Source organism: Streptomyces sp. NPDC057950, from assembly GCF_042887295.1.
In the GTDB taxonomy this organism is placed as follows: domain Bacteria; phylum Actinomycetota; class Actinomycetes; order Streptomycetales; family Streptomycetaceae; genus Streptomyces; species Streptomyces kaempferi.
The window spans coordinates 57672-114081 of record NZ_JBHVPP010000029.1 but is presented as its reverse complement, the minus strand read 5'-3'; the positions used below and the strand labels follow the sequence as shown (position 1 = coordinate 114081).

50 protein-coding genes and 7 pseudogenes (1 of these 57 running past the window's edge) are annotated in these 56410 nt (G+C 69.3%); 20 read left to right on the top strand and 37 right to left on the bottom strand.

The features are described from left to right. Positions 1 to 95, top strand: a pseudogene (locus ACFVTC_RS37240) (carbonic anhydrase) (its annotated part extends 179 nt beyond the left edge of the window); the annotation flags it as partial. 100 nt (positions 96 to 195) lie between these two features. Here ACFVTC_RS37240 and ACFVTC_RS37235 read toward each other — a convergent pair. From ACFVTC_RS37235 to ACFVTC_RS37210, 6 genes and pseudogenes are all read right to left on the bottom strand, one after another. Then, positions 196 to 502 (bottom strand): annotated as a pseudogene (locus tag ACFVTC_RS37235) (hypothetical protein). A gap of 79 nt (positions 503 to 581) precedes the next feature. Then, positions 582 to 1443 (bottom strand): annotated as a pseudogene (locus ACFVTC_RS37230) (IS5 family transposase). A 42-nt stretch (positions 1444 to 1485) separates the two neighbouring features. After that, entirely contained in the window at positions 1486 to 2649 is a 1164-nt protein-coding gene (locus ACFVTC_RS37225; RefSeq protein ID WP_390133392.1) for a homoserine O-acetyltransferase, read from the bottom strand. Next, complete coding sequence (locus ACFVTC_RS37220) at positions 2646 to 4007, bottom strand: bifunctional o-acetylhomoserine/o-acetylserine sulfhydrylase (RefSeq protein ID WP_390133360.1); 1362 nt, start codon at positions 4005 to 4007, stop codon at positions 2646 to 2648. Before ACFVTC_RS37220 ends, ACFVTC_RS37225 begins: the two co-directional genes overlap by 4 nt. Positions 4008 to 5791: 1784 nt before the next feature. Continuing rightward, positions 5792 to 6166: a fic family toxin-antitoxin system, toxin component gene (locus ACFVTC_RS37215; protein WP_390133357.1), complete on the bottom strand. Its 375-nt coding sequence runs from the start codon at positions 6164 to 6166 to the stop codon at positions 5792 to 5794. After that, positions 6163 to 6399 (bottom strand): plasmid mobilization protein, encoded by a 237-nt coding sequence (locus ACFVTC_RS37210; RefSeq protein WP_390133355.1) that lies wholly within the window; start codon positions 6397 to 6399, stop codon positions 6163 to 6165. The genes ACFVTC_RS37215 and ACFVTC_RS37210 overlap by 4 nt, the downstream gene beginning before the upstream one ends. Before the next feature lie 105 nt (positions 6400 to 6504). Here ACFVTC_RS37210 and ACFVTC_RS37205 point away from each other — a divergent pair, with 105 nt between their 5' ends. Next, the gene (locus ACFVTC_RS37205) at positions 6505 to 7038 is read left to right on the top strand and encodes a transposase (RefSeq protein WP_390133352.1); all 534 of its coding nucleotides are present in this window, start codon (positions 6505 to 6507) and stop codon (positions 7036 to 7038) included. Between the two features lie 252 nt (positions 7039 to 7290). On the opposite strand, the gene ACFVTC_RS37200 is transcribed toward ACFVTC_RS37205, so the two are convergent. Continuing rightward, positions 7291 to 7536, bottom strand: a complete 246-nt coding sequence (locus ACFVTC_RS37200; protein WP_390133350.1) for a hypothetical protein — start codon at positions 7534 to 7536, stop codon at positions 7291 to 7293. Positions 7537 to 8103: 567 nt separating this feature from the next. Between ACFVTC_RS37200 and ACFVTC_RS37195 the strand changes: the two genes are divergently transcribed. Next, the gene (locus tag ACFVTC_RS37195; protein WP_390133348.1) at positions 8104 to 8433 is read left to right on the top strand and encodes a transposase; all 330 of its coding nucleotides are present in this window, start codon (positions 8104 to 8106) and stop codon (positions 8431 to 8433) included. A 490-nt stretch (positions 8434 to 8923) separates the two neighbouring features. Further along, positions 8924 to 9154: a hypothetical protein gene (locus ACFVTC_RS37190; RefSeq protein ID WP_390133346.1), complete on the top strand. Its 231-nt coding sequence runs from the start codon at positions 8924 to 8926 to the stop codon at positions 9152 to 9154. Positions 9155 to 9497: 343 nt separating this feature from the next. Here ACFVTC_RS37190 and ACFVTC_RS37185 read toward each other — a convergent pair whose 3' ends face one another. Further along, positions 9498 to 11645 carry a zinc ribbon domain-containing protein gene (locus tag ACFVTC_RS37185; protein ID WP_390133344.1) on the bottom strand — a complete coding sequence of 716 codons (2148 nt, stop codon included), beginning with the start codon at positions 11643 to 11645 and terminating at the stop codon, positions 9498 to 9500. Positions 11646 to 11790: 145 nt separating this feature from the next. Here ACFVTC_RS37185 and ACFVTC_RS37180 point away from each other — a divergent pair, with 145 nt between their 5' ends. Continuing rightward, complete coding sequence (locus ACFVTC_RS37180; protein ID WP_390133342.1) at positions 11791 to 12555, top strand: transposase; 765 nt, start codon at positions 11791 to 11793, stop codon at positions 12553 to 12555. A gap of 374 nt (positions 12556 to 12929) precedes the next feature. Here the strand turns inward: ACFVTC_RS37180 and ACFVTC_RS37175 are convergent. Then, a pseudogene (locus ACFVTC_RS37175) lies at positions 12930 to 13737 on the bottom strand (IS5 family transposase). A gap of 566 nt (positions 13738 to 14303) precedes the next feature. On the opposite strand from ACFVTC_RS37175, the gene ACFVTC_RS37170 reads away from it, so the two are divergent. Then, complete coding sequence (locus ACFVTC_RS37170) at positions 14304 to 14960, top strand: BlaI/MecI/CopY family transcriptional regulator (RefSeq protein WP_390133340.1); 657 nt, start codon at positions 14304 to 14306, stop codon at positions 14958 to 14960. Between the two features lie 1110 nt (positions 14961 to 16070). Next, positions 16071 to 16870, top strand: a protein-coding gene (locus ACFVTC_RS37165; protein WP_390133389.1) for an IS5 family transposase whose coding sequence is annotated in 2 segments (ribosomal slippage) — positions 16071 to 16406 and positions 16409 to 16870 — 798 coding nt in all. Because the reading frame shifts where the segments join, the coding sequence is not laid out codon by codon here. A gap of 107 nt (positions 16871 to 16977) precedes the next feature. On the opposite strand, the gene ACFVTC_RS37160 is transcribed toward ACFVTC_RS37165, so the two are convergent. The 4 genes from ACFVTC_RS37160 to ACFVTC_RS37145 form a co-directional block, all read right to left on the bottom strand. Further along, entirely contained in the window at positions 16978 to 17295 is a 318-nt protein-coding gene (locus tag ACFVTC_RS37160; protein ID WP_390133338.1) for a hypothetical protein, read from the bottom strand. Next, a complete protein-coding gene (locus ACFVTC_RS37155) occupies positions 17283 to 17570 on the bottom strand; it encodes a hypothetical protein (protein ID WP_390133336.1) in 288 nt (95 codons plus the stop codon). The genes ACFVTC_RS37160 and ACFVTC_RS37155 overlap by 13 nt, the downstream gene beginning before the upstream one ends. A 669-nt stretch (positions 17571 to 18239) precedes the next feature. Then, the gene (locus tag ACFVTC_RS37150) at positions 18240 to 18494 is read right to left on the bottom strand and encodes a hypothetical protein (RefSeq protein WP_390133334.1); all 255 of its coding nucleotides are present in this window, start codon (positions 18492 to 18494) and stop codon (positions 18240 to 18242) included. 563 nt (positions 18495 to 19057) lie between these two features. Next, positions 19058 to 19963: a helix-turn-helix domain-containing protein gene (locus tag ACFVTC_RS37145; RefSeq protein WP_390133332.1), complete on the bottom strand. Its 906-nt coding sequence runs from the start codon at positions 19961 to 19963 to the stop codon at positions 19058 to 19060. 153 nt (positions 19964 to 20116) lie between these two features. On the opposite strand from ACFVTC_RS37145, the gene ACFVTC_RS37140 reads away from it, so the two are divergent. The 4 genes from ACFVTC_RS37140 (at position 20117) to ACFVTC_RS37125 (ending at position 23970) form a co-directional block, all read left to right on the top strand. Then, positions 20117 to 20857 carry an SDR family oxidoreductase gene (locus ACFVTC_RS37140; protein WP_390133330.1) on the top strand — a complete coding sequence of 247 codons (741 nt, stop codon included), beginning with the start codon at positions 20117 to 20119 and terminating at the stop codon, positions 20855 to 20857. A gap of 9 nt (positions 20858 to 20866) precedes the next feature. Next, the gene (locus ACFVTC_RS37135; RefSeq protein WP_390133386.1) at positions 20867 to 21688 is read left to right on the top strand and encodes a TetR-like C-terminal domain-containing protein; all 822 of its coding nucleotides are present in this window, start codon (positions 20867 to 20869) and stop codon (positions 21686 to 21688) included. Between the two features lie 889 nt (positions 21689 to 22577). After that, positions 22578 to 23414, top strand: coding sequence for an alpha/beta fold hydrolase (locus ACFVTC_RS37130; protein WP_390133328.1), 837 nt, complete (start codon positions 22578 to 22580; stop codon positions 23412 to 23414). 22 nt (positions 23415 to 23436) lie between these two features. Next, complete coding sequence (locus ACFVTC_RS37125) at positions 23437 to 23970, top strand: TetR-like C-terminal domain-containing protein (RefSeq protein ID WP_390133384.1); 534 nt, start codon at positions 23437 to 23439, stop codon at positions 23968 to 23970. A gap of 43 nt (positions 23971 to 24013) precedes the next feature. Here ACFVTC_RS37125 and ACFVTC_RS37120 read toward each other — a convergent pair. After that, a pseudogene (locus ACFVTC_RS37120) lies at positions 24014 to 24221 on the bottom strand (esterase); the annotation flags it as partial. A 173-nt stretch (positions 24222 to 24394) separates the two neighbouring features. Here ACFVTC_RS37120 and ACFVTC_RS37115 point away from each other — a divergent pair. Then, a protein-coding gene (locus ACFVTC_RS37115; RefSeq protein ID WP_390133382.1) for an IS5 family transposase occupies positions 24395 to 25194 on the top strand; the annotation gives its coding sequence in 2 pieces (ribosomal slippage) (positions 24395 to 24730 and positions 24733 to 25194; 798 coding nt in all). A gap of 21 nt (positions 25195 to 25215) precedes the next feature. On the opposite strand, the pseudogene ACFVTC_RS37110 reads toward ACFVTC_RS37115, so the two are convergent. The 7 genes and pseudogenes from ACFVTC_RS37110 to ACFVTC_RS37080 form a co-directional block, all read right to left on the bottom strand. Continuing rightward, positions 25216 to 26009 (bottom strand): annotated as a pseudogene (locus ACFVTC_RS37110) (IS5 family transposase). Between the two features lie 99 nt (positions 26010 to 26108). Next, the gene (locus ACFVTC_RS37105) at positions 26109 to 26543 is read right to left on the bottom strand and encodes a hypothetical protein (protein ID WP_390133326.1); all 435 of its coding nucleotides are present in this window, start codon (positions 26541 to 26543) and stop codon (positions 26109 to 26111) included. A gap of 197 nt (positions 26544 to 26740) precedes the next feature. Continuing rightward, positions 26741 to 27520: a hypothetical protein gene (locus ACFVTC_RS37100; protein ID WP_390133324.1), complete on the bottom strand. Its 780-nt coding sequence runs from the start codon at positions 27518 to 27520 to the stop codon at positions 26741 to 26743. A gap of 587 nt (positions 27521 to 28107) precedes the next feature. Then, positions 28108 to 28485, bottom strand: coding sequence for a nuclear transport factor 2 family protein (locus ACFVTC_RS37095; protein ID WP_390133322.1), 378 nt, complete (start codon positions 28483 to 28485; stop codon positions 28108 to 28110). A gap of 70 nt (positions 28486 to 28555) precedes the next feature. Continuing rightward, positions 28556 to 28945 carry an NUDIX hydrolase gene (locus tag ACFVTC_RS37090; RefSeq protein ID WP_390133320.1) on the bottom strand — a complete coding sequence of 130 codons (390 nt, stop codon included), beginning with the start codon at positions 28943 to 28945 and terminating at the stop codon, positions 28556 to 28558. Positions 28946 to 28995: 50 nt separating this feature from the next. Next, a pseudogene (locus ACFVTC_RS37085) lies at positions 28996 to 29355 on the bottom strand (IS5 family transposase); the annotation flags it as partial. An 88-nt stretch (positions 29356 to 29443) separates the two neighbouring features. Continuing rightward, the gene (locus ACFVTC_RS37080) at positions 29444 to 31543 is read right to left on the bottom strand and encodes an NPCBM/NEW2 domain-containing protein (protein WP_390133318.1); all 2100 of its coding nucleotides are present in this window, start codon (positions 31541 to 31543) and stop codon (positions 29444 to 29446) included. A gap of 811 nt (positions 31544 to 32354) precedes the next feature. On the opposite strand from ACFVTC_RS37080, the gene ACFVTC_RS37075 reads away from it, so the two are divergent. After that, positions 32355 to 32849: a hypothetical protein gene (locus tag ACFVTC_RS37075; RefSeq protein WP_390133316.1), complete on the top strand. Its 495-nt coding sequence runs from the start codon at positions 32355 to 32357 to the stop codon at positions 32847 to 32849. 124 nt (positions 32850 to 32973) lie between these two features. Here the strand turns inward: ACFVTC_RS37075 and ACFVTC_RS37070 are convergent, their stop codons facing one another. From ACFVTC_RS37070 to ACFVTC_RS37055, 4 genes are all read right to left on the bottom strand, one after another. Then, positions 32974 to 33717 (bottom strand): hypothetical protein, encoded by a 744-nt coding sequence (locus tag ACFVTC_RS37070; protein WP_390133314.1) that lies wholly within the window; start codon positions 33715 to 33717, stop codon positions 32974 to 32976. A gap of 478 nt (positions 33718 to 34195) precedes the next feature. Beyond that, complete coding sequence (locus ACFVTC_RS37065; protein ID WP_390133311.1) at positions 34196 to 34453, bottom strand: YciI family protein; 258 nt, start codon at positions 34451 to 34453, stop codon at positions 34196 to 34198. Positions 34454 to 34565: 112 nt separating this feature from the next. Next, positions 34566 to 35267 carry a flavodoxin family protein gene (locus ACFVTC_RS37060; RefSeq protein WP_390133309.1) on the bottom strand — a complete coding sequence of 234 codons (702 nt, stop codon included), beginning with the start codon at positions 35265 to 35267 and terminating at the stop codon, positions 34566 to 34568. Positions 35268 to 35435: 168 nt separating this feature from the next. After that, positions 35436 to 36068, bottom strand: coding sequence for an isochorismatase family cysteine hydrolase (locus tag ACFVTC_RS37055; protein ID WP_390133307.1), 633 nt, complete (start codon positions 36066 to 36068; stop codon positions 35436 to 35438). Positions 36069 to 36229: 161 nt separating this feature from the next. Between ACFVTC_RS37055 and ACFVTC_RS37050 the strand changes: the two genes are divergently transcribed. Next, positions 36230 to 36844, top strand: coding sequence for a TetR/AcrR family transcriptional regulator (locus ACFVTC_RS37050; protein WP_390133305.1), 615 nt, complete (start codon positions 36230 to 36232; stop codon positions 36842 to 36844). Positions 36845 to 37490: 646 nt separating this feature from the next. Here ACFVTC_RS37050 and ACFVTC_RS37045 read toward each other — a convergent pair. Continuing rightward, the gene (locus ACFVTC_RS37045; protein WP_390133303.1) at positions 37491 to 38114 is read right to left on the bottom strand and encodes a DUF1990 family protein; all 624 of its coding nucleotides are present in this window, start codon (positions 38112 to 38114) and stop codon (positions 37491 to 37493) included. Positions 38115 to 38355: 241 nt separating this feature from the next. After that, a complete protein-coding gene (locus tag ACFVTC_RS37040) occupies positions 38356 to 38580 on the bottom strand; it encodes a hypothetical protein (RefSeq protein WP_390133301.1) in 225 nt (74 codons plus the stop codon). Between the two features lie 258 nt (positions 38581 to 38838). Here ACFVTC_RS37040 and ACFVTC_RS37035 point away from each other — a divergent pair, with 258 nt between their 5' ends. The 5 genes from ACFVTC_RS37035 (at position 38839) to ACFVTC_RS37015 (ending at position 43705) form a co-directional block, all read left to right on the top strand. Next, positions 38839 to 39930 (top strand): GlxA family transcriptional regulator, encoded by a 1092-nt coding sequence (locus ACFVTC_RS37035; RefSeq protein ID WP_390133299.1) that lies wholly within the window; start codon positions 38839 to 38841, stop codon positions 39928 to 39930. 41 nt (positions 39931 to 39971) lie between these two features. Next, positions 39972 to 40982 carry a GlxA family transcriptional regulator gene (locus tag ACFVTC_RS37030; protein WP_390133297.1) on the top strand — a complete coding sequence of 337 codons (1011 nt, stop codon included), beginning with the start codon at positions 39972 to 39974 and terminating at the stop codon, positions 40980 to 40982. Positions 40983 to 41126: 144 nt separating this feature from the next. Further along, positions 41127 to 42413, top strand: coding sequence for a sensor histidine kinase (locus tag ACFVTC_RS37025; protein WP_390133380.1), 1287 nt, complete (start codon positions 41127 to 41129; stop codon positions 42411 to 42413). Then, entirely contained in the window at positions 42413 to 43084 is a 672-nt protein-coding gene (locus ACFVTC_RS37020; RefSeq protein ID WP_390133295.1) for a response regulator, read from the top strand. The genes ACFVTC_RS37025 and ACFVTC_RS37020 overlap by 1 nt, the downstream gene beginning before the upstream one ends. A gap of 186 nt (positions 43085 to 43270) precedes the next feature. Beyond that, positions 43271 to 43705 (top strand): STAS domain-containing protein, encoded by a 435-nt coding sequence (locus ACFVTC_RS37015; RefSeq protein ID WP_390133293.1) that lies wholly within the window; start codon positions 43271 to 43273, stop codon positions 43703 to 43705. 485 nt (positions 43706 to 44190) lie between these two features. Here the strand turns inward: ACFVTC_RS37015 and ACFVTC_RS37010 are convergent, their stop codons facing one another. The 10 genes from ACFVTC_RS37010 to ACFVTC_RS36965 form a co-directional block, all read right to left on the bottom strand. Continuing rightward, a complete protein-coding gene (locus tag ACFVTC_RS37010) occupies positions 44191 to 44709 on the bottom strand; it encodes an ATP-binding protein (RefSeq protein ID WP_390133291.1) in 519 nt (172 codons plus the stop codon). Positions 44710 to 45140: 431 nt separating this feature from the next. Next, entirely contained in the window at positions 45141 to 45602 is a 462-nt protein-coding gene (locus tag ACFVTC_RS37005) for a patatin-like phospholipase family protein (protein ID WP_390133289.1), read from the bottom strand. Continuing rightward, positions 45602 to 46594, bottom strand: coding sequence for an alpha/beta hydrolase (locus ACFVTC_RS37000; protein WP_390133287.1), 993 nt, complete (start codon positions 46592 to 46594; stop codon positions 45602 to 45604). The genes ACFVTC_RS37005 and ACFVTC_RS37000 overlap by 1 nt, the downstream gene beginning before the upstream one ends. Positions 46595 to 46630: 36 nt before the next feature. Then, a complete protein-coding gene (locus ACFVTC_RS36995) occupies positions 46631 to 47356 on the bottom strand; it encodes a histidine phosphatase family protein (RefSeq protein WP_390133285.1) in 726 nt (241 codons plus the stop codon). Between the two features lie 198 nt (positions 47357 to 47554). Beyond that, positions 47555 to 47977, bottom strand: coding sequence for a universal stress protein (locus ACFVTC_RS36990; RefSeq protein WP_390133283.1), 423 nt, complete (start codon positions 47975 to 47977; stop codon positions 47555 to 47557). A 31-nt stretch (positions 47978 to 48008) separates the two neighbouring features. Beyond that, the gene (locus ACFVTC_RS36985; protein WP_390133281.1) at positions 48009 to 49265 is read right to left on the bottom strand and encodes a YbfB/YjiJ family MFS transporter; all 1257 of its coding nucleotides are present in this window, start codon (positions 49263 to 49265) and stop codon (positions 48009 to 48011) included. 1248 nt (positions 49266 to 50513) lie between these two features. Further along, the gene (locus ACFVTC_RS36980) at positions 50514 to 53090 is read right to left on the bottom strand and encodes an ABC transporter permease (RefSeq protein ID WP_390133279.1); all 2577 of its coding nucleotides are present in this window, start codon (positions 53088 to 53090) and stop codon (positions 50514 to 50516) included. Next, positions 53090 to 53866 carry an ABC transporter ATP-binding protein gene (locus ACFVTC_RS36975; protein ID WP_390133277.1) on the bottom strand — a complete coding sequence of 259 codons (777 nt, stop codon included), beginning with the start codon at positions 53864 to 53866 and terminating at the stop codon, positions 53090 to 53092. Before ACFVTC_RS36975 ends, ACFVTC_RS36980 begins: the two co-directional genes overlap by 1 nt. Then, positions 53863 to 54015, bottom strand: coding sequence for a hypothetical protein (locus ACFVTC_RS36970; RefSeq protein ID WP_390133275.1), 153 nt, complete (start codon positions 54013 to 54015; stop codon positions 53863 to 53865). The genes ACFVTC_RS36975 and ACFVTC_RS36970 overlap by 4 nt, the downstream gene beginning before the upstream one ends. Before the next feature lie 121 nt (positions 54016 to 54136). Next, on the bottom strand, positions 54137 to 54952 hold the full coding sequence (locus tag ACFVTC_RS36965) for an aquaporin (RefSeq protein ID WP_390133272.1): 816 nt from the start codon (positions 54950 to 54952) through the stop codon (positions 54137 to 54139). Positions 54953 to 55193: 241 nt separating this feature from the next. Here ACFVTC_RS36965 and tal point away from each other — a divergent pair, with 241 nt between their 5' ends. Continuing rightward, positions 55194 to 56300 (top strand): transaldolase, encoded by a 1107-nt coding sequence (tal, locus tag ACFVTC_RS36960; RefSeq protein ID WP_390133270.1) that lies wholly within the window; start codon positions 55194 to 55196, stop codon positions 56298 to 56300. The last annotated feature ends 110 nt before the right edge of the window (positions 56301 to 56410 follow it).

Sequence of the window (56410 nt, the reverse complement as noted above, 5' to 3'; positions counted from 1 at the left end):
CTGCCGTGGTGGGTATGTCCTACCCCCTGGCCGACGCCAGTGCACAACTGGTCGCTTCCCATGGCCTGAGCAGGGCTACTGCCCCCACGCGGTGAAACCCGCTGCCGGCCACCCGGTGGTCAGTGCTGCTGGAGCCCGGGGACCGAGCAGCACGGGAGCAGGCCGCAGGGGTTCGACGCCCGGGTGGGGTCGGGGTTAGCGAGCGCTGATGCTGCGGGCGGCCATCCAGATGGTGAGGTCGCCGGTGATGTCGTTGATGCTGCTTGCCGTGGTGACCTCGTGCTCGTTGCAGGTGGTGTCGCGTCGGACGACCTCGTAACCGCCTTCGTCCAGGACGGCCACCGAGGTGAACCAGACGCGGTCGTCCTCGTCGGGCTGGATGACGCCGAAGGTGTTGTCGGAGTTGCTGAGGTCGCTGATCATCATGAACAGCAACCTCCTCGGACGGGTCGCCGATACGGTCGCCGTTCTCGCTGTCGGTGCCGTAGTACCGAGCCCCAATCGCTGGCCTCTCCCTTCGCCCTGCTCAACCCGACCGCGGTCAGCATGGCAGGGGCGGGTGTCCCTCCGGCAGGTCACAGCTATTCGCCGATCACGGCGACCAGCACCGTGGCCTCGAAGCGGACCGCGAGCTTGTCGAACCGCGTGGCCACCGCCCGGTTGCGCTTGAGCCGGTTGACCCCGCACTCCACCGCGTGACGGGCTTGTAATCCTCACCGTCGAAGGCCGGAGGCCGGCCGCCGGCCTTCCCGCGTCGCTTGCGGTGGCCGACCTGGTCGGCCGGCTCCGGGGTCGTGCACCGGATCCCGCGCTTTCGCAGATAGGCCCGGTTGGCGCGCGACGAATATGCCTTGTCATCCCGCACTCGCAACGGACGAATACGAGGACGGCCTGGGCCGACGTGGGGAACCCGTATGGCTTCCAAGACGGCGGTGAACTGGGGGCTGTTACCACGCTGTCCGGCCGTGACCAGCACGGACAGTGGACGCTGGTCCTGCTCGCATGCGAGATGGATCTTGGTCGTGAAGCCGCCGCGGGACCGTCCGAGGCCGTGGTCCTCGGGCTCGGGACGGGTTCCGCCAGGCGGTTCCTCCTTGGCTTGGCCGTCGCGGCGGGCGCCCGCGGCATGTTGATGGGCCCGGCAGATCGTAGAGTCGACGTTGCCTCCCAGGTGATGAGCCCGGCCGCGTCCGCCTGGCTCTGGAGTCTGCCCAGCAGCAGCGGCCAGATGCCGTCGCGCTGCCAGCGGCGGAAGAGTCCGTAGACGGTCTGCCAAGGCCCGTCCTCCTGCGGCAGATCCCGCCACGGAGCACCAGTTCGTACCCGCCACCGGATCCCGTCGATCAACCTTCGTCGGCCGGCCGGAGGCCGACCCACCAGCGCCACTGGCAGCAACGGCTCCAGCTTCGTCCACTGCTCGTCAGAAAGATCCCCTCGCCCCACACGGAGATCATCACGGAGCGAGGCGAGGCACAGGACCCACGTCTAAAACACGCTCTGGTCGACGAGTTCGCGAACGAGTGCGGCGACTTGTTCTACTTCGATGAGGAACCCGTCGTGACCGGAAGGGGATTCGACCACCCGGACGTGATCCGCCGTAGGGATTCCGGCCGCCAACTCCGCTTGCTGGGAGAGCGGATAGAGGCGGTCCGAGTCGACGCCTGCGACCAGAGTTTTGGCCGTCACACGGCTCAGCGCGGCGCTTGTCCCACCTCGGCCGCGGCCGACGTCATGACTGTTCATGGCCTCTGCGAGAGTGACGTAGCTGCCGGCGTCGAAGCGGCGCACGAGCTTGGCGGCGTGGTGGTCGAGGTAGGACTCGACCTGGTAGCGGCCGCCGGTCCAGGGATCTTCCGTGCCCTGCGGCGCGCGGCTGAAGCGGACTTGGAGCTCTGGTTCGCTGCGGTAGGTGACGTGGGCGAGGCGGCGAGCCAGGCCGAGTCCCGCGTGCGGGCCGAGTCCCGGACCGGCGCCGTGGTAGTCGCCGCCACGCCAGTGAGGGTCGCTGCGGATGGCGTGGAGCTGGATATTCGCCCAGGCGATCTGCTCCGCGCTTGCCGCGGCCGTCGTGGCGAGCAGCAGGAGCGCCTGCGTCCGTTCCGGATGGGAGACGGCCCATTCCAGTGCTCTCATGCCGCCCATCGACCCGCCGACGACCAGTGCCCAGCGGTCGATGCCCAGCGTGTCGGCCAGGTCCGCCTCGGCAGCCACTTGGTCACGCTGTGTAACAAATGGGAAGTTGCCACCCCAGTAGTGTCCATCCGGTGTGAGGGACGCCGGGCCTGTGCTGCCCTGGCAGCCCCCCAGCACGTTGGGAGCGACGACGAACCACCGGTCGGTGTTCAGCGCGAGACCGGTGCCGATGAGACCGTCCCACCAGCCGGGGGTGGGATGCCCGGGTTCTGCCGGTCCGGCGGCATGGCTGTCCCCGGTGAGCGCGTGGAGCACGAGTACGGCGTTGGACCGGTCCGGTGCCAGCCGCCCCCAGGTTTCGAACGCGATCCGAACGCCGGGCAGTTCACCTCCTGCCTCCAGCGGCAGCGGGTTCTCTCGTATGTGCCATTGGCGGCGCCCCGGAGGGTCCCCCTCGCGCCAGGCGCCGGAGGCCGGCGGGAGGGGGACCTCGGTGGTCGCAAGTACGGTGTTCAGGACGCGCCCTTCGCCGCGCGGAATCCTGCCTCCAGGTCCGCCTTGAGGTCGGCGAGGTTCTCGATGCCGACCGACAGGCGGACCAGGCCTGGTGAGGTGCCGGTTGCTGCCGACTGTGCCTCGTCCAGCTGGCTGTGGGTGGTGGACGCCGGATGGATGATCAGACTACGTACGTCGCCGATGTTGGCGAGATGGCTGAATAGTTCTACCGCGTCGACGAATCGCTTACCCGCCTCGACGCCGTCCCGCAGTTCGAAGGCCAGCACCGCGCCGGCACCGCGGGGCAGGTAGCGCTGACCTGCCTCGTACCATCGGTTGGACTCCAGGCCCGGGTAGTGGACGGCGGCGACTTCGTCGCGCTGCTCCAGCCATTCGGCGAGGGCCTGGGCGTTGGCGGAGTGCCGTTCGATGCGCAGGCTGAGTGTCTCCACACCCTGCAGCAGAAGGAAGGCTGAGTGCGGGGAGAGGGCCGGTCCGAGGTCGCGGAGCAGTTGCACGCGCAGTTTGATGGCGAAGGCGCCCGGGCCCAGGGCGGGCCAGTACTGCAAGCCGTGATAGCTGGGGTCCGGTTCGCTGAAGTCGGGGAAGCGGTCGGCGTGCGCGCCGAAGTCGAAGGTGCCGCCGTCGACGACGACGCCGGCAATGGTGGTGCCATGTCCGCCGAGGAACTTGGTGGCGGAGTGGACGACGATGTCGGCGCCGTGCTCGATGGGCCGCAGCAGATACGGGGTGGGCACGGTGTTGTCCACGATCAGTGGGATGCCGGCGGTGTGCGCGACGTCGGCCACCGCTCGTACGTCGAGCACATTGCCACGCGGGTTGCCGAGTGTTTCGGCGAACAGAGCCTTCGTGTTCGGCCGGATCGCTGCTCGCCAGGCTTCGAGGTCGTCCGGGTCGTCGACGAAGGACACCTCGATGCCGAATTTGGGCAGGGTGTGACGGAAGAGGTTGTAGGTACCGCCGTACAGGGAGGTGCTGGAGACGATGTGGTCGCCCGCGCTCGCCAGAGTAAGGATGGCGAGGGTTTCCGCGGCCTGCCCGGAAGCCAGGGCCACCGCGGCGACGCCACCTTCGAGCGCCGAGATTCGCTGCTCAAGGACGTCCTGGGTGGGGTTGTGGATACGGGTGTAGATGTTGCCCGGCTCGGCCAGCGAGAACAGGTCGGCGGCGTGCTGGGTGTCGCGGAAGACGAACGAGGTGGTCTGGTAGATGGGCACCGCCCTCGCTCCCGTTGTCGGATCCGGCGCGGCGCCGGCGTGGATCTGCTTGGTCTCGAACGACCAGGCGGAGGTGTCGGGTCCGGCTGGTTCGTCCCCGGCGGTGTGGCCGGCGGTGACGGAGTCGATCGGCTGGCTCATGGTTCTCCCTTGTGCGGGGTGTTCGGGGTGCGTGAAGAGACCGCGCGGCTGCCGTCCGGGCCGGAAGAGGGCAGGCCGGAGGAGGGCGTTGCACGATGGCGCAGAGCGCGCGGGAGGTGAAGAGAGGGGGTCAGATGCCGGAGCGCGGCGTCAGCTCGCGGCGGAACAACCCGTGGTGGTGACACGCACGTAGTCAACGTGGCGGCGGGTCACAAGCACGGTCATGTGCCCAGGTAACCACAGATGGTGACGGCGCACCAGCACGACTTGGGGACCACGCGCCGTCTCCAGCTTCCTGCTTGTCGGCCGCCACGGCTGCTGTGTCACCCGCCGTGGCGCTCGGTGAACGCACCTGCACGTGCTTTCTTCCGGCCATGGAGACGATGCCCAGGCCACGCAGTGTCGGTGCACCTCTGCCAAACGGGCAGGCTTACAGCCCGTGCACCTCGCCTGTGCTTTTCTGGCCGTGTGGCCGAGGCGATCGGGGAGGGCTGCTGGGGATTCCTTCCCCCACGCCTCTGAGTGACGTGACGCCCCGCCGAGGGCGGCGAACACGTTGCCCGCAGCGGCGACGAGGGCGACGCTGAACAGGGCGTCGGAGACCTGGAGGGCGGCGGAGTTGACGCCAGCCTCGCAGCGCAGCGAGAGCTTGAAGAGTATGACGCCCAGGAGGCGATGACCAGGCCCGCGCCCAGGCCGCCCACGGCCCACGCAGCGGCCGCGCTGCAGGCGGGTTCCGGGTAGGGCCGTCGCACGTGGGCGAGCCCTTGACCCAACGCTTGAGCGAACGAGTTGTTCTCGCTTTGAGTTCACCCCTTGGGAGCGGTGAACATCGCGATAGAGATCGCGATACCCAACACAGCCGACGCCCTGAACTGGGCGGGCATCCACCAAAGCACCTACGGCGAGTGCAACCGCGAAAGCTCGGGCGGCGTAGTGGTCAACCTGAAAGTCGGGAGCGACGTCCGCGAGAACGGGAGGCCTCGGGGAGGCGTCGCTCACCGCCGCCTGCGCGCCGGAGACCTTGCCGGTGACCAAGACAGGGACGCCGTGGCGTACCTGAAGGCACTGGTCGCCCCGCTCACCCGATCCGCCGCCCGCCGGCCGCGGACACGATGGACGGGACCGACGCCTCAGCTGCCCGGACTGGCGGCCCAGACGCCCCCCGCTGCTTCGGGACCCGGGGGGAAGGCGAGGACGCCGGCGCTGGTCGGGTCGGATCCGGAAATCCGGGCGCCGGGATGCCTCCTGGAGTAAGCCGTCCACCGGGCCCGAACAGTCGGCGAGATGCCCGAGAACGTGCTGGCCGCCGTCCCGGGCGTCCCTTGCCGCGCACGCCGGCCAGGAGGCGATGGCCAGCGCGATCGGGTCCGGCCTGACTCTGGTCGCGCCTCGGCCGACGGCTGCCGTGCTTGCCGCCCGTGACGGAGCTGCCTGGGACACGGGAGGAAGTCGTGTGGGCTGATGAATCCGCACCAGGCAGCTGCTGCACTACCCGCAATCCTGTCACGGGCAGCGAGGAATACTCCTGGCTGGCGGGCAGCGGCAGGCGTGCCGTGCCTCGTTGTTTGGTACGGGGGTCGGGGCCGCGCCGAGCGAGCTGGTCCGTCCCGTGTGCCCCCATCCGTAGCGGTGCCCTGTCCAACCCGGGGCGCTTCCAGTCGTGCATAGTCGTCGGCCCACTCCGCTCTGGACGGCTGCGCGCAGCCCCTGACTCACTTGGCCTGGCTCACTGCGCCGGAAGGCGCGTGGTTGAGGTCAGTCCGTGAGGGTGCTGCCTCGGCTCACCGGGTGATCCACGTTTTGATCTCGGAGGCGATGCTCCGTACGTCCAAGCCGTCGCGGCTGACACGGGCCGCGAGGCCGGCGGCCTGCTTGGGCTGGACGTCCAGGATCTCGCCACTGACCGAGAGGTAGGAGGCGGCGACGACCGCGCTGAAGAGTTCGTTGGAGTGGTCAAGGGCCGGGCAGCGGATGAGCTGGTGCATGAGCGCCGCTGCCCGGTGGTGGGGTTCGGTGTAGACGGGCGTGTCCATGACCATGTCGGCGTGCCGTGCGGCCGCGGCCGCGAGTGTGCCGAAGTCGGAGACGTCCGGGTCTCCGGGGATGTGCCGGTGCGCAAGGTCGAGGAGCCAGGCGCGGTCGATGCGGACGATCACGCGGCGGCCGCCGACCCACGGTTGGCGGCCGGGCTTCCGAACTCTTCGGTGAAGGCGTCTTCGAAGGCGTCTGCGAAATGCGCGCCGGCATGGAGAAAGCGGTGCCGCAGGTCGTTGGACTCGTCGGCAAGCACTTGCTTGGCGTACTCCTGCACGGACAGGCCTGCGGCCTCGGCGCGCTCTGCGATTTCGGCATGGACCTCGTCGGGCACCCGTACATTGATTTGCTTCATATCAGGGAGCGTAGCGGCCTGTACCGGGTGCTACAACCCGTTTTGGAGAATGACGGCTTGGGGCCGCCTGGTATGGGTGTGGAGGTGACGTGATGCAGCCAAGCTGTGGAACCGCGTCACGTCACCCGTCGGTCACCGATCCCCAGCAGCCAAGGAGGACGATGTCGGCTGCGGGCGCCCTCGGTGACGTCGGGTTGGCTGTGCGTGAGGGCAGCAGGGGCAACGACGACAGCGGCACCCGCCGAGCTAGCCAGGCAGAGGTCACCCCATTCAGCGCGCACACCCCGACGTGGGTCCCGGTCCGAGAAGAGCGCCAGACACCCGGGGGTGCCGGCCCTCAAAGCGATCTATGCAGCCCCGACCGAACAGACCGCCGAACAGGCCCTCGACCACTTCGAGGCGTCTGACCTGGGGCAACGCTACCCGGCGATCGTCCGGACCTGGCGGTCGGCCTGGCCGGAGTTCACGCCCTACCTGGAGTTCCCGCCGGCTATAGGGACGGTGGTCTACTCCACGAACATGGTCGAGTCGATCAATTCCCGACTCCGCAAGGCCTCCCGCAACCGCGGCCATTTCAGCAGATCAACCCCAAAGCGCGCGACGCGAACCACGTCGCGACACACTGGAAAGAGGCACTGAACCAGTTCTCACTGTTCTTCGAGGACCGGCTCAGCATCCAACGACACCAACCGACTTACACAAGATTGCTTATACGTCCCCAGCCGGGACCGACACCGGCTGGGGCTGCTCGTGTATCGATCACGCGGGCGCCGCGAAGTGCGGGATGCCGCCACCAGCTGGCGGGGTGGGCTGCGCGCGGCGGTTTGCGGAGGAGCGTGGTCGGCTCGCGCGGGGCTGTCACCGAACCGGCACGCCCGGCAGTTGGTTCTTCTACAGCCTGGCGCCGTGGAGTTCGTTTTTCCTGGTCATAGGTGCGGATTTCTTGTCCTTGACGAAGGTGTACAGAGGCTTGCCGTCGTAGGCCCACTGCATGGTGCCGTCGTTCCGTCTGATCTGGGTCCACTTTTTCATCGGCTCGCCGTGGTGCGGTTCGGCAGAGAGCGGCGGCCACTGCATGATCTCGCCGGTGTACAGACTGCTGCCGTCGTGGTGTCTGTCAAACGTGTAGAGGGTCATCCCGTCATGGTCAAGCGATATACGCTCCCTCTCTACCGCGATGCGAAGTCGTCCTACTGTGCATGCCGTATCGAGCGGGTCGACGGATGGGCCGTGTGCGCCCCGCTTGTTGCTGAACGTCATCGTCGAAATCCTGCGGAGCAACGCGTGGGAGTTCCGGCTCGAGGGTGGCGGTGGGCACTTGGTGACGGCTATTCATCAGGGCATCTTCGGCGAACGGGTGCATACGGACACCGTTGAGGACGGATGATCGGAAGCTCTTCGACGACTCTGTCGGCGTGCCTGGGTCGCGACTACTGCAGAAGGCGCGGTGTGGTGCCGTCTAGGTGATTTGCTAGGCGGGGTCGCCTGTGCCGCCAGATGGGTGCGCGGGCCCGTCACAGAGCAGGTCGGCCCGGGGACGTGCGTCGCGTGCGGGGGAGGCCGGGTTGCTTTACGTTCCGGAACGCGAGGTGATGCGGGGATCGGCCAGCGGTGACGGAGGAGAGGTGACGGTGTGCGGAGCATTCTGCGAGCGGGCACGGCGACTTCGTTCGACCCTGCGCAGGGGTTGGGGATGATCACTCCGTGCGGCAATCGCACATCCAGCTCGGCAGGCCGATCGTGGTCGTCTGGGACAATCTCAACACCCACCTGGCCGCCGGACTGAAGCGGTACGCGGCCGACCACGACTGGCTCACCACCATCCCCCTCCCGGCATACGCACCAGACCTCAACCCCGTCGAGGCCGTCTGGTCACTCGTGCGCAGGGCCATGGCCAACGCTGCCTTCGACAACCCCGACGACCTCGACCGCGTCCTCCGCGGCGAGTTACGCAGAATCCAACGACGGCCCAACCTCATCGACGGCTGCCTCACCTCCACCGTCCTGACCCTCACGCTGCCGACCCCACCCTGAAAACCTCAGCAGTAATGTGTCTCGTTGCGGTCGCGCAACTGCTCCAGGTGCGCGCACATCGCCAAGTTGATGCGTCGGAGATCGGCCCCCTTCACACGTACTGCGCCTGCTGGCCCAACGCGCTGCTCGTAACCTGCAGTGCGACGCACACGGGTTCCGCGTTGCACGTCGTTGGGGTGTCTACTGTCCGACTTGACTGAATTAAGAATATATGCCTACGTTAGACAACGTATAAGGTGAAACATACTCCTGGTCGGCGACCGCATAGTCGCCGCTCATTCGGCGGACGGTTGTTCCGCCGTGGGGTCTGATGAACCAGGCAGCCTCGGTGGGCCTGCACACTCCTTGCGTGTGAGTCGACGGCGGCAACACCCGTTCAATCCATGGCCTTCGTATCGGGCCCTCTTCGCGGTCACATCAGCGTCACGTACACGTCACCGCGGTCACCAGCGCGAGGACCCGCCAACGCTCCCTGGAAGGGGAAAGCATCATGCGGGTAAGCAAAGTAACGATATTCAGGCTGCTCGCCAGCCTGTGCGCCACTGGGGCTCTCGCCATCGGTGGAGCAGGTATAGCCAGCGCCACCACCAGCCACAGCGCCTCGGTCGCGGCTGATTACAGCTGGGGCGGCGGCGGTCACGGCGGAGGCTGGGGCGGCGGCGGTCACGGCGGAGGCTGGGGCGGCGGCGGTCACGGCGGAGGCTGGGGCGGCGGCTACTGAGACCTGTGACAGGACGCAATTGAGGAGCCTGGAGTCGCCTGCGACTCCGGCTCCGGTCCCTGTTCGAAGTTGCAGCGCGTGTCTGTCTCGTTGTCTCGCCGGTGCCTGGTGCCGCGGCTCCGGTGCTGGTCGACCCGCGAGGAGTCCAGGCCGGCGATTCCGTACTTCCCTGTCTGGGCGGCGCTGTGCGTCATCAAGCAGACGTGGGTGGGCGTCACCGTCGTGCACTGATCGGTTGGCGAAGGCCGGGCGCCGGGCGGTGTGACACAGCAGTTCGATGCGCGGCCATGGGTCCTCTGCGTGTTCGGGGCAGAAGTGACTCGCCGGATGTGCGTCCTAAGAGTCATCCCGTAATGGGATGTCGTCCGTCCGGTTCCTGTTCGGGTGGGCCGCCGGGTGGCGGCGTGTTCCCTACTGGGTCGGCTGTTCCGACGTGGGCCTTGTGCCGCGGGGTTGCGGGTCGGGTCTCATTCGGGTTGGGCCGGTACCGGTCGGTCGTGTTTCGCCGAGCAGAGGCCTGCGGTTCCGGTGTTCCGGAAGTGCGGGCTGCCGCGTGGGTGCGGCCCCGTGTGGGGCGGGCACCGCGCTGCGGTTGACTCGACAGGGCCTCTTGCAGCCCTTTTGAGAAAAGCAGTTGTGTGGCGCGGGCCTGGACGGTGTCCAGGCCCGCAGTGCTGGGCTTGCCCGGATCGGCAAGTCGTACGTGTGCGGCGAGCCCGGCGGACATCATGTCCCGGTCGGCTGTGAGGCCGCAGGTGCCGCAGCGGTGGACGCGCGCGGAGAGCGTCTTCTTCACCTGGGCGCCGCACATGCAGGTCTGCGACAGTTTCGTCGTGAACGTCGAAGCGCGCAGGAGCTGTCCGCCGGCCTTCTCGCATTCCCGGCCGATCGCAGTGATCAGGCGGCCGGGTGTGGTGGCCTGGAGGGCTTTGCCCCAGAGCCGGTACCAGGTGCGGATGTCGCAGTCCTCGACGGTGAGCCACGCGCCGTGGACTTCGACGACCCGTTCGGCGATCCGCCGTGCACGGTGGTCTTTCGCCGCGGCTGCGGTTGCCGCGCCCTCTGCGAGGCGGGCGCGGTTGACCTGGTATCCGGCCGACAGGATGTCGCGCCGGTATGCCTGCCGTGGCACCCCGGCCTTGTTCGCCGTGCGGGCGCCGCCGGGCACCGAGTCGGTGAGTGCGGGAAGTCCTGCTGCCGTACGTCGTTCGTCCCGGGCCTGCTGCCGTTTCGACAGGCCGTACTGTGCGGGGGTGGTGGCCCGCCGGGACCGGTCGAGGGCACGCTTTCGCCCTCGTTCTTTCCGCCGGCCTTTCTCAAGCGCGTCACGTTCGGCGTCGGAGAGCTCGACACGACTGGTCCGTATGCCGCCGTCGGCGGGGTCGCACGTGCTCGGGAAGGAGACGACGGACAGGTTGCTGACGTTCCCGTCGATACCGCCGACCCGGTCCAGACCGGCCGCTGTCTCGCGGCGGGCCCGGGTGGCGGGGGATGCGTAGCCTCTGGTGAGGACCATCAGGTGTGCTTCGTACGCCCACCCGCCGGGCGCGGACGCGTCACGGCGGCGGACCAGGTCGACCTTGTGCCAGGAATCAGGGTCGTTCAGGAAGTGGAGGACACGGAGCCACCGGCCGGCGCCGGACGGTAGCCGGACCGGGAGGACGAGGTCACCGCGGCGGGAGTGCGGGCCGCCGGTGAACACGAGGGTGAGCGGGCCGGTGTGGTCCCACCACGTCGCAGCCCGCGTCTTCGGCGTGCCCTTCGGCGTGGTGTCTCCGGTCGGGACACGGCCCGCGGGCCTTTCCGGCGCGGTCAGCCGTCTCGGCTGCTCGAGGACTTTCGTCCCCGCCTCCAGTGCGGCCGCCTGCCCGGGCGTCAGGATCGCCGGGTCCAAGCCGCGGTGCTGGTAGGCGGCGAGGTGCCCGCCGAGGGTGCCGTGGAGACGGAACGTCTCCCACTTCCGCGCAGTCGTATGAGACCGGGCACGCCCCGGTATCCGCGTGTAATCCCACCACGATCCCGTCCTCGGCCGGCCGGACCTGCGGCGTGACGCGTCCGAGAACAAGTGCCGGGAGACGCCCTCCCATACCTCGTCGGCCTGATGCATCACCAACGCCTTTGTCACGTGGTGCCCGAGGTGCCGGGAGCGTTCCATGTGCCGGTACCCGCGGTGTTCCATCCCCTCCCGCGACAGACCCAGCGCAGCCCGCCACGCCTTCGCGTCCACCTCGCGGCGTACATCGCCGGCCCAGTACGCGTCGACCGCGGCACGCGCATCCCGCCGCAGAGCGCGTTTCACCGACCACATCGACGCAAACAGCTGCCCGAGCCGGACAATGTCCTCGGGCCGGTGCACGTCCAACGGCAGCCGGATGACCGCGAGTTCCGTGTCCGCCCCGCGCTTCCAGCACTCGGTCTTGTTCTTGCCGCGGAACCGGCGCGCGAGTGCAGTATCGGAGGCAGAGGGCGCCTGCTGCGGAGGTGCAGTCATGGGCCTTCCACCTCCGTTCTCGGGTGCACCGAACACGTGCAGACCTGTCCGGCGACAGACCGGATCAGCAATCGCAGGAACAGTAACCCGCCCCACTGACAACGGGCCCTGACCACAGCCCGGTTGACTGGCTACGATCACCGGCATGCACCTGCGGCTCACCCACTGCACCTCGACTGGCCTACGGGCATGGACGGGACTGACCGGACCACAGATGCACCGGGTCGTAGAACGACTCTGGGCGACGGCGCCGGACGCGGGCCGTGGCCGGCGCTGGGCGTTGCCGTTCCCCGACCGGGTCCTCCTTCTTGTTCTTGCCTACCGGACCAACCTGACGATGCAGCAGCTCGGAGCCCTCTTCGGGATCTCCGACTCGGCGGTGCACCGCACCGTCGACCGCCTCGCCGGCCCGCTCGCCGCACTCCTCGGACCGCCACCCACCGACAAGCGGGAACTGTGGCTCGTCGACGGAACCCTCATCCCCGTCCACGACAAGAAACGAACGGCAAAGTCGAAAAACTACCGGCGGAGCGTCAACGTGCAGATCGTCTGCCGGGCCCGCGACAGGCGCGTCGTCACCGTCGGCGACGCCTGGCCCGGAAACCGCAACGACATCGTCGTCTTCCGCGAAAGCGTCGGGAAATCCCTGCCAGCGCATCCCCGACTGTCCGGAGACGGCGGCTACCGCGGAGAGAACCGGATCCGCACACCCCGACGAGGGCCGGACGGCCGGACCATCAAAGACCGCAACCACCGCCGGTTCCGCAGACGCCGAGCCATCGCCGAACACGTCATCGCCCGCCTGAAAGACCACCAGATACTCCGCCACTGCCGCCGCCGTGGCGCCGGCATCGACCACGCCGCCGCAGGCGTCGCCGCACTCCACAACCTCAAACTCGACATCCGGTAATAGACGCCGCCACCCCACCCCGGCATGTCCCACACCCCATTACGGGATATCTCTTAGCTAAAATGCGCGAAGGCTAAGGGGCTGGCGTCAACTGGCTGCTGCCCCACAGTTCCAGCCCGGTTACGTAACGCTCTGGTGGGGCCGGGCTGGCCGCTTGGCGGCGCTGGCCAGGTCTACGGAACAACGAGGGAGGGGCCCGGCTGCGCCGGATCTCTCGCAGGCGCTCAAGTGCCGGGCCCGCACGCCCAATACCGCGCAGATCCCAGTCCGGCACCCGCGCCGATCAGTCCTCCGAGGTGGCCCACAGAACACACTGCGGAACATACGGACACTGGCGCGCTATCGCTGGCTGCCGTTTCAGCCAACTGATCGTTTCAGAATGAAGTTCTGAGTCTTCTCAAGCAGATGATGCTGCAAGCGAGTTGGAGTAGTCCGAGGTGGAGGTCGGCGCGTATCTCGTAGCGGATTCGGAGTCGTTTGAACTGGTGGAGCCAGGCGAAAGTTCGCTCGACGACCCAGCGGGTTTTGCCCAGGCCGGAGCCGTGGGAAGCCCCTCTGCGGGGGATCTTCGGTGTGATGCCGCGGGCCCGGATCAGTCGGCGGTACTTGTCGTAGTCGTAGCCACGGTCGGCGAACAGCCGACGTGGCCGGTTGCGAGGCCGGCCGCGAACACCGCGGATGCCGGGACTCGCGTCCAGCAAGGGCATCAACTGGGTCACGTCATGACGGTTTCCGCTGGTCAGCGAGACAGCCAGGGGCTGCCGTGCCGGTCGACGATCAGACGGTGCATGCTGCCGGGCCGGGCCCGGCCGACCGGCGAAGGTCCGGTGTGAGCCCCCCTTTGAGGGCCCTGACGTGCGAACCGTCGATCGCCGCGTCATCCATGTCCAGCAAGCCCGCCGCACGCAACTCTGCCAGCAGCACCTCGTGCAGTTGCGGCCAGACACCCGCTTCGGTCCAGTCCCGCAGACGCCGCCAGGCCGTCACACCACTGCAGCCGACCAGATCAGCCGGCACGTCCCGCCAGCTCACACTCTTGCACAGCACATAAACGATGCCCCGCAGCGCAGCCCGGTCATCCGTCGGCAACCGCCCGGGATACCGATACCGCCTCGCCGGACGAGCCGGCAGCAGCGGAGCCACACGCTCCCACAGGTCATCGGGCACAAGATCAACAGACACCCAACAGATCCTGCCGACACGACCCTCAACTGCCAAGGCGCATAACGAACTTCATTTCGAAACGATCAGTAAGCGGCGTGGGCAAGCGCCAGCCCGGGCTACACCGCCGTCCCGGAACCCTCCGCCCGCCTCAAGAGGGTCCAGATGTCGGCCGGCCCGGCCTGCTGAACGGTCCTTCAACCGCCCGTCCCTGCACGGGGCACGGACGTGGTGGGCTGCAACCTCAATGGTTCGGTGAACGTCCCTCCCCTTCGGCCCACTTCTGTGCCGAGGTGAAAGCAACCAGTTCACCCACCCGGAGCGTGGCTACAGACGCAGCTTCGCAAGTGCGGTTCCTGTGCCACACGGTTCACATCATCCAACTGCTCCCGGTGAACGGGTGGGTGAAGTATCACTCACTGCGAACATTCGCATTCACTCGTGCGTACTATCACTGAGACCGCTGCACACCACAGTAGCTTTACCCTGCCGGTGATTCAGTCACCTCAGATGAGATACCTCTCTGTCTGCAAACACGGCACCCTCCTCGGTTGCTGTGCCCGCAGACTGACAGAAAGGCTCGAGCCATGTCTGAAGTCAAGAACCTCACCACGGAACTGACGTCGCAGTACGCCGCCCAGGTCACGGGCGACCTCGAACGCAATACCAAGGAGCAGGACCGCATCGGCGGCGAGATCCAGGCGCTGCAGGAGCAGTTGGCCGGACTGCAGCATGACCACACGGTGCTGGTGAACCTGCGGCAGGCCCTGGGCGGCACGAGCCCTGTCGCCCAGGAAGCCGGCGTAAGCGTGGTTCCCGTACCTCACCAGGGCGTTGCCGCCTCGAAGTCCGGCAAGCCGAAGAAGACCGCTGCCACGAACACGAAGACCACGACGTCCAAGAAGACCGCGCCGAAGCAGCCGTCATCGAAATCGTCCCCTGCTGGAGCGTCATCCGCGAAGGCGTCCAAGCCCGCCACTGGGCCGACTCTCGTCGAGGTGATCCGCGGATACCTGAAGCAGCAGAGCGAACCGCGGTCCGCCGCCGAGATCACCACCGCGCTGGCCCAAGCCCATCCCGAGCGCACGGTGAAGGCCACGGTCGTGCGCACCACTCTCGAAGGGCTGGTCGCCAAGAACCATGCCCAGCGGCAGAAGCAGGGGTCGTCCGTCTTCTACACCGCCGTCGACGCTCAGGAGCCCGCCGCCGCGGCGAAGCCACAGCAGGAACCCGAAGCCGCCTGACCCTCCGCAGCAAAGGTTCCGCGACTCCGTCTCGCCGTATAGCTCGACATGCCACGGGGAATCGACGGTCATTCCGACTGCAGATAGACCCCTGCTGGGGGGCATCGGTCAAGACGCACCACTGAGCTTGCTGTATTTCTCTGCTGCAGTGACACGGAGCCTGCGTGTTCTCCCGGAGCGTAGTACAGACGCCCGGGCCGGCTCGTTGATCGGCCCGGGACCCCGCCCGCTCATCATCCATCCTCTTGCGCCCGGGAGCATCGCGTCGACAGCCAGCCCACCACTTGCCGTCGTGCACGCCGGCCGGGCTGCCTGCCCAAGACACAGCGCCCCATCCCAACGACGGGAGGATCCGGGTCAGCGGCAGCGGGGAGCAGGCAGCCGGGCCGAACCACGTCCCGACGCCGGGCGCGGGCCAAGGAACGCTGCGTCAGGAGAACTTACGCCGACTGACGGCGATGGGGGAGGCAGCGGCGTTCTCCTCGATCCTCCGGGACTGCGGGTGCCGGGAGGCGTCGTACTGGCCGGCAGGCTTGGCCGCGCCGGCCCAAGGGGGGAGAACGCGACGAAGCCGATGCCGAGTTCCTCCAGGACCGGGAAAAGCTGCTCGACGTCTCGCTCGAACAGGGAGTACTGCGGGTGCGCGGATCGGCCGCCGGTCGGCGGTGCCGTTCGCGAGGAGGCGCTCGGCGTCACGCGGGACGACGTAGGTCCGGTCGGCGTGCGTCCTGCGTATCGGAATGTGGTTCCTTCCCGCCCCTTGGCGGGCCGTACGCCGGTGACCTGGCCGGTGCCGTCCAAGGCCACCCGGTCACCGGTAACGCGGGTGCCTGTCCTGGCCTTGCCTAGGGCGCCGGCCGCACCTGCCGTACCGCTGTCGAACTGTGCGGCCCCGGATTCTGGGGTACCGCGCAGGGCCGAGGTAAGTGCGGCGGCGACGAGCACAGCGAGAGCGGAAGCCCCACTCGCTCGCCCCTTACGGTGATTCAAGACATGCCCTTCTCTCGTGACCTTCGGGCATGGCAGAGCAGCGCGGCGCACAGGACAAAGAAACAGAGGGGCATAAGAAGCCATCTCATTTGGTTGGGTAGGCTTCCGGTCGTGGTGGGGATTGTTGAGCGGCTGGTGCCGGATGAGTTGTGGGAGTTGTTCCAGCGTGTGGTGCCGGAGGCTCCATCGCGGCCTCAGGGCGGTGGTCGGCGTGGACACGGTGACCGCGAAGTTCTCGCCGCGATCATCTTCGTGTCGAGCTCGGGCTGCACGTGGCAGCAGTTGCCGACGGCGTCGTTCGGACCGTCAGGCGCGACGGCCCACCGCCGCTTCACCGAGTGGACGAAGGCCCGGGTATGGGCCAAACTCCACCGCCTGGTCCTCGACGAACTCGGCTCTCGTGGGGAGCTGGACTGGTCCCGTTGCGCGATCGACTCGGTGAACATGAGAGCCCTGAAAAGGGGGACCTGACGGGTCCGAATCCTGTCGATAGAGGCAAGTACGGCTCGAAGATTCACCTGATCACCGAGCGGACCGGTCTGCCCCTGTCCGTCGCGGTCTCCGGGGCGAACCTCCACGACAGTCAGGCGCTGATTCCGCTGGTGAAGGGAATACCGCCGATCCGATCACGGCGCGGACCCCGACGACGCAGACCGGCAAAGCTCCACGCCGACAAGGGATACGACTACGACCACCTGCGGCGATGGTTACGTGAACGCGGCATCGGCCACCGCATCGCCCGCAGGGGTATCGAGTCCTCGACGCGTCTGGGTCGTCACCGGTGGACCGTGGAACGCACGATGTCCTGGCTTGCCGGATGCCGGCGACTGCACCGCCGCTACGAGCGCAAAGCCGAGCATTTCCTCGCCTTCACCAGCATCGCCTGCACCCTCATCTGCTACCGCAGACTCACCAAATGAGATGACTTCTTACACCCATCTGGGCCGGTCATCAGCCCCGCTACAGCCAAAAGAAACGGTGTCTTGCGGGACAGCTCTTACTGACGAGCGACGACTGGCGCAGGACACTAGGGTGCGGCCACGCATCCCGGATCGTCGACGACGACGGCGTTCGACGGGATGACCACCGTTTCGTCGTCCTCCTGGTGCACGGACTTGGTGGTGACGTAGCCGCGCCGACCGGGGCCGATGCACTTGGTTGCGAGATTGCCGAACCCGTCCGGGAAGTTGTAGACCTCGGCCGGAGTGTCCTCGCCCGCTCGCCCGCTCACGGGTGCGTCCGCCTTGCCCCGCTTGTCCTGGTACTCCCGTGAGCATCCGGCAACCATGGCAAGGAGCAGTACCGCGAGCAGAGCGGCCATCGCCCCCCGTCTCAGCTCGCGCATGCCTTGTCCGGCACGATCTCGACATTGGACGGTCCGCTGGCGTTGGTCGTCACGTAAGCGCGGAACCCGTGGCCCACGCACTTCGTGGCCAAGTTGCCGAATCCGTCGGGCATGTTGAAGACCTCGGCGGCTGTGTTGTCCCCCATGCGCCCCCGCACGGGTGCGTCGCCCTTACCCCGCTTGTCGTTGTACTCCTTGGAGCACCCGCCCATGAGCCCTCCGACTATCAGCACGGCGACCAGCGACGCGACCGCGCGTCCCTTTCTTCTCGCCATTGACACACCTTTCACGGCAACAGATGGACGTCAGGGAGGACTGCCGGACCGCCGTCGCCGGTTCCACGCTCCGCGCCCCAGCGCGGACGTTCTCGAACAGGTCCGCCTGCTCGGCCTGCGTCGGCAGCGGGGCAGGCATTTCCGACACCGCGCCGCCCAACACCGCGGTCTGCACGCGACGTTGATCCCGCCCACCACCTCCCGCACCGGATGGCCTGTGGCCTCGATCTCTCTCCACGCGAGGGGAGGTGTCCCGCGATGAACCGGAACGGTTCCCCCGACGCTGCTGGACCCTCCCCGCGCGAGCGGAGGTGTCCCGGTCACCACGCCACCCCGATGTCCGGGAATCTTCGGTTTCATCGGCGTGAGCGCGGAGCGTGTGCTCCGCTCACGTGGCTGTGGCGCTCAGGAACTGCGTCTGGATCTGGGCGGACAGGCCGGTCATGGGCAGTTCGAAGTGGTCGACCGCCACCACCTCGGCCGCGTCGCGCGCGTACTCCACGGGCATTGGCGGTTTCCAGATGCTGCAGTTAAGGCAGAAGATTCGAGCTGGTCCAGAGATCGATGTCTCCAGGTTCAGCCCAGAGGCAGGGCATGCTGCCCCAATTTCGTTGCTCACGTGGGTCTTTGCCGCGCGAGTGCTCCGGCGGGCAGCATGATCGCGCCGGACTATCCGTGGCTGTTGTAGATGGCATGTACCAGGCCCCAGATGAAGACATACGAGGTTATGCCCAGGTAGACGGTAGCGGCCCCGGCCAGGGCACAACCTTGCTTGAACCTGGGTTCTTCGGACTTCTTGAGAAGCCAGGCGTTGTACACCACCGCGATGATTCCGAAGGCCAGGAAACCGGCGAGGAGCCACACCGTGGAGAAGGTGACGTCGTCCGGTCCTATGACTTCTTTCGCGTAGAAGCCGTGTGTCATGCCCTCTCCCGGTCAGCGGTGCCGCAGGTCGAGTGTCTTCGTGCTGTCCCCGGAGAAGGCCAGAGCGTAGCCGGACCCCACACCGGCGTACGCGTTGGGGCCGTTGCTTCCGGAGGCAGGTGCACCACCGGCGCATACGGCCGGCATGTCGGCTGCGCACACGCCGATGCTGCCCGCGTTCCGGTGGTTGGGAGTGGCCGTGTTGAAAGCCCGCACTGCCGTCAGAAACGGATCCTTCCAGCTCATCCGCCTCAGCCTCGCCGAGATTCGGCGCCTGGTCATCCGGCTCGCCAGTCGCCGGCCCACCCCGGTCGATCACATCCTGCGCTGGTCGACATGGCGCCGTCGACGCCAACACCAGGCCCGCATCAGTCACTACAAACAACGAGGCCACAGCCCCTGAAAAACTGCCCAATCCTCAGAACGAGCGCCGTTGCAGTATGTAGGACACATCGCGGCGAGGAATCGCGGTGCCGGCGGCTGAGGCCGGTCACACAGGCGGCGGACCCGCACGCCCCGAGTCTCTTGTGACCGCCTCAGCAACGGTCGGAGCGAGCAGGGCGTTACGGTCTGCGTCGGCCCCGACCGCCCTGCGATTGGTGGCAGGCGTCGACGTCGTGGTCTGTCGGCGGGTCGACGGCCGCAGCGGGCTGCTGCCCGCCGACGGGGGCGAGGGAGGTCAGCAGTTGGAGCTTCTCGGCGGCGTCGCTGTCCTGGTCCGGGTAGTAGAGCACGAGCAGCAGGTCTCCGACGGCGAGCTTCTCGCGGTTGAGGCGCAGTTCGCCCACGACCGGATGGTTGACGGTGCTGGTGTAGCCGAGCGCTTTGATGTCGTGCCGTGCCCACAGGGTGCGGAAGCGGTTGCTGGCCAGGGACAGCTCGCCGACGAGTTCGACTGAGCGCCGGTCGGTGACGCTGTCGTCCACGGAACGGCGGAACGCCGCGACGGAGTCGACGACCGCCGCCTCCCAGTCGTGTTGGAAGTGGCGTTCCTCGGGGTCGAGCAGCAGGGAGCGCAGCCGGTTCCCGCCAGGCCGCAGCCGCGGCGACAGCGCCCTCGCGAGCCGATTGGAGGCCAGGACGTCGAAGTGCCGGTCCTCGACGAACGCCGGCACGTCCACGGCCGCCAACAGATGGTGCAACCGGGCGGGCAGGCGCGGCGTGCGCTGCTTGCGGCGGGCCGGCGGGCGGGGCACGTTGAGTCCGAGCAGGTACTCGGTTTCCAGGTCGTCGAGGTGCAGGACACGGGCGATGGCCTGGAGCACCTGCGGGGAGGGGTTGTGATCCCTGCCGCGCTCCAGCCGCAGGTAGTAGTCCGCACTGATACCGGCAAGCATCGCGACCTCCTCGCGACGCAGCCCTGGGACGCGCCGGTTGGCGCCACCGGGGATGCCGGCCTGTTGCGGCGTGACCAGGTCGCGGCGGGCGTGCAGGTACTCGCCCAGCCGGTTCGCGTCGTCTTGAGGCATACCTCCCACGGTAGCCGCGGCCGACGGTCGCAGAGGGGGTCCTGGCACACCCCGGATCGGCAGGGCCTTTCTGGTTCCAAAGCATGTGAGCGAGCCTGGTTGCGGAAGAACCGGTAGTCGTTGGACGGCTACCGAACGTTACAGGAGGTTCTGGTGGAGCTCACCAATCGCACAGTGCTCATCGTCGGTGGCACCTCTGGCATCGGGCTCGAACTCGCGCACCGGTTCGCGAAGGACCGCAACACGGTCGTCGTCGGCGGGCGCCGGCCCGAGCCACGGGACGGCCTGCAGTCCGTTCGGATCGACGTCACCGACCCCGCCTCGGTCCTGCGGGCCCGCGACGAAGTGCTCGCCGCGCACCCCGACCTCGACGTCGTCGTCACGATGTCCGGAGTCCTGCTCACCGAAGACCTGCGCGAGCCCGCGCACATCACCGACGCCGAGAACATGGTCGCCACGAACCTGCTCGGTACCATCCGGGTGATCGACGCCTTCACGCCGCATCTGATCGGCCGCGGCACCGGAACGATCATCACGGTAAGCTCGGGAATCGGGTTCCTGCCCTTCCCGCTCATGGCCACCTACGGCGCCACGAAGGCCGCGGTCCACTCCTACACCGAGTCGCTGCGGGCGCACCTGGCCGGGACCGGCGTGGAGGTGGCCGAACTCGTGCCGCCGGCCGTCGCGACCCCGGCGATGGCGAAGCTCAACCCGGCGGCCGTGCCGATCGACGATTACCTCGATGAGGTGATGGAGCTGCTGGCCGTGGAGCCCACGACCCGCGAGATCATCGCCGAGGCCGCGCTGCCGCTGCGCTGGGCCGAGCGGGACGGCACCTACGCCGAGCTCCTGGAGCGCCGCTCCGCGCCGCTGAACAACCTGCCCGGCCGCTGATCGGCCCGGCTGCTGATTCCGCTGTGGTGGGGCACCCCCGTCGCGAGGACCGAACTCGGCCTACGTCGTGGGCGGGGCGGCGTCGCCCCGCCCACCTGCCTCGTCGCAGCGGCCCGGCTCAACAGTGGACGCCCGGACGGGCCCGACGCCCCGTTCATCCCAGCCGGCAACCGGGCGCTCAACTCCCTCTCGGCCGTGCTGCGCGGATACCACCTGGACCCCGCCAAGGAGGTCCACGCCCTGCGGATGCCGCTCAGCATGCTGCACGGGTTCTCGACCCTCGAAGTCGCAGGCGGCTTCCGGCGCGACACAGACGCCGACGACAGCATCACCTGGATCGATCATCGACCAAGGACTCCAGGCCACCACGCCAACCCCCGGGCCCGCAGCGCCCACGCACTGACGAACGACAGGGCAACTACTGTGATCGACAAGAATCCGTCCCAGAACGACTATGTCCGAGGGGCATTGCGATTCCTCACCGAACTCATCGCGTGGGTGGGCGCTCCCTGGGCCCTGTGGCCGCACTCGACAGCCCTGGCGATCGGCGCCGTGGTGATACTGATCGGGCTGCCCGCGGTCTTCAGCACGCCGGGCGACAGGCCCGGCGGCGGCACACCCGTATTGGTGCCCGGTATCGTGACGATCCTCCTGGTGCTGATGCAGCTCGCAGCCGCCACAGCGGCAACGTGGGCGCTCTGGCCCTGGTGGGCCGCCACAGCAGCGACCGTGCTGTGCCTGACCGTGACAGTCACCGAACAACCGCGCTGGCGCTGGCTGCTCAGTGCGCCGGGTAACCCCACCGGAGCGCAACCTGGAAGGTCGTCATGACCGACTCCCGTCCACAGCCGCACCATCAACCTGGGGTCCCGATTTCAGGACGGCGACGCTTCTGAGGTCCGTCGCGTTCAAGGCGAGCGTGTAGTGGCCCGATCCTTGCCGTCCGGATTGCTCCTCGATGCCGAACTCCAACATTGGGTTGGCGTCGGGGGCACGTGGGACGTAGAAGGTGGTGGGCGCATTGAGCTCGGGACGGGAGGTGTCCCACGAGGTCGAGCGGCCGAGGAGTCCTGCCGGCACGCTGAGGGCGAGGGCCACGACCGCGACCGTCACCTGGGAGGACCGGATCGGGTGCGAGGCGCTTCTGCCGGGTATGCGCTGAGACTTGGTGGTGACGCGCTTCGCCGTGTGTACGACGGTCACTCTGCCATGGGGCCCGAGTGACGCCGGCCCCCTTTCCGGGAGTCACCGTTGCGTGGGCGTCAGGGGCGTCAGGGGGCGTCAGGGCTTCTACCTGGCCCGCCGCCCGGCGGCCCGTATGCCCAGTTCGTCGCCCTGGACGATGAGTTGACCGTGTCTGGCCGGGAGCGCGGCGCAGGCGTTCCGGTGGCCGAGATCGAGTCGGTGGTTCCGCTGCTGCGACGGCTCACGGGCCGGGCGCCCCCTCCCGGATCGAGATCCGCCGGAGCTTTCATACGGGCCCCTGGCGGCTCTCCGGCGCGGGGTTGTGCCGGGGCTTCCCCGGCGGCGCGTCGTCCGGCGTCCTCGGTCGCCTTCCTGGCCGCTTGCCGCTGGTTGTTCATCCATGCCCCGATGGGGGAGGGGAGTTGTCTCCGCCGGAGGCATGGCTTCCCGTTGACATCGCTGGCTAATCACACTAGCTTTTAGCTAACAGCAGTAGCCACATGGCTGATGTGGCTACCCAATCTTGGGAGACGTCATGACCGAACACCTCGCCGTCGACGGTGGCACGATCGCCTACGACGTGGCGGGCTCAGGCCCGCTGGTCGTCCTCGCGCACGGCATGGGTGACCACCGCGGCGCCTACCGTGCCGTCGTCCCGCAGCTGATCGCGGCGGGCTACCGGGTCGCCGCCGTCGACCTGCGGGGCTGCGGCGAGTCCAGTGCCACCTGGCCGGACTGGAGCCGCACCGCCATCGCCGGTGATCTCCTCGCCGTGATCCGGCATCTGGGCGGCCCGGCGGTACTCGTCGGCCACTCGATCTCCGGCGGTGCCGCAACCATCGCCGCGGCGCGGGAGCCGGAGCTGGTGACCGCGGTGGTGGAACTGGGGCCCTTCACCCGCAAGCAGTCGATGGGCCTGGGCGACCTGCGCAGCAAGCGCGTGCGGCAGGGCATGCTGCGGCTGATGCGCGCGATCACGCTGGGCAGTGTTCCGGCGTGGCGCTCCTATCTGCAGGTGGCCTACCCCGGGGTGAAGCCCGCCGACTTCGACGAGCGGGTCGGCCGCGTGGAGGCGATGCTGCGCGAGCCGGACCGGATGAAGGCGCTGCAGGGCATGGGCCGCACCACGCCCGCCGACGCCGGCGACCAGCTCGCCAACGTGCGCTGCCCGGTCCTGGTCGTGATGGGCACCGACGATCCCGACTGGGCCGACCCGCACGCCGAAGGCACCGCGATCGTCGGGGACCTGCCCACCGGCCTCGGCCGCCTCGAAATGATCGAAGGCGCCGGCCACTACCCGCACGACCAGTACCCTGATCAGGTGGTTTCCCTCATGCTCTCCTTCCTGCGCACGGACACCGCCCATGCCTAGGGCGGGCCTGGATCCCGCAGCCGTGGTCGCGGCCGGCGCCGACCTCGCGGACGAGGTCGGCCTGGCCCGCCTGACCATGGGACTGCTCGCCGAACGCCTGGGCGTGCGCACCCCGTCCCTCTACAAGCATGTGGGCGGGCTGGAGGACCTCACACGGCGCATCGCGGTACTGGCGACGAACCAGGCCGCCGACGCCGTCGGCGCCGCAGTCCAGGGAGTCGCGGGCCGTGACGCCCTGGCCGCCGCCCTGCACGCCTTCCGCACCCTCGTCATCACCCACCCCGGCCGCTACGCCGCGACGACCGGCATGGAACCCACCGGACCGGACGACCCGATGGCCCAGGCTGCGCAACGGCTGTTCGACGCGTTCCGGGCCGTTCTGCGCGGCTACGGGATCGACGAATCCGACATGGACCACGCCCTGCGCATGTTTCGCAGCCTGTGCCACGGCTTCGCCACCATCGAAGCGGCAGGCGGCTTCAAATGGAGCACCGACATCGACAAAAGCTTCGAATGGCTCATCGCCTTCACCGACAAAGGCCTGCGCGCCCAATAACAGCCTCACCGCCGACAGAACCGGTGAGAAAGTACTGCGCGTCGGGCCGGATGATGCGGGTGCGGACCGTGCCCACTTGCCGGCGTCCACATCGCCCCACTCCTCGTCGACCTCGGGCTTGGGCACGCTCGGGTCGCTCTGCAGGCCCAGGGAGGGACCTCGTAGATCCGGGGGTGCGCGTCGGTCGCCTCGGCCAGCTCCTTCGCGGCGGGCTCCAAGTACGGGGTGATCGGCGGAGGAAGCTCGGCCATGTCCACTCCCGCGTGACGAGCACAACCGTGTGCCCCGGCTCTGCGGCCGAACCGACAGCGGCTGGTACCCCCTGGCAAGACGGGAATGTCCGACTCCATCGTTCGTGCCCTGCCGGGGTCCGCGACTTAGAAGCCATCTCATTTGGTTGGGTAAGCTGCCGGTCGTGGTGGGGATTGTTGAGCGGCTGGTGCCGGATGAGTTGTGGGAGTTGTTCCAGCGTGTGGTGCCGGAAGCGCCATCGCGACCTCAGGGCGGTGGTCGGCGTCGGCACGGAGACCGCGAAGTTCTCGCCGCGATCATCTTCGTGTCGAGCTCGGGCTGCACGTGGCAGCAGTTGCCGACGGCGTCGTTCGGACCGTCCGGCGCGACGGCTCACCGCCGGTTCACCGAGTGGACGAAGGCCCGGGTATGGGCCAAACTCCACCGCCTGGTCCTCGACGAACTCGGCTCTCGTGGGGAGCTGGACTGGTCCCGTTGCGCGATCGACTCGGTGAACATGAGAGCCCTGAAAAGGGGGACCTGACAGGTCCGAATCCTGTCGATCGACGCAAGTACGGCTCGAAGATCCATCTGATCACCGAGCGGACCGGTCTGCCCCTGTCCGTCGCGGTCTCCGGGGCGAACCTCCACGACAGTCAGGCGCTGATTCCGCTGGTGAAGGGGATACCGCCGATCCGATCACGGCGCGGACCCCGACGACGCAGACCGGCAAAGCTCCACGCCGACAAGGGATACGACTACGACCACCTGCGGCGATGGTTACGCAAGCGCGGCATCGGCCACCGCATCGCCCGCAGGGGCATCGAGTCCTCACAGCGACTGGGTCGTCACCGGTGGACCGTGGAGCGCACGATGTCCTGGCTCGCCGGATGCCGGCGACTGCACCGCCGCTACGAACGCAAAGCCGAGCACTTCCTCGCCTTCACCAGCATCGCCTGCACCCTCATCTGCTACCGCAGACTCACCAAATGAGATGGCTTCTTAGACCGTGTCCTACGTGGTGAGGCGGATGAGCCGTTTGTAGCAGCAGAGGGCGGCGGCGGGGCCGAGGAAGGCCAGGTAGTTGCGGGGGTGGCGTTCGTAGCGGTGGTTGAGTCTGCGGTAGCCGGTCAGCCAGGACATGGTTCGTTCGATGACCCGTCGTCGGCGCCCTGACCGTTCGCCGGACTCGACTCCCTTGCGGGCGATACGGGCACCGATGTGCTTGCCCCACAACCATTTTCGCAGGTGGGGAATGTCGTAGGCCTTGTCCGCGTGCAGACGCCGGGGCTTGAAGTACCGGCCGCGGTGGGGGTCGTGTCTCGTTTGGTGACCCTGGACCATGGGCTTCAGGCGAGGCTGTCGTGGAGGTTGGCCGCCGAGATGCCGACGACGACGGGCAGTCCGTTCGCGTCCGACAGGACGTGCATCTTGGAACCCGGCTTGCCCCGGTCCACGGGGCTCGGACCTGTGAGTTCGCCCCTTTTCCCGCCCGTACATGAGCTGAGTCGAGGACCGCTCGGGGAGAGTTCGAGCAGGCCGGCATCGTCCAGGAGGCGCAGGATCTCCTCGTGCAATCGGCCCCACAGACCTGCCCGCGACCAGATCAGGAACCGGCGATGCGCGGTCGACCTCGATATTCCCAAGCGCGGCGGCAAAGCCCGCCAGGCGCATCCGCTGACCAGCACGTAGATGATCGCCGCGAACAGCGTCTCGTCAGGCGTGTCCTGCGTCCCGCCGCCCTGCGGCCGCACCTTCGACGGCGGGATCAGCGGCTCCGCGATCTCCCACAGCCCATCCGGAACAATTCAACTCCATGTACCCCGCTCCATAACCAAGCCCAACGACCCAACCCCACATAGGACACGGTCCAAAGGATTCCGGCGAGGTCGGGTGATCACGGGGGATCACCCGGTTTCTGGCCACCCGTCCAGGGCGGCAGCCAGGCGGTGGCGAAGAGGCGGATCCTTCAGCTCGCCAGCCAGATGGTAAGCGATCGGCCCCACCTGCCAGCCTGCGTGATAATCGAAAGGCGTAGGCGGACCAGCCGCATTGTGCGCGAGCTTCGCTACCAGCTCCGCGAGCCGGAAGTGCAGGTCCTCCGCAGCCGTCAGGGGCTTGTCCTTGTCGAGCCTGCGCTGACGGATCCGGTCGAAGACCGCCCGGCCCTTCGGCCATTGCGTGCTGTCCACGGTAAGAGCCAATGCAGCTTGGATCTCCGGGGACTTTCCCAGCGTCACGGAAGCAGCCTCGAGCACCCCGCCCGCCCACACCACCGGGTCCCGCTGACGCTCAAACAGCGAACGCCCCCACAAGGCAATTCGGTCCGCGGCTTCACTCATTTCGCGATCATGCCAAGACCGTCAGCCACCGGCAACCACGTTCTCAAGGCTCCTCCGTATGCACCGTGCCGTTGCACACGATTGGTGGGCACGGTGCGGAACGCCTCGAGAAGGCGTTCCCTCGACGCTCGGCCTCGTCCAGGTGGCGGTGGAGTGCACCGCCACCTGGACGAGGACTTCTGGGCGTCATTCGTCGGCTACTTCAGGTTGAGTGCGTCCCCGGCCGACACCTTCAGCGAGGTGGTCGTGGTGCCGGGGAAGTACCAGCGCCAGCTGCCCGCTGAGGTGACGGTCACCTTGGTGGTCAGCTTGCCGGCGTCGCCCGTCGTCACGGTCTTGACCGTGTTGTAGTGGGCGGCGCCCTTCTTCCTGAACTGGAGCTTGATCTGCTGTCCGGTGAATCCGTGATACTTCAGGTCTTCCCAGTTGGCCCGCGACAGCTTGCCGGCGACGGTCACTTTGGCGCCCTTGGCGACCTTCTCGGGTGCGATCACCGTGGTGAGCTGGGCGGCCCGCTTGACCTTGTACTCGGCGATGTCGTCGGAGATCCAGTAGTCCCCGTCGTTCGCCTTGACGGTGGCGTCGACCCGCCAGACACCGGCGACCCTGTTGGTGTCGATGTCGTCGCTGTCGGGGATCCAGGCGGGGTCGATGGTCATCGTGGCCCGGCACACCGAGGTGGTCGCGCTCTTCTTCGTGCAGGACGAGTCGCCGTTCCAGGTTGCGAAGGTGTAGGCGTTCGTCTTGTTGAAGGTGAAGACATCCGTGAGCTTCTTCACCCCCGAGTTGTCCTTGATGGTGATGTCGATCGGGTAGCGGATGGTCCTCGCCGTGCCCACAATGACGTTGCCGCCGCCGTTGACGACGGTCTTCACCACCCGGATGTCGCCCCGCCCTTCCGCGTGCGCTCCGGTCGCCGTCGTCAGGACCAGGGCCGCCGCCCCGCCGGCCGCGGCCCAGGCCGTTCTGCCTCTCATGATCCTCCCCTTGTCGTGCGCGTGCCAGGAGACACTATGTGATCAAGGACCTTCCAAGGTGTTCGGTTTCCAGGCCGTGGCCGGCTTCCGCACGACGTCGCCGCTCGGCGGCAAAACGCCTGGCCTTGCGCCGAACAACCCGGCCACCCCCGGCCTCTGGCTCGGTGGCGCGGAGCAGCAGCTGCTCTGCGGGGGCGAATGTTCATGGCCCGCGTCCGCCGTCTTGATGCAGCAATCCAGGGCCTGGGCGCGGACTTGGCCACGACCTCGTGCGGCAGTTGTTGGCGCGGGTGCACCAGGGCAAGGAGCAGCCGGTCGCGGAAGACCAGCTTCGGCTTGCGCCCGGTGCCGGCCTTCCTGCGGCGTTCCCCACCTCGGGCTTCGCGAAGTCCGGACTGCCGCGCGGCCTCCCACGGGGCGGCGAGTTCGGCGAACAACTCGCCGAAGTGTGCGCGGGAGACACCAGACAGGACAGGATGGGAGCAGGCCGCGCGGGCCCAGGTCAGCTTCACAACTCACCTGACCCGCATGGCCCTTGCTACGGCACGACCAGATCAGCCGGAACGTCGCTGCGAGCGGCAACCGCTTCACATGGGCTCGGCCAGAGCTGCCCGCCACTCCGGGCGCGGATCAGCCCCGACACTCGTCCAGTACTCCCGGCCACGCACGATCCGTCCCTGCTGGACGGTCCAGAACGAGGCCACACGGAACACGCCGAACTCGTCATGCGGCACCTCGACTTCGGAGACCACCTCGCTGCCGTCAGCCACGATCCGCAGCACCCGAATCGACCAGCCCCCCGGGTATTCGCTGTTCACCGCGACGAAGTTCTTGTTGCCGACGATGCGCTCCGCGCTGACCGGCCACTCGACCACGACGTCCTCTGCGACCAAGTCGGCGACACCTGACCAATCGCGCGCCTGGATTCGATCCCACAATGCCTCAATCACTCCCCAAGGTTCCATGGGGGCACCCTTGCATGAACCACTGACACCCTGGCCCTGGGAGCCCGGAGGCGATCCGGCACGCCGCCCCTCAATCGGCCGCTCTGCCGCCAATAGATCCCAATGCCGTTAGCCACGAGGGGACTTGTCTCAGCGGTGTCCCCTCTCGCGGGACCTGCGCGGGAGCGGCCCATCCAGCAGGCTCGCACTCCGAGTCCGGAGGTGGTTCCACCGGCGTACCGGTGTGTTCGGTCCGCGCGGTGAACATCAGCGCGTATGACACCGGGAACGGGTAGGGGTAGCTGGCAGGCGGCACCTCGTGGAGGGTGAATCGTTCCCAGCCGAGCAGCGGCAGTGCCTCGGCCGGTACGCGGAACCCGGTCTCTTCTGCGATCTCCCTCGCTGCGGCCTGTCGGGCGTCCTCGCCAGGGGCGGTGTGTCCGCCCGGCAGGGGGGCTGTTGGAGCGGGGCAAGATCCCACTCCCGGGTGAGCGTCCGGTTCCTGGGGGCGCAGCCGGCGACGTGGTTGAGTGCCCCGGCCGCGTGCTGGTGAGCCCGCACCGTGGTCGAGTCGACGCACACGACGGTCCAGTCGACGGCGCCGACGGCATCCGAATGCTGCTGCACGTGCGACAGCAGCCGGTCCCAGGTGCCGTCGGCCGACCAGCGGCGGAACCGTTCACAGGTCGTTTTTCACGGGCCGTAGCGTTCCGGGAGGTCCCGCCAGGCCGCCCCGGTGGACAGCTTCCACAGGATCCCGTTGACCACCTGCCGACGGTCCCGCACCGGCCTGCCCATCCGCGGCGGAACCAGCAACGGCCCGATCACCGCCCACGACTCATCGGTCAGTTCATGACGACGCACCACGACAGACCAACGACCCAACCACATTGCGGACACGCCCCAGGCGTGTCCCGACGGCCTCTCGGTGAAACCGCCGCACCCAGGTGAGCTGTCACCTGGGTGCGGCGGAGCCGAGTCAGCAACTGGCGTTCAGGTCCGCCCAGTTGGCGCGGTCGTTGTAGCCGCCGTCGCCCGCATCGCCGACCACCAGGTCGAGAACCCGGACGCCGGTGAGGTCGATGTCGGCCTGGCGGACGTCGTCGCGGCCGAGCACACCGCTGTCGTACAGCACCCGGCCGTCACCGATGACCTGGAAGGTCGAGGTGCCGCCCTCCGGGCCGACGTCGCGCACCGCGTCGTCGATGCCGACGGTCGTGGTCAGCCGGGTGCACCGGTCGCCGAGGTAGTAGCGGATCGTGGAGGGCGAGGCGACTCCGATGCCGGTCGGGTACTCCTGGCCGAGCATGCTGATCGGAGTCCAGCCCCCGACGCTCCGGTCGACCGTCGGGCTCATCCATCCACTGGTGGCGCTGATCCAGTCGTGGTGAGACAGGGCGACGTCGCCGTTCGGTGCCGCCGGTGCCACGACCAACGCCGTGGTCGTCCGCTGCTCGAGCCGTCCCTTGCCGGCCACCTCGTACGAGGTGGTGGCGGTCAGATCGTCGCTACCAGGTGCGGCGGTGGCCAGCAGGGTCACGGTGAAGGCGAGGTTCACGGAGCGGTTGGGCTTCAGCACCTTCGGTGCCTTACCGGCCGCCTGAACCGTCCACCCGGCGGGCGCCGCAAGCTCGACCCGCGGTGCGTAGACCGGCTTCGTACCGTCGTTGCGAACGGTGACCTCGACCCGGGCCTGGTCGCCGCCGGCGGCCACCGGAGCCACGCCCGCCGCGACCGCGTCGCTGCCGACCTTCGTCACCTGCGGCAGGCCGGCGACGACGTGCGGAACACCGGGCTTGCCCGTTGCCCGGCCGACCCGGAGCAGGGCCGCGCCGTGCGCCGGGACGGCCGCACTGATGGTTCCGCCGCTCTCGGTGACCTGGTCGGTCCAGGCGTTCTTCAGGGTGAACCGCCCCCCGGACAGCCCGACCGACTTGGCGGTCGTGGTCAGCGTCGCCGGAGTGTCACCCCGGTTCAGCAGCATCACGGCACGGTCCCCGTCGGCCAGCCGCTTCACCCAGGTCTCCGTCGTACCGGCAGGGCCGACGCGGACGGCCTGGACGCCGGCGGAATCCTGGTTGATAGCGAGGACATCGCGGTCCTCGAGGATGCCGAGCGAGGTCTTGCTGAGCTTACGGACGTCGCTGCCGATCACCAGCGGCGCGGCCGCCACCGACCAGAGCGTCATCTGCGTACGGAACTCCTCGTCGCTCATCCCCAGTTCGGGTCCGAGGTAGTCCGGGTCGTTGAAGTGCCCCGGCCCGGCGGCCTCGGGATGCCGCGCGTTCGCGTCGTAGTTCCGCAGCACGTCCTTGAACTTGATCTCGCCGACGAAGCCGACATCCGTGTACGTCCGCCAGGACTGCGCGATCGCGGGCGCGTAGGACCAGGAGTACGTCGACTGCTGCGTCTGCGGGTAGTCGCCCCAGTCCGGAGAGGTCACCGGGTTGCAGAGGTTGAAGAGCATCGGGCGCCCGCTGGAGTTGTTCCGCAGCGCCTTCGCGAACTCGGTGTAGACGGTCTTGGGGTCGAGGTCAGCGGCGATCCCGCAGAGGTAGTCCACCTTCACGGCATCGAACTTCCAGGCGGCGAACTGGTTCGCGTCGCGCTGGTAGTAACCGTGGCTGCCGAGCCCGCACTTGCCCGGGATGTAGGGGCCGGCGTCGGTGTAGATGCCCGCTTTGAGGCCCTTGCTGTGGATGTAATCGACCAGTGGCTTCAGCCCGTTCGGGAACTGGTCCGGGTTGGGCACCAGGTCACCGGCCGCGCTGCGCGGCGTCGATGCCGCCCAGTTGCCGTCGATCCAGACGTACTGGTAGCCGGAGTCGCGCAGACCGCTGCTGACCAGGAAGTCCGCCACCGATCTGATCTCCGACTCGCTCGGATCGCCACCCAGCGCGTAGTAGGTGTTCCACCCCATGTAAGGCGTCTGGCCCAGCACCTGCTTCGAGGCGGCTGCCGTAGTGCCGGCACTGTCGGCACCACGGGCACTACGGGCCGAAGGGGCTGCATGGGCGGGCGCCTGTACGACCAACAAGGACATCAGGAGGGCAAACAGGACGGTGAGATGTCGTTTCACATCGGATCCTTCACTGTCCGATCACGCGTGCAGGCCCGTCCCGGTCGTGTGCCCGAGGTACCGCCGCCCAACAGAACGTGCGGCGGTAGTAGTTGGAACCAGTCAGCGCCCGATCGTCTACGGGTTGGTGCCCAGGATCTTGCAGGGGTCGCCGACGCGCGTCAATATTAATTCCTAAATTAGGAGTTAGACAGGTGGAGATCGTTCGGTACCCAACAGGCGTCTGTGAGGCGGAATATGGCCGGAGGCTGGGGGAGTGACAGGTGTAACCACCGGCGCGCCTACCGTGAGCACGTCGCTCAACTCCTCAGCCGGGCCAGCCCCGAAGCAGACTGCTTGGTCACGTAGTGCTGGCCCACCTGGAGCCGACGCTCATCTCCACCTGACAGCGCACGGGATGCCACTGCAACGGGTCGAGGACGACCGGCTGGACCTCATCTCGCCCGCCTCACCCGGGCACGGCCGGCGGAGCTCAACGCCCCTGATGGCCGGTGAGGCGCACGCCGGGACCACGTCGACTCCCCGACATACGACTGCATCGCGTCGGCGTCGGTCCCGCTGGTGATCGCATTGATGAAGTAGGCAAAAGCCTTCGATCGCAAAGCGGTTGAGCCCGCTGGCATCGGTGCGAGGGAGCGGTCGCGGGCCTGGTCGGGATCAGCAGGCGCGGTGGTGTTCCGTGGTCTGTTTCAAGAGCGCTCGTCCGTGGCCGATCCCGGCCCGTACCGGCGTTCTGTGATGGGCGGCGAGCCTCCGTGCCTGTGCCGTGCTGTCTTGCCCCGGTTGAGAGCCGGCCTGGACGTCAACGCCGATGGGGCAGTCAGTCGCACGGGGGACTCGTTTGCGGCGCGGCGGCCAGGCAGTCGACTTCCGCGGCCCGGCCCTGACCGTTCTCGAGTACATGGGCATCCTCGACCGGATCCGCGAGCGGGACACCGGCACCGACTTCGCGCACTACCTCGGCTGCTGCTGCGCCTACTGGGAGACCGACAACCAGCTCGGACTCGACAACGAGGGAATGGCCACCGGCGACGGCCGGACCGCGGCGCTGAGCGTATTCACTGTCGACGACAACGCGCACACGCGAACGGGTCTTGCGTCCAAATCCGACCATCTCCTACCCATCGACAGTCACGACCGGCGCGCCCAGGCGGAGCTCCTCAAAGCCCGCGCCGCGCACCTGGGTCGGGACCATCCCCGCGTGCGCGGGGGAGCAGCTCCCGGGTATCCGCTCCACTCCGCGGCACAGGCCCACGCACGGCTGTCCCGAGGAGGCTCGCCCGGAAGAATCGTGCTCGTCCCCTGACATCGGACGACCCACCGGACGTCCGGGCCGGGGCCTGCCGGGCTGATCCGTCCCCCTCGACCCGTATGCCACCGCCGTGCAGGGTGCCGTGCAGGGGCGGCACCCTGCACGTCCTCACTCCGGTTCATCGTGCCGGGCGTTGTCCAACGGCCCCTACGTCGTGGACGTCGATGCCGATGGACCAGTTCTCGCCCGCGGAGTTGTCGGCGTTGCGGCGGTGGACCCGTCGCCGGGTCGGGATCCGAATTCCCTCGAACGTCTGGTAGTCACTGACGTAGTGGGCGACAGCGGCACCGACATTCACATCGACTTCGTAGTCGAGTCGGCGCAGCAGGCCGTCGTCCCCGAAATAGAACGTCTGCCGGGCGGTGTGCGTGGCGATGGCCGAGGGGAACTCGACGTGAAGTCTCCTCCACACCTCGCCGTTCTCCGCCCACTCCGCCCCCTCGCGGGAAACGACTCCGGGGCGGTCGAGGAGGAAGGGGGTGGTGAGATAGTTCCACATGGCGTAGCCGATGAAATAGCCGACTTGGAGCGGCTTCCAGGGCGAGGCGGGACCGTATCCCCGGTAGGTCGATCTGATGCCGGTCCGTGCCTCCAGCACCCTGTCGTCCGCCCTGGCTCGCAGTTCGACCACGTCGTCCTCCGCGCTGAACACGAAGTCGAGTCGGGACTCGCCCCAGGGGCTGAATCTGACGAGTTCACGTCGCGTGTCGATGGTCACGGTCTCCTGGAACGGCTTGTCCGAGAACCCCCGCACGGCCCAGAAGGGACCGTGCAGTGTCACGTGGGCTTGCAGGCCGTCGATCCGTGCCCAGCGTTCTCGGCCGCCATGAGCCGAGATGACATGGTCGAGCAGGTCGTTCATCTCTGTCTCCGATGTGGTGCTGATCTGTCGAAGTCGGTGCGCCCCGTGAAGTGCGGTGACGCCGTCGCGGAGGCCCGGGGTTCGCGGGCCGCGTTCCGCGGCCAATGGAAAATGACTGAAGTAGGACCCCGAGGTGGATTACGGTCTTCTTGATCGTCCTTTCCGAACGGCTGAGCGGGGCGGCGCTCCGTGCCGCGTCCATGAAGGCACGGACGGACAGGTCTTCGAGGGTGATCTCGGGGCCGGCGGCGAACCGAGTACGCCGGTCCCCGTACGGGGCGTCCTGTTCCCGACCCGGCGTTGTCGAACGAAGCCGACGAAGTAAGGCTGATCGCCCCGTGGTTCGGGCTCTTCGGAAATTCCTGGCCCAGGCGAGCGCGCCGATCCGGCGGATGAGCTGCCCGGGAGGTGTGCGGGTTGTTCCGGCGCGCGGGTGGGAGGTTCCCACCCACGGCGACGGTCCGTGGTCCGGCCCGTGTCAGAGCCGGTCGACCTCCAGGAACTCAAAGGTGAGGTAGCCATGGGCAACGTAGGGCAGTTGGCCGAGAAGCTCACGGGCGGCGTGCGCGCTCTCGGCTTCCACGATCAGGAAGGCTCCGGGCGTGTCGGTGCGCCGGAAGGAGGAGAGCACGACGCCGTCCGCCTTCAACCTCCGCAGCACACGGGCTTCTTGTTCGGCGTGCGGGGCCAGTCGCTCACGCTCGGCTGTGACGGTGCCGGTCACATGCAGGTACATGGAAGTGTCCTCGTTCGTGAGTCGGTCGAGTGCTGCTCGTGCCGGACAGTCGGTGGGGCGGGTAGGGACCGAGGCCGCACCGACGGTGTTCCTGTCGAGGGGGCCGGCATGGTCAGGCCGCCCCTGCGGCCTGTTCGATGCGTGCCTTCGCGTCGGCCGCGCTGCGGGCGGAGATCTCCCGGTAGCCCTCCAGTGTGTGTCGCTGTACTTCGTAGTCGCGGCCGTGGATCCAGCGGGCGGTCAGTTCGGCCAGGCGCGCGCCGTAGCGTTCGGCTGTGACCAGGTCGCCGTGCGCGCTGACGGCACCGGGCTCCTCATCCACGTTGGTCTGACCCATGACACCGAGCCAGGACCCGAGTCGGTTCACGTCGTGCACCGTGCCGCCCGTCCAGTTGTTGCCCGCGGCGTCACCGACCGGGATCCACTGCATGTTCATCTGCGCCGCGAACACCGCGAGTTGCTGCAGTGAGAACAGCTTGTCGCCGTTCTGCGAGGCGGAGTGCGTGAAGCCGCCGGCGAGCTTGTCCTTCCATTCCTGTCCGAGGAAGGGATAGAACCCGGCCTCCAGGAAGGCCTTGAACACGGCCGAGACGCTGCCCATGTACGTGGGTGCGCCGAAGACGATCGCGTCGGACTCCCGCAGCGACTCCATGATCGCCTCGTGGGACCAGCGTCCTTCGTGAACCTGGTCTCCAGTGATCTCCGCCAGATGCACCTCGGTGTCCGGCACGCTCTTCGCTCCGTGGGCGATGCGCTCGGCGAGTGCGCGGGTGTGTCCGTACGGGGAGTGATAGACAACGGTGACGGTAGCCATGGAGGGGAACCTCTCTGTGGTTTCGGTGTGGTGTCGACCGCGTTGTGCGATCTGCAGGGGATGGGCCCCGGCGTACTGAACGAGGGTTCGCTCGGCGCGGTGTCCGCGTCAGGTCGTCGTCGGACCTGCGTTTGACCTGGAGACTTGCCGCCGCGCGGAGACGGGGCGTCAGGGGGCGGGCGAGGCCTCGACGGCGGCCAGGAACTCGTCGATCGTGGTGACCTCGTGACCGTAGGTGGGGTACGAGATCTCCAGGGCGGCCCGATGGGCCTCCTCGGTGAACTCCGCTACGGCGTCCGTGAGGAAGGTGACGTGGTAGCCGGCTTCCAGCGCGTGCCGGCCGGTTCCCTCGACGCACGTCTGGGAGGTCAGACCGGCCAGGACCACGTACTCGATGCCGCGCGCGGCGAGCTGGTCCTGCAGATCGGTGCCGGCGAAGGAGTCGAACATGTGGTGGCGGCTGACGACGACGTCGCCTTCCTGCGGGTGCAGCGCCGGGTAGAAGTCGGCGCCGTAGGTGCCCTCCCAGAAGACCTGGTTGTCGACTGCGGACCGGAAGCGCGGGAGGACGTGTCTGACGTCTTCGAAGACACCCTCGTGGAGGCCGTGAGGTGCGTAGAAGACGGTCACGCCCGCTTGCCGTGCGGCTTCCGCGAGGCGGATCAGCTGCGCGCGCAGGTCGGTCTTCTCGAGCATGGGGCCTATCTGCCCGCTGAGCTTCCCGTCCTCGGCCAGGAAGTCGTTGAGCGGGTCGATCAGGACCAGGGCTGTTCGTGCGTGGGGGTATGTGGGGGCGCTCATGGGTTCTTTCTCTCGGATTGCGTACCGCGGGCGGGGAGTCCGCTGCCCGGCGTGTGCGGGGTGACCACCCCGGGAGATTTACATGATGCTCATCATGAATAACCCAATCATGATGAGCGTCATGTAAATTGTCAAGCAGGGATCCAGCCCAGGAGGTGGAGATGCGCGTTTCTCGTGAGCAGGTGGCCGCAAACCGTGAGGCCATCGTCGTCAGTGCGGGCCGGCAGTTCAGGAAGCGCGGCTTCGACGACGTGACCATCGCGGATGTGATGAAGACCGCCGGGCTGACCCACGGCGGCTTCTACGGCTACTTCGACTCCAAGGAAGCACTGGCGGCAGCGGTGTGCGAGCGTGGAGTAGCAGACAGTGTCGCGGCCGTCGACGCCGTGGCGCAGCAGTCGCAGGGGGAAGCGGAGGGCCTCGGCCCCACGACCGATCCCCTCCTGCGGCAGTTCGTGGAGGACTACGTGTCGGCCCGGCACCGGGACGGCCCGGAGGAGGGGTGCAGCGTCGCGGCACTGGCCCACGACGCCGGGCGGAGCTCGGCGGAGATCCAGCGCATTCTCGCTTCCGGTATCAGGGGCATGGCCGAGTCGCTCAGCCGTCTGCGCGAGCTGGACGCGTCGGACCGCGAGCAGGGCGCCGATCCCGACTTCGCCACCCTGTGCACCATGGTCGGCGCGTTGGCGCTCTCCCGCGCCGTGGTCGAGGCCGATCCCGGGTTGTCCGAGACGATCCTCGAAGCTGCCCGGACACATATCGAGGCCCCGGTCTGAGGGATCCCGGGGGCCAAGGCCCGTGCGAGCGGGCGCCGTCAGTTATCGCGATGCCATCGTTCAGCGCGAACCACTCCCCGCAGAAAGCCGAGGCTCTCGGTGTCCGCCCGACCTTGCCGGTGCACGTACCTGCGCTCGCGCGGCCGTGCGTCTGCACAGGGGGGACGCAGGCCGTAGCCGGACAGCAGCCAGTAGGCGTGGAGCAGGGCACGTTCACCACGCGGTGCATCGGCTCTGTCGTGCCGCCGGATCCCCATCTCGCCGTAGGAGAGGTTCGCGGCGCCGGGCTCATTCTTGCCGTCCTCGAACGCCTTGCGGAGCTGTCGGTGGACAGCGACGACGTCCTAGGGGCCGGGCGTACGTGCGAGACGTCGACGCGAACAAGACCAAATGGGGTCAGGTGTCGGCGCATTCGCCGATGGCGGCGCAGGCGAGGCGAATGCCACCCAGGTAGGGGGAGACGCCGTCATCGCCGTGCATGTGGGGCGCGTCATGGAACCGACTGCCGCCATGGGCCGCCCTCCTGGAGGAAATGGCCGGCCCGGTCGCTGTGAGCGCTCTTTGTGTTCGTCAGGTCGCCGGCGCTCGCATCCGGCAACTACCCGTGGCCGGCCTCGGACGCGATCCCCGGAACGCTTGTGTCCTGTCAGGGCGTAGTGGCCTGCTGACTCGTCAGGGCACGCGTATATCGGCGTCGGAAGAGTTGCTGCGCGAGGAGCAGCACCGGGAACAGGAGGCGCCATGGATGGTGCGGAGCGGCGCGGGTCAGGGAGCGGATCGTCAGTGTGACCGTTCCGCCGGGGGAGCGGTGGACGATGAAGGCCTCTTCGCCGCAGACCGGATGGCCTGGCAGAGTCCCGTAAGCGAAGCCGCAGCGGTCCGGCGTGTCCACTACCGCCACGACCCGTACGGGCTCCCGGACTTTGAACGGGCCGAAGCCTGTGGTGATCAGGTACTCGGCTCCGGAGGCAACGTGTTCGCCGGCACTGCCACAGGGCGTGACAGTGAAGCCGCTGTGTCGCTTGACACCCCAGCGCAGCACGGCGTCTGCTGCGGTGTGCCAGTCGCGGTCCCCGTATCCGATGGCGACGGTGCGGGACCAGGACCGCAAGCCCGTGATCTCCGCCGACCACTGATTCTTCGCGGGACGTGTCGCTCCGACGGCATCGTAGGTGAGCGCATCAGCTGGAGAACGGTTGGTTTTACGGTTGGGCATGAGGCTCCCGTCGATCAGTGAAGGGCGATGGCTCCAAGGCCTGGCCGACACCATGGCGTGACTGCCCCATGTCAGGACAGTACAACTCGGTTCCTGGGACGGTTCGGCCCCTTGGGGAGTTGGTCGGTCGCTGGGCCCCTGAACGGTGACCGTCTGATTCACGCAGGGGCCGGACAGGATCACCGTGTCCGGCCCCGCTGCTCGTTCCCGGCTGCTCACCGGCTGAGGCGGATGCGCGGCCCCCGCACGAGCTCGACGTGTCCCACCGCTGAGGCAACGTAGTGGTGGCGGGGCATCACCACCTTCTGCCGTGCCTGGCCTTCCACTCGATGAGGGCGGCAGGGGACTTCTGGGCGCGGGGGAGCTCGCCGCCGAAGGCGCCGGCGGGTAGGCGCGGCCAGGTGTCGGTGAGTTCCGCTTCGATGGTGGCAGAGAGGCCGTTGCCGTCGTGGCCCCATGCGGAGCCGAGGAAGAACTCTCCGGCCCAGGGGTGCGCGAGGAATTCGTTGCCGGTGTCCATGGCGACCACGGAGGCCAGGAACTCGGACCCGGTGCAGGCTTCGCCGTAGGCGCTGTCGCTGGGCTCGATGAGACGGAAGGGCTCGCGCAGCGTGTCCTTCAGCCAGTTGCCCTGAGCGCCGGGGCGGGCAGGGGCCGATCGCCCGATCCCCGCACTCTGCCCGGCCGGCCCCGGTTCGGCCCTCCTGCGCGGTGATGGCCCGATACGAGGGGTATCGGTCCTTGCCCCGCTGTAAGGGATGGCCGGACTCTGGCAGGCATGATCACCTCGAACGGCCCGGCCGGCACGGGCAGGCGCCCGCGTACCCACCTCGTTGTGATGGTCCTCTACGACGGGGTGCAGGCGCTGGACGTCACCGGGCCGATGGACGTTCTGGCGGCCGCCAACGACCACGACGGCCGCTACCGGGTTGTCGCCCTGTCTCCCGGCGGTAAGGAGGTGCGGACCACGTCCGGGTTGCGGCTTGCCGCCGACGGGGTGCTTGAGCGGTGGTCCGGGCGGATCGGCACGCTCATGGTTCCCGGCAGCCCCAACTGGCGTGTGCCCGTGGAAGACCGCGGGCTGATCAGGGAGTTGACGCGGCTGGCCGGTTCGGCCGGCCGGGTGGCCTCCCTGTGCGCGGGAGCCTTCCCGCTGGCGGCCGCGGGCCTGCTGGACGGGTGCCGTGTGGCGACCCACTGGCGGCAGGCCGACCAGTTGGCCGCCCACTTCCCGTCGGTGGACGTGGACCGTGACGCGCTGTTCGTCCGTGACGGGCGGATCGTCACATCGGCGGGTGTGACGGCAGGTATCGACCTGACGCTGTCGCTGGTGGAGGAGGACCTGGGGCCGCAGGCGGCACGGGCCGCGGCCAAGGACCTGGTGGTCTTCATGGCCCGGCCGGGCGGCCAGTCCCAGTTCAGTGTCCGGCTGCGGGCACGGTACTGCCGCAGTGCGACGGTCCGCTCGGTGCTGGACGCCGTGGCGGCTGCTCCTCACCTGGATCACCGGCTGGGCGCACTGGCGGACCGGGCGGGGGTGAGCGTGCGCCACCTGACCCGGCTGATCCGCCAGGAGACCGGTACCACGGCTGCCCGGTTCGTCGAGGAGATCCGCCTGGAAGCGGCGCAGGGCATGCTCGAATCGGGCGCAGACCCGTTGGACACAGTGGCCCGCAGGAGCGGATTCGGATCCGCGGAAACACTGCGCCGTGCGTTTCAACGCGAATTCGGAATCACCCCCGGCGCCTACCGTGCGCGTTTTCGTACCACGCATCCGGAATACCCCCGGGCGTCTTCCGGTCCCGGCGGTGCAGTGCTCGCGGGCCGGGGGGTGGCCGCGTCGGGCGGCGGGCCGGGAACGGGCGGGTGACCGCCTTGCCCCGCGGACGGGGGTGGGCGGAGGATTTGTTCATGGACGGGCGAAGCGGGCGGAGCCGGCCGCACCTGGTGGTGATGGTGCTGTTCGACTGCGTTCAGTTGCTGGATGTCACCGGTCCGCTGGAGGTGTTCGCCGCCGCCAATGACCAGGGCGCCCGCTACCGGTTGCTGACCGCCTCCTGTGGGGGGCGGGAGGTGGTGACCACGGCGGGTGCGCGGCTGGCGGCGGATGTGGCCCTGGAGGAGTTCACCGGCAGAATCGACACCCTGATCATTCCCGGCCGCTCCGACTGGCGCACGGCGGTGTCCGACACCCCCCTGATCGCCGGGATCAGCCGCTTGGCCGGTTTCTCCCGCCGGGTGGCCTCGGTGTGCGCCGGTGCGTTCCCGCTCGCGGCCACGGGACTGCTGGACGGGCGCCGGGCCGCCACCCACTGGTGCCTTGCCGGCGACCTGGCCAGGCACTTCCCCCGCATCCAGGTCGATGCCGACTCCATCTTCGTGCGTGACGGAAAGGTCATCAGCTCCGCCGGGGTCACCTCCGGTATCGATCTGGCCCTGTCCCTGGTCGAGGAGGACTTCGGGCCCCGGGTGGCGCGGGCTGCGGCGAAGTTTCTGGTGGTCTTCATGGCCCGGCCGGGCGGCCAGTCCCAGTTCAGCGCCCGCCAGGCTGCCCGACAGCCCCGCCACCAGGTGGTGCGGCAGGTGATGGACGACGTCACGGCCGACCCCGCCGCCGATCACAGCCTGGAGGCGGTGGCCGGACGGGTCGGCGTGAGCGTGCGCCAGCTGACCCGGCTTTTTCGCACCGAGACCGCGATGACCGTGACCCGCTTTGTGGAGCAGATCCGCATCGAGGCGGCGCAGGGGCTGCTCGAGTCGGGCACCGACCCGCTGGACGTCGTGGCCCGCCGCTCGGGTTTCGGCTCCGAGGAGACCCTGCGCCGCGCGTTCCAGCGGGAACGCGGCGTCACCCCGGGCACGTACCGGGCGCGGTTTCGGACCACCTTCACGGCCCACTCGGCCAGCCACGGGACCCGCTGACCGCCCCCTTCTTTTCCCGTCCCGCCCACATATCGGGCCGTGCTTCCCGCCGCACGGGCCAAGGTTTCCTTTTCGTGCCGGATTCGGAAATCCGCTGGAGTTCTTTCGCGTTGCCGAATCCGTAACGCGAAAGGGGCTGCCTTGGTGGCTGTCATCGGGAAATGTTTTTCTCTTCCAAAGGAGACGCGCCGGCATGGGTATCTGGAGGCCCTTGCCCGGCGCCGACTACCGCGCGCAGCGGTCGATCTCCTGCTCGCCCCGCTGCTGGCGGTGGCCGCTCTCACGGAGGCCGTCGATCCCGCGCATCAAACCGGACAAGGCCTGGACGCGGTGGGCATCACCCTGGCACTGATGGTGGGCGCTCCCTTTGCGGTGCATCGCCGGTGGCCGCACGCCGCGCTATGGACTGTCGGCGCGGCGGCGGCCGCGCTTCAGGCCCGGCACTCCATTCCCGCGCCGGTTGCCGGCGCGGGCGCGACCATCGGCACGGTGCTGCTGGCCGTCGCAGTGGCGGTCTTCCTCACCACCGTCCGCTCCGGACGCTGCCCGACCTACCGGTTGCTGGCGGTGACGCTAGGGGCGGCGAGTATCACCGAAGTGCTGATCGCTCCGGACGGCGGTATCGGCTCGGCCCTCGTCGTGGACGTCATCGTGGTCGCCGCGTGGGCGTTGGCCTGCCTGGTCGGAGCCCGCCGCGCGATGGCGGCCGAGGCACAGGAGTACGGGGCCGCACTCGAGCGAGAACAGGTCGCGCTGGCGCGTACTGCGGTGGTGGAGGAGCGGGCCAGGATCGCCCGCGAACTGCACGACATCGTGGCCCACCATGTGAGCCTGATGATCGTGCAGGTCATCGCCGCCGACCGCGTCCAGACCAGCAACCCGCACAAGACCCACGAGTTGCACGCCGCAATCGAAGCGACCGGCCGTGCCACCGTCACGGAGCTGCGGCGCCTGCTGGAATTGCTGCGCACCGAGGAGGACGAAGCGGTGACGGGGCGCTCGCCGCAGCCGGCCCTCGCCGACATCCCGTCACTGCTGGTCTCCCTGCGCAAAGCCGGGCTACGCGTGGAAGCGACCCACACGGGTGCCGCCCGTCCGCTGCCGGCCGGCACCGAACTCACCGCTTACCGGGTGGTGCAGGAGGCGCTGACCAACACGCTGAAACACGCCGGGCACACGCATGCGGCCGTCGCCTTCGACTGGCTTCCGCACTGCCTGACCATCACGGTCCGCGACGACGGCCCGCTCGCCGGTGCCACCAACTCCCCGGCGGTGCCGCCTGGTTGCGGGCACGGGCTGGTCGGCATGCACGAGCGTGTCGCGGCTGTCGGCGGCAGCCTGAACACCGGCCCGCAACCGGGCGGGGGCTTCCTCGTCCGCGCCGACCTGCCCCTCACCGCGCCCTGCGACAACGAAACGGACCGTCCTTGATGACCGCCACCCGTATCCTGCTCGTCGATGACCAGCCCATGATCCGCACCGGGTTCCGTCTCATCCTCGAAGCCGAACCCGACCTGACCGTGGTCGGTGAATCCGGTGACGGCCTGGCCGCCATCGACGACGCCCGCGGCCTGCAACCGGACGTCGTCCTGATGGACATCCGCATGCCCCGGCTGGACGGGGTGGAGGCGACCCGCCGCATCCTTCAGGCCCGGTCGGCGACCCGAGTGATCATCCTGACCACCTTCGACCTGGACGCACACGTCCTGGACGCCCTGCGCGCAGGGGCCAGCGGCTTCCTGGTCAAGGACGGCCCCGCCGACTCCCTCGTCGAGGCGATCCGCACCATCGCCTCGGGGGAAGCGGTCATCTCCCCAAGGGTGACCCGCCGGCTCCTCGAGCGGTTCGCCGCGCTGCCTGAACCGGCGCCCGCTCCGCCGAGCCTCAACGCCCTCACCCAGCGGGAAACAGACGTGCTGCGGACCCTGTCCCGGGGGTTGTCCAACGCCGAGATCGCCGCCGAACTCTTCGTCAGCGAGGCCACCGTGAAGACCCATGTGGCCCACATCCTCGACAAGTACCACCTGCGTGACCGCGTGCAGGCCATCATCCTCGCCTACGACACAGGACTTGCCGTGCCTTCCGCCCCCACCCGGCGCTAAGGCCCGGCACCGGGCAGGAGCCGGGCCGCCACGGTCATCCATGCGAATGACCTCCACCCTCGCCACCAGGGCTGACGACCCCGGACGCCGTGAAGCGCAAGCTGGATGCAGTCAACGCCACCCCCGCCGTTGGCGGTAGCGAGCGCGGCGTCGGACAGGCGTCCGAATCTCTCGAGGAAACACGTGATGACCACGACCGCACCCGACCGTCCCGTTCCCTGCCCGACGATCCTCTGGCCGTGCCCGTCTCACCTGCGCATCACCCTGATCACCGCGCCGGGCCACAGCATGCTCGTGCGCCTGAGCGGCGAACTGGACATCGCCACCAGCCCCGGGATCAAGAGCGCACTCGACTTCTGTCTCAGCCTCGATGACAGCCACGGCGTGACCCTCGACGCGGCCGACCTCACCTTCATCGACGCGGCCGGTCTGCGCCCCCTGGCCGACGCTCACACGCTCAGCCGACGACGCGGCCAGTGGCTGCGCATCGCACCCATGAGCTCCGCGCTGTACCAGGTTCTGTCCCTGACCCGGCACACCCACCACCTCCTCGACTGCACGGCAGCAGACCCGAGCGACACCCGCCGGGTTGCGCCCGGCGCATCGCTGCGGCAGCGGTGACCTGCACCATTGGCAGCACCTCTTCGTACCGTGCTGTTTCTGCCCGGCACCCCCGGCCCGCGCGCCGACGGACCGTGAAACGACATACGCGGTGGCGACCGGGCCCAGGCGCCCGTGCCCACCGGACCGACGAGGACTCCTTCGCCCACCCGCCTTGGCCGCGCCGCCCGTGGACCGGCCGGCAGATGCGCGACGACCTCCACGAGGCATCCCCCATCTGTGGCCTGCGCGCACACTCGTTGGCGTCGGCTGGCGGCAGTTCGGCGCCGCCGATTCGTAGGCGCCCGGTGACGTTCGCAAGACGTCGCTCGGCCACCGCGGCCGCACCCGAGGGAGCGACTTGCGCTGGTCCTGCGCGTGCTTGGCCGGCGACAACGCGAAGCCCGCACGTCACGCGTGGAGTCACCGGGTCACGTCACGCGTGGAGTCGCCGGGTCACGTCACGCGTGGAGTCGCCGGGTCACGTCACGCGTGGAGTCGCCGGGTCACGTCACGCCGGGGGCCGGTTTCGCCGCAGCTGTCCTGACCGTCGTCATGTGCAGTACCGCGCCCACACGCCATCCCCCCGGTTCCCGGGTCACCTCGACCGTTTCGGACAGCGCCTCGACGATGGCCAGGCCGCGGCCGTGTTCGGCCAGTTCCCGCGGGATGACGAGCCGGTGCGGCTCCAAAGGGGCTCCGGAGTCGGTGACACACATGTACAGCCGGTCTGTCCGTTGAAGGAGTCGGACGGTTATCTCCGCGTGGCCGTATCGGACGGCGTTGGCCGCCAGTTCACTGATGATCAGCGCGGCCGTGTCGAGGTCGTCCGCGCCCGCTCCCCACACAGTGAGGAGGTCTGTGGTCCAGCGGCGGGCGATGCTCACGCTGACAGGCTCGGCGGGCAGCGCCACCACGGCTGTCCGGGCAGGGCCCGTCACAGGCGGTGTCGTCGGGGGCGTGGTGTCCACGGCCAACGCGGTCTGGTGGGCGGCAAGGCTGGGATGACGTGGCAGGGACAGCATGGCGACCTCCGGGGCCGTGCGCGGCGGAGAATTCGCGCGCACATGGTTGGCAACTGCGGGCGCCGGTGGGGCCATGGCCGTGCCCCCGGACCTGCTTCCCACGTTTTTGGCCCTCCGTGCCCGCCCACGGCGCGGACCGAGCAGCGCCCCCGGCGAGGGGTGCCCACTACGACGAGAACGGTCCCGACCATCACCCCACGATTGCCGGCGCCGCCCAGGCGCCTTCTACGGTGAGCGGCGAATCCGGCGACGTCAGCGGGCGGGCGGCAGCGACCACGCAGTACGACCAGGACGGATGTCAGCACGAACTCCCCGGCCGCGTCGGCATCCCCGTACAGCGGTCCGAAGGAGCGGCAGCGGGCCGGTGGCCTGTTCCCGGAGCACCTTGCGACGGTACGTCCCGGGTCGGCCGGACGGTTGTGGCGTGGTGGTCATCGTGTGGCAGGCGCGGGCCAGATCTCGCGCCGGGCGCCGGCCGGCGCCCGGCCCTGCCGCTGGCCCGCGCGGGCGGATGCGGGCCGGTGCTCGGGATCCAGCGGATCGGGGCCGATGGCCTCCAGCGCGTCGTCGTCGGGCGTGACGACCAGGACCCGGCTGTGCGTGCGCAGCGGCGGCACCTCGGCGGAGAGTCCCTCGGACACCGGGTCGAGGCCGGGGCCGATGCCGGGGGCGAGGACGACCACCACGTCGTGGCCCAGCAGTTGGTCGGCGACAAGCCGGTGAAGGCCGATGCCGCTGGTGGCCTGGACCGCCACGACCGAGCCGGCCGACGTGCCGACCACCAGGTCGGCCGCCGCGAGGTCCGCCCCTGCCTGCCGCAGCGCCTCGAGCACGCCCAGCTCCCGGGCGATACCCGTCACGCCTCCTCCGCCGAGCACCAGGGCCGTCGACATCAGCGGCCCTCCGCCGCGGAACGGGGTGCGGCAAGAGCCTGGCCCAGCGCCTGCCCGGCCTGGTTGATCGCCGCCTGGGTGAGGGGACTGGCCGCCAGCGCATCCTGCGCGGTGAAGGAATGGATCGCTCCCAGGTAGCGGACCGCGACCACGGGTACGCCCGCTTCCGTCAGCTTGCGGGCGTATGCCTCGCCCTCGTCGCGCAGCACGTCCGCCTCGGCCGTGATCACCAGGGCCGGCGGCAGCCCGGCCAGTTCCTTGATGGTGGCCCGCAGCGGTGCGGCGGTCGGTTCGGTGCGCACCGAGCGGTCGGGGGCGTAGTGGTTCCAAAACCACCGCATCTGCGCGCGGGTGAGGAAGAAGCCGTTCGCGAACTGCTCGTAGGACGGCGTGTCGAAGCCGGCGTCCAACGCCGGGTAGAACAGCACCTGCTGCCGCAGGCGGGGGCCGCCCCGGTGCTTGGCCAGCAGGGCGGCTGCGGTGGCCAGGTTGCCGCCCGCGCTGTCACCGGCGACCGCCAGCCGGGCCCCGTCCAGGCCGTACTCCAGCCCGTGCTCGGCGATCCAGGCGGTGGCCGCGTAGGCCTCTTCGAGCGCGACGGGATAGCGGGCTTCCGGGGAGCGGGTGTACTCCACGAACACCACGGCGGCGCCACTGGCGTGGGCCAGGTCGCGGGTGGCGCGGTCGTAGGAGATCCGGTCGCCCAGTACCCAGCCGCCGCCGTGGAAGTACATCACCGCCGGCAGCGTGCCCGAGGAGGTGTCCGGCCGTACGATCCGCACCAGCACGGTGCCGCCGGGCCCGATGGGCAGGTGGTGTTCCTGGATGTGGACGGGCTTGAGCACCGCCTGGGCGGCGTGCTGGCCTGCCAGGGCTGCGGCCCGGGCTTCGAGGACCGACTGGCTTTCCAGCGGCGGCGCATCCGCTGCGGCCAGTTGTGCCAGGAAACGCTCGGCATACGCGTCCACGCGTACCGGCTCTTTGGTGTCCAACGATTCCTCCACGAGGGGCGGGAGAGGAGCGGGCTGTCAGGGACGATGCCTGGCGGCGTCGGTGGCGTGATGTTGCGGCGGCGCTGCCATGGGCGCGATTCGCCCTGGTGGCGGCATCGTGTCGTCGTCGGCGGATACCTGGGGGCGGGCGAGCCGGCGGTCGTCGAAGTACGGGCTGAAGTTCCAGCCCAGCAGGCTGGGGCGCCCGTCGTAGTGGGCCAGGCGCCCGATGGAAGCGGTGCGCAGTGCCAGGTGCGCCCCCGCCGCGGCGGACAGGCCGAGCCACCGGGCGGTCATCAGCCGGATGAGGTTGCCGTGGGAGATGAGGACGACGGGTCGGTCGTCGGCCAGGAGCCGGCGGGCCCGGTCGAGCACGCTGTCCGCCCGGGCGGTCACCTGCGGCAGGCATTCGCCCGTGCACGCCTGGGTGTGGAGGGCGGCGTCCCAGAGGTCGTGGTGGCACGGTCCGCTGGGGCAGTGCTCGTTCACGGTGTGACCGTCGGGCAGTTGGTAGCTCCACTCCCGCAGGTCGGCGCTGACCTCCACGTCCAGGCCCGCCAGCTCGGCGGTGCGGCGGGCACGCAGCGCTGGACTGCACAACACATGGGCGTCCTGGTGGGCCTGCAGGTGCGGCAGGAGCATGGCGGCCTCCCGCTTGCCTGCGGCGGTCAGGTCGGGGTCGTCCTGCCCGGTGTAGTACCGGCGTGAGCGGTTCCAGGCCGTCTCCGCGTGCCGGACGAGGATGATCTGCTGCTGGGGCATCTGTCACCGTGTCTTTCCTCGGGGCCCCGGTCTGCCGGCCAGGCAGGGCCGGCAGACCGGGGCCGTGTTGCTCACGTGTTGTCGGCGGCGTCTTTGACGGGGGCGGTTTTGGCGGTGGTCGGACGGTGGGGCCGGGGGGCGGTGACGACGCGGGCGAGGCATGCGTGCCCGGTGGCGTCCGCCGTGCCGCGGGACACCTCAGCGCTCCGCGGCGCTCAAGAGCACGGCGATCCGGCTCTGGTGGGCGATGGCGTCGCTGACGCTGGGGGCGATCCAGCTGGCGAGACGGCTGCGATGGTGCGGGCTGACGACGATCAGGTCGGCGGCGAAGCTCTCGGCGGCCTCTTGTACGGCTCGCGCCACATCGGCCACCAGGCCGTCCAGCAGTTCGCCGTCGGTCGGGACGCCGGCCTGCCGCAGGGTTGCAACGGCCGAGTCCAGGACCTGGTGGGCGGCCGCGTCGTCCTCCAGGTCGACGACGGTGTCGTACACCACGTCGGAGGTGTCGATGTGCAGCACACGGACCTTCGCGCCGGTCAGTAGGGCCAGTTCGGAGGTGGTGCGCAGCGCGTGCTGTGTGGCTGCAGTGCCGTCGACGGCAACCAGAATGCGGTGGAACATGGTGGAGATCTCCTTGGGGGACAGGGGTTGCTCAGTGCCTGGTGACGGTGGGGGCTCCGGTGGCAACCGGCGTTTCCCGGTGCTGGTGCCCCGCGGACCGCTCGCGCTGGATGAGAGCGACCACTGCGGAGACGGCGAGCAGGATCACCGACAGCCACAGCCCCTTGGCGATGCCGCCGGAGGAATCGGACATCATGCCGGAGACCAGGGGGCCGACCGCCTGGCCGACGCTGAAGGCGACCGTCAGCAGGGCGATACCGGAGGTCCAGGCGTGCGCGGGCAGCATGCGGCGGGCCAGGACGGTCACGGCGGTGGGGCCGGCCATGAACGCGCTGCCGAAGATGATCGCCGAGGCGATCGCGGCGCCCATCCCGTGCCACAGCAGCACGGGCAGCACGCCGATCAGCACGACGGCCGAGACCAGCGCAGGGGCGACGCCACCGCGCAGCCGGCCGATCACCCGCCCCCACACCAGCAGTGTCGCCGCCGCGGAGGCCACACCCAGCACGATGAAGAACGTGGCGGTGCCCCAGACCTTCATGCCCTGGCTGTGCAGCAAGGCGATGACGAAGGTCATGTAGGACACGTAGCCGGCGCCGAACAGCACGTACCAGACGAACGTGGGCGTCAGCGGTTTGAGACTGACGCGGCCGTTGTGGGCGGCACCGCCCGCGGCCTGCTCGGGCACCTGGCGTGCGGCCCAGGCGGCCGGGCCGATCGCGAGCGCGGCGAGCACACCCATCAGCAGCCATCCGGCCTGCCAGCCCGACACGCCCCAGGCGGTGAGGGCCGCAGGAACCACCACGCCGGAGAGCACCACCCCGATGCCGACGCCGGCCATGTACATCCCGACCAGTGCGGCCGAGCGGGCTTGTTGGCCGCCGCTGTGGACGCGGGAGGCGAGTGCCGAGCCGACCACGAAGGTCACCGCGGTGCTCAGACCGCCGACGAACCGCAGGACGGTCAGGCCGGCGAAGTTGTCGGTCGTCCCGGAGGCGAACAGGGCGAGCGCGCTGATGACGATGCCCCACACGAATGCTTTCCGGGCGCCGAGACGGCGCGACCACCAGGCGGCGGTGGCGGCTCCGATGATGTAGCCCAGCGCGTTGGAGGTGTTCATCCCGCCGGCTGCCGCGTAGCTCCAGTGCAGCTTCTCGCGCATGGCCGGCAGCAGCAGTGCGTAGGCGAACCGGGTGAAGCCCAGCGCCACCACCGGGCCTGCTGCCAGGCCCAGCGCGATCAGGAACTCCGGCCGCCGCTTGGCGGTCAGAGAAGGCGAGGCGGTCATCGCACACGCTCCCAGGCAGTCGAGTCGATCATCACACGGCCTTTCTGGAACGATCCGGATTTGAGGATCACGGCGCTTGAACGGCGCCTTCACGGGTCTTCAACCCGTGCCGTGTGGGCTGCCATGTCCGGCCGTCGGGCCGCGCTCCCCACTGATCGGGCCACCGCACGGCCCCCGGCACGGCGGTGGTCACCGGACGGCCGAGCCCGCCACAGCAGGCGCCCGCGCACCAGGACGAAGAGCCCGACGCCCACTGGCGGTGCGAGACCACGTACACCCCCAGCCAGCCGTGTCGTGAGAGACGAGTTCCGGCCCGAACTGCCGGGCCAGGCTGAAGCTTCCGCCCGCCTGCCGACTGGCAGGACCAGAGCGGCGATCGCCGCCCCGGCGACGGTCGGCGGCCAGAAGGCCGGACGGGGCAGGGCCGCCACGCAAGGTCACCGCGGCAAGCACCGGGGAGGACGCCGCGGCGCTGGGGGCACGGCACCCGCCACTTGGAGGGAATCAGTCGGCTGCCGGGTGGTGGCGGCGCAGCCGACGGCAGGACGGGCCGCCTGCTTCCCCCGCACCAGCCGGCCCACCGTCACATCAACTGCGCAACCAGCCGGTTCAGGTGCGCCTGTGCCGCCGCAACCCCGCTCCGGCAGGGCACCCATCAGCCAAGACATCGGCGAGAGGGCCGGGTTCATGTGGCCGTCCGAACGACGGGATGATCATTCGCCGGCCCGCCAGGACGACGGCACGGTACGGCGCTGCCTACGGTCACCTAGGCAGCGCCCCGGGATACAGCACCTGCTAGGCAGCGCCCCGGGATACAGCACCTGCAGCTTCACCACGGCCGACAACCACCGCCAGGTCACCTTGCCGTTCAACACTCCGATCGACTCGCGGAAGTTGAAGACAGCCGCGGACAGCGCACTGAAGACGCTGCTGAACCCTGCCACCACGTCGGAACAACCCGACCCGACACAAGCACGCCAGGCCCTCGCGCACTGTGCGCGCCGCACAGAGCCACCGGTCGCGCCGTTGCCGCCCCGGGCGCGAAGCCGCGGCCGCGAGCGGGGAGCGCCAACTCCCTGACGATGCCGCACAGATGCGCTCCGGACACCTCGTCGCAGGCTCACCGGCCCGATGAGCGATCTGCAGCCTACCCACGGCACGCAGTCACCTCAGGTCGGCGCCCCGCGGCGGAGTGTCCCGTACATGTGACGGGACGCGACGCCGCATCACGCCCTTGCCGAGGGCCTGTCACTCCCGTGTCCGGGTGGCTGCGACGGGTGGTGTACGCAGGTTCAGACGGGTGGGGATGAGGGCCGCGGCGTAGGCGAGGAGCGCGGTGGTGCCGGTCACGGCCAGGTAGGTGAGTGGGGGGACGTACGGGGTGGGGGTTGCGGTGAGGGCATAGGCGACGAGGATCAGTGGCAGCGCGGCGGCTGCGGTGCCCAGGCCGGTGCCGGTGAGGACGACGGCTGCGGTTTCCCAGCGCATCATGCTGCGCACTTGTGCCGGGGTGCTGCCCGCCAGCCGCAGCAGCGCGAACTCGCGGCGGCGGACGGCGGTGTTCATGGCCAGGGTGTTCACCACGGTGATACCGGTGTAGATGATCACCATGCCGGCCAGGAGGTAGTTCACCCATGCGGTTGCCTGCGCTTCCTTGAGCCGGTCCTGGTGGGCGAGGCGGTCGTGGACGGTGGTGCCGGGATACTGGCGGGCGAGTGCGGCCAGGTCCGCTGCGAGTTGGGTGCCAGATGTACCGGGGGTGCCGCGAATCAGAACGGTTTCGTCCATGGCCGCGGTGGTGTGGGGGAGCAGTTGCTCGTGGGCGAGGGTGAGATCGGCGAAGCCCAGCCCGCGCCCGTACACGGCGATGACCTCGGCCTTGAGGGGAGTGCCGTCGCCCAGTTGCAGTTGGGCGGTGTCGCCGAGGCCGAGACCCAGCCATGAGGCGGTGGTGGCGCTGACGGCGACGGTCCCGGGCCGCAGGCGTGCGGTGCTGCCCTGCTGGACGTCCAGGTCGAGGGTGTCGTGCAGGCCCTGCGGTGTGACGCCCTGCGTGGTCAGGGAGATCGCCGACTCGCCTCCCAGTTGTTTGCTCTTGGCGACGGCTTTGGACCGCACCAGGGCGGTGGCGGTCTTCACTGCCGGTATCCGGCGGGCCCGCTGGGCCAGTTCAGGCGGCAGGCCGTGCGGTGAGACAAGGACGTGGTCGGCAAGGGTGGCGGTGCGGGTCTGCCGGCCGGCCGCATCCAGCGCGGTGGTCTGGGCGAACACGATGGTGGCGGCGAAGGACACCGCCAGGACCAGCGGGGTGACGGCACCGGCCAGCCGGCCGGCGTTGGCCCGGGTGTTGGCCGCCGCCAGGTGACCGGTTGCCCGGGACAGGCGCAGCAGCGGGCCGAGCAGCAGCATGGCGGTGCGGGCGACGGCCGGGCCGAGCACGGCGAGCGTGATGACCAGCAGCAGAACGAGGGTGTTGGCCAGGTTGACGAGCGTGGCCACGTCGCCGCGCTGACTGAGGCCGCCTGCGAAGGTGGCCGACGAGCACGCCAGCAGCACCGCGCCGGTGATCGCGCGGCCCCGGCCCAGGGCGGGGCGCTCCATCGCAGCCTCGCCCAGCGCCTGGGCCGGACGGATACGGCTCGTGCGGCGGGAGGCGGACAGGGCTGCCACGAGAGCGGTGAGCACGGTGATCAGCAGCGCACCGGCCGCCGGGAGCGGGCCGGTCACCGGTTCGAAGTCGGGCGGCACGATGCCGTGGCCCGCGAAGCGGTCGCGGATCCAGTGCGTCACCACGTGTGCCAGGGGCCAGCCCAGGACGCCGGCGGCCAGCGCGACGACCGTGGCCTCGACGGCGATCATCCGCCGTACCTGGCCGGGGGTCGCGCCGACCGCGCGCAGGAGGGCCGCCTCGCGCGTGCGGTGCTGCACCGACTGCCCGAGGGTGCTCGCGACGACAAGGACGGCGACGAGGAAAACCGTGCCGGCGAAGGAACCCGCCAGCAGGGTCAGGGCCGATCCGGTCACGGCGACATCGGTGAACTCTGCCCGGCTGCGCCCGTCGCCGGTGCTCACCGACAGCGACGGGTCGTCCAGCGCGTTTTCGACGCGGGCGGCCAGGTCGCCGGTGGCCGGTCCCGGCGGGGTGGCCGGTACGCCGAAGGCGTCCACGGTGCCGGGGTGCCCGGCCAGTTGCCGGGCTGTCGCGTCGGTGAAGAACACCACGGACTGGCGGGCCAGTTCGACGCCGGGTCCCGGCTCCACGATGCCCGCGACCCGGTACCGCTCCGGGACCGAGCGGGTCATCAGGGTTACGGTGTCCCCGGCGCCGACCCCGAAGCGGCGGGCCAGATCCCGGTCCAGGACGACGTCGTGGGCACCGCGCGGGGCGGACCCCGCGGTCAGGGCGAAGGGCGCCAGGACGGCCGCGGACCAGTTGTGTCCCTGCAGGGGCGGGCCGTGGTCGGCCTTCCTGCCGCTGTCGGTGATCCGCGCGGGGAAGCCGATGTCGGCCACGACGCCTGACGCGCCGGGCACGACCGCGATCCGTTCGCGCAGCCGCTCCGGCACATGGACGCGTTCGGTGAGCGGCTGCGAGGCGGTGCGGTCCTTGCCTCCGGCGGTGTGGACGGTGATGTCGGCGCGGTCGCGGCCGGAGACGACGACCGACGCCCCGGCGTACCGTTCGGCGGGCGGGGTGCCGCGCAGCCCGGACTCCAGCAGGACGCCGCAGGTGCCGAGGATCGTCGCGGCCAGCAGCAGGGCGATGAAGGTGCCGGCGAAACCGCCGGCGCGGGTGCGCAGGGTGCGCAGTGCGATGCCGGTCATCAGGCGGCGCTCCACAGCCCGGACAGCCTCCGGGTCACCTCGTCGGCGGTCGGCGCCGCCAGGTGCCCGGCGATCCGCCCGCCGGACAGGAAGAGCGCGGCGTCGGTGTGCGCGGCGGCGACGGGGTCGTGCGTCACCATGACCACCGTCTGCCCGAGGTCGGTCACCGCCGTCCGCAGCAGGCCGAGGATGTCGCGGGCGGTGTCCGGGTCCAGCGCACCGGTCGGCTCGTCCGCGAAGATCACGTCGGGCCGGGTCACCAGGGCCCGCGCGATGGCGACGCGCTGCTGCTGGCCGCCGGACAACTCGGCGGGCCGGCGCTTGGTACGGTCGGCAAGACCCACGCGCGTGGTGATCTCCGTCAGCCAGGCACGGTCCGGGCGGCGCCCCGCCAGGCGCAGCGGCAGCGTGATGTTCTGCGCCACGGTCAGCGACGGCAACAGGTTGAACGCCTGGAAGACAAAGCCCACCCGCTCACGGCGCAGCCTGGCCAACTGGGTCTCGCTCATCCGGACCAGGTCTGCGGTGCCCAGGTGCACGCTGCCGGCCGTGGGCCGGTCCAGCCCGGCGGCGCAGTGCAGCAGAGTGCTCTTGCCGGAACCGGAGGGGCCCATGACCGCGGTGAACGTCCCGCGGGCGAACGCCGCGCTGACATCGTGCAGGGCATGCACGGCGCCGGCTCCCCGCCCGTAGGTCCGGGTGACCTTGTCCAGGCGGACGGCGGTCTCGGGCACCGCTCCGGGCACGGGGCCCGCAGTCCGGACCCAGGCACTCACCGTTCCTCCCCGGGGGCGCCCGCCGCATGCCCGCGCGACCACAGGACGCGCGTGACCTTCACGGCGTCCGCCCCGCACGGGGGGAACGCCACCCAGACCAGGCAGGGCGTGAACGCGCGGACGCCGTGCGGGAAGTGCCGGTGGTGCATGGTGATGTTCCTTCTGTCGCGAGGAGCGCCTGCTGTCGCGAGGAGCGCCTGATGAGGGCTTCAACCCGTCCCCTGTACGGGCCGGTGCCTACCGGATGGGACCACTTGCCCTCGAAACGGGTCATCGCGGTGGCACGGGAGGCGCTTTGGGCAGCGGGCCCGCGCCGGGCAGCCGGGCACGGACAGTTCCGAAAGCCACCGCCGCGGCCAGTGGCGCCAGGGCGTACACCCACAGCCACCGCGTGTCGCCGGACAGCAACTGCGGGCCGAACTGCCGGGCCGGGTTGAAGCTGCCGCCGGCCCAGCCGCCGGTCAGCCAGATCAGCACCGTGACGGCCGCACCGGCCACCACCGGGACGCGCCAGGACGGCCCCGGCCGGGCGGACACGAAGGTGACCGCGGCCAGCAGCACCGCGGTGGCCGCGGCCTCGGCCGCGAACACCACCACGGCAGGGATCCCTTCGGCTGCCCTGACGGCCGCGAATCCCGCCTCGGGCTTGGCCAGCGCAGCCCCCCACACCACCCGCCCCGCCACGACTCCCACCACGGATCCGCCCAGTTGCGCCGCCGCGTAGCCGGCCAGATCCCGGCCGGGCAGTGCCCCCATCAGCCAAAACGCCACGGATACGGCGGGATTCATGTGCGCGCCCGAACGCCGCCCGAACGGCGAGGCGATCAGCAGCCCTACGGAGCCGCCGCTGACGATGCCGCCCACCACCACACGCCCGCCGCCTGCAGGAACCGCCTGGGCGAGCGGACTTGCGGGGTCGGCCAGCCACCGGAACAAGGTGGCCATGGCGAACAGCAGAACGGCCGTCGCCGCGAACTCTGCCGTCCACGCCGGCCAGCGCCCACCGGTCCCGTGATCGTGCTGTTCCGGCAGCGGCGCCGCTGCGTCGCCGGCTTTCTGCGTGCTGCCCGGCGCAGTTGCGCCCATGCCGTTCCTCCTGGCGGTGTGTGACGAGGCGGACCCGCCACCGGGGCCGGCCCGGCCGGGAGCCGACCGCTCCTGCCACGATCCGCCCCGCATTTGCAGGGCCGTTGCACGACACCGCCGGGTGCCCGGCCTGCAAGTCCCGTGCAACTACGGCCGTCAGCCTGGAAGCGGGTCAGCGATGTCAGCCACCCCACGAACGAAGCGGCGGCCGCGATCCGGCCCGCCGCGCGAAAGGAACACGATGAACGACGACGCCCTGCACCGGCTCACCGACCACGGGGTCGCGGTCTGGCTGGACCACCTCGACCGCCGCGACCTGGACTCCGGGAAGCTCGAGCGGCAGATCGCGGGCCGCCGGGTCACCGGCGTCACCACCAACCCGACGATCTTCCGCAACGCCCTCGACGGCAACGACGCCTATCAGGCACAGCTGGGCGAACTCGCGCGGCGCGGCGCGGACACTGACGGCGCGTTGCTGGCCGTCACCACCACCGACGTCCGTCGCGCCTGCGACCTGCTGATGCCGATCCACCGGCGCACCGGGGGCAGCGACGGCCATGTGTCGATCGAGGTGGACCCGCGGCTGGCTCACGACGCGGCGGCCACCGTCGCGCAGGCCCAGGAACTACGGATCCGCGTGGACCGGCCCAACGTCCTGGTCAAGATCCCGGCGACGACCGCAGGGCTGGAGGCCCTCACTCGCACGACCGCGCTCGGTATCAGCGTCAACATGACCCTGCTGTTCAGCCTCACCCGGTACCAGGACGTACTGCACGCCTACGCGCGCGGCCTGCGCGCCGCTCTGGCAGGCGGCCTCGATCTGGGAGGCATCGCCTCCGTCGCGTCCTTCTTCGTCTCCCGCCTCGACACCGAGACCGATGCGCGGCTCGCGGCCCTCGGCGGCACCCAGGCCGCCGCTCTGCGAGGGCAAGCCGCACTCGCCAACGCCCGCTTGGCATACCGGATCTACGAGCAGGAGATGGCCCGCGAACACTGGCAGCGGCTTCAGGCACAGGGCGCCCGGCCACAAAAGCCGCTGTGGGCCAGCACCGGCACCAAGAACCCCGCATACGACGACACCCGCTACGTCACCGGCCTGGTGGCACCCGGCACGGTCAGCACCATGCCGCAGGCGACCCTGGACGCCGTCGCCGATCACGCGGTCATCGACCGGGACCTGCGCGACCTGTACGGCGAGTCGGCGATCGTGCTGGACGAACTGGCTGCCGCGGGAATCGACTACGACCAGGTGACCCGCGAGCTGGAGGAGCAGGGCCTGCGGCAGTTCACCGACGCCTGGCTGGACCTGCGCGAGACCGTCCGCAGCGCACTGGAGGAAGCCCACTGACGGAAAACCCTCGTCCCGATACGTGGGAAGCAGGTCCGGCCTGCCGGTGGCGCGCACGCCCCGTACGACGGACGGTTGGTCGCGGGCAGCCACGTCCCGCCGCCCCACGT

Coding starts and splice junctions, on each gene's coding strand:
- ACFVTC_RS36970 (WP_390133275.1), bottom strand. CDS start 54,015: ATGCACCACCGGCACTTCCCGCACGGCGTCCGCGCGTTCACGCCCTGC.
- ACFVTC_RS37100 (WP_390133324.1), bottom strand. CDS start 27,520: ATGAGAGGCAGAACGGCCTGGGCCGCGGCCGGCGGGGCGGCGGCCCTG.
- ACFVTC_RS37105 (WP_390133326.1), bottom strand. CDS start 26,543: ATGAGTGAAGCCGCGGACCGAATTGCCTTGTGGGGGCGTTCGCTGTTT.
- ACFVTC_RS37190 (WP_390133346.1), top strand. CDS start 8,924: ATGCGGGTAAGCAAAGTAACGATATTCAGGCTGCTCGCCAGCCTGTGC.
- tal (WP_390133270.1), top strand. CDS start 55,194: ATGAACGACGACGCCCTGCACCGGCTCACCGACCACGGGGTCGCGGTC.
- ACFVTC_RS37185 (WP_390133344.1), bottom strand. CDS start 11,645: ATGACTGCACCTCCGCAGCAGGCGCCCTCTGCCTCCGATACTGCACTC.
- ACFVTC_RS37145 (WP_390133332.1), bottom strand. CDS start 19,963: ATGCCTCAAGACGACGCGAACCGGCTGGGCGAGTACCTGCACGCCCGC.
- ACFVTC_RS37075 (WP_390133316.1), top strand. CDS start 32,355: ATGGGGCAGTCAGTCGCACGGGGGACTCGTTTGCGGCGCGGCGGCCAG.
- ACFVTC_RS37060 (WP_390133309.1), bottom strand. CDS start 35,267: ATGGCTACCGTCACCGTTGTCTATCACTCCCCGTACGGACACACCCGC.
- ACFVTC_RS37030 (WP_390133297.1), top strand. CDS start 39,972: ATGGACGGGCGAAGCGGGCGGAGCCGGCCGCACCTGGTGGTGATGGTG.
- ACFVTC_RS36990 (WP_390133283.1), bottom strand. CDS start 47,977: ATGTTCCACCGCATTCTGGTTGCCGTCGACGGCACTGCAGCCACACAG.
- ACFVTC_RS37130 (WP_390133328.1), top strand. CDS start 22,578: ATGACCGAACACCTCGCCGTCGACGGTGGCACGATCGCCTACGACGTG.
- ACFVTC_RS37070 (WP_390133314.1), bottom strand. CDS start 33,717: ATGAACGACCTGCTCGACCATGTCATCTCGGCTCATGGCGGCCGAGAA.
- ACFVTC_RS37020 (WP_390133295.1), top strand. CDS start 42,413: ATGACCGCCACCCGTATCCTGCTCGTCGATGACCAGCCCATGATCCGC.
- ACFVTC_RS37015 (WP_390133293.1), top strand. CDS start 43,271: ATGACCACGACCGCACCCGACCGTCCCGTTCCCTGCCCGACGATCCTC.
- ACFVTC_RS37210 (WP_390133355.1), bottom strand. CDS start 6,399: ATGAAGCAAATCAATGTACGGGTGCCCGACGAGGTCCATGCCGAAATC.
- ACFVTC_RS37035 (WP_390133299.1), top strand. CDS start 38,839: ATGATCACCTCGAACGGCCCGGCCGGCACGGGCAGGCGCCCGCGTACC.
- ACFVTC_RS36980 (WP_390133279.1), bottom strand. CDS start 53,090: ATGACCGGCATCGCACTGCGCACCCTGCGCACCCGCGCCGGCGGTTTC.
- ACFVTC_RS37005 (WP_390133289.1), bottom strand. CDS start 45,602: ATGTCGACGGCCCTGGTGCTCGGCGGAGGAGGCGTGACGGGTATCGCC.
- ACFVTC_RS37150 (WP_390133334.1), bottom strand. CDS start 18,494: ATGACACACGGCTTCTACGCGAAAGAAGTCATAGGACCGGACGACGTC.
- ACFVTC_RS37220 (WP_390133360.1), bottom strand. CDS start 4,007: ATGAGCCAGCCGATCGACTCCGTCACCGCCGGCCACACCGCCGGGGAC.
- ACFVTC_RS37050 (WP_390133305.1), top strand. CDS start 36,230: ATGCGCGTTTCTCGTGAGCAGGTGGCCGCAAACCGTGAGGCCATCGTC.
- ACFVTC_RS37170 (WP_390133340.1), top strand. CDS start 14,304: ATGTCTGAAGTCAAGAACCTCACCACGGAACTGACGTCGCAGTACGCC.
- ACFVTC_RS37200 (WP_390133350.1), bottom strand. CDS start 7,536: ATGACCCTCTACACGTTTGACAGACACCACGACGGCAGCAGTCTGTAC.
- ACFVTC_RS37010 (WP_390133291.1), bottom strand. CDS start 44,709: ATGCTGTCCCTGCCACGTCATCCCAGCCTTGCCGCCCACCAGACCGCG.
- ACFVTC_RS37155 (WP_390133336.1), bottom strand. CDS start 17,570: ATGGCGAGAAGAAAGGGACGCGCGGTCGCGTCGCTGGTCGCCGTGCTG.
- ACFVTC_RS37095 (WP_390133322.1), bottom strand. CDS start 28,485: ATGGAACCTTGGGGAGTGATTGAGGCATTGTGGGATCGAATCCAGGCG.
- ACFVTC_RS36965 (WP_390133272.1), bottom strand. CDS start 54,952: ATGGGCGCAACTGCGCCGGGCAGCACGCAGAAAGCCGGCGACGCAGCG.
- ACFVTC_RS37045 (WP_390133303.1), bottom strand. CDS start 38,114: ATGGTGTCGGCCAGGCCTTGGAGCCATCGCCCTTCACTGATCGACGGG.
- ACFVTC_RS37055 (WP_390133307.1), bottom strand. CDS start 36,068: ATGAGCGCCCCCACATACCCCCACGCACGAACAGCCCTGGTCCTGATC.
- ACFVTC_RS36985 (WP_390133281.1), bottom strand. CDS start 49,265: ATGACCGCCTCGCCTTCTCTGACCGCCAAGCGGCGGCCGGAGTTCCTG.
- ACFVTC_RS37160 (WP_390133338.1), bottom strand. CDS start 17,295: ATGCGCGAGCTGAGACGGGGGGCGATGGCCGCTCTGCTCGCGGTACTG.
- ACFVTC_RS37040 (WP_390133301.1), bottom strand. CDS start 38,580: ATGGACACCGGCAACGAATTCCTCGCGCACCCCTGGGCCGGAGAGTTC.
- ACFVTC_RS36995 (WP_390133285.1), bottom strand. CDS start 47,356: ATGCCCCAGCAGCAGATCATCCTCGTCCGGCACGCGGAGACGGCCTGG.
- ACFVTC_RS37065 (WP_390133311.1), bottom strand. CDS start 34,453: ATGTACCTGCATGTGACCGGCACCGTCACAGCCGAGCGTGAGCGACTG.
- ACFVTC_RS37180 (WP_390133342.1), top strand. CDS start 11,791: ATGCACCTGCGGCTCACCCACTGCACCTCGACTGGCCTACGGGCATGG.